The organism is Amycolatopsis acidicola, from assembly GCF_007713735.2.
Taxonomy (GTDB): Bacteria; Actinomycetota; Actinomycetes; order Mycobacteriales; family Pseudonocardiaceae; genus Amycolatopsis_E; species Amycolatopsis_E acidicola.
Genome location: NZ_VMNW02000003.1, coordinates 168,789 through 225,737, shown reverse-complemented (window position 1 = coordinate 225,737; position 56,949 = coordinate 168,789). Strand labels below are relative to the sequence as shown.

The 56,949-nt window shown below is 70.3% G+C and carries 52 protein-coding genes (2 of these 52 running past the window's edge); 19 read left to right on the top strand and 33 right to left on the bottom strand.

Annotation, left to right across the window (positions count from 1 at the left end):
- The 4 genes from FPZ12_RS04135 to FPZ12_RS04120 all read right to left on the bottom strand — a co-directional run.
- On the bottom strand, positions 1-803 hold the 5' portion of the coding sequence (locus tag FPZ12_RS04135; protein ID WP_144745618.1) for an aminomethyltransferase family protein. Its footprint begins 544 nt before the window's first position; only the first 803 of its 1,347 coding nucleotides appear in the window; its start codon is at positions 801-803; its stop codon lies beyond the left edge, outside the window.
- A gap of 137 nt (positions 804-940) precedes the next feature.
- Positions 941-1,966, bottom strand: a complete 1,026-nt coding sequence (locus tag FPZ12_RS04130; protein ID WP_166462564.1) for an ABC transporter substrate-binding protein — start codon at positions 1,964-1,966, stop codon at positions 941-943.
- A 78-nt stretch (positions 1,967-2,044) separates the two neighbouring features.
- The gene (locus FPZ12_RS04125; protein ID WP_144745616.1) at positions 2,045-2,932 is read right to left on the bottom strand and encodes a methylenetetrahydrofolate reductase; all 888 of its coding nucleotides are present in this window, start codon (positions 2,930-2,932) and stop codon (positions 2,045-2,047) included.
- Entirely contained in the window at positions 2,914-4,188 is a 1,275-nt protein-coding gene (locus FPZ12_RS04120; RefSeq protein ID WP_144745615.1) for a PucR family transcriptional regulator, read from the bottom strand. Before FPZ12_RS04120 ends, FPZ12_RS04125 begins: the two co-directional genes overlap by 19 nt.
- A 240-nt stretch (positions 4,189-4,428) precedes the next feature.
- Between FPZ12_RS04120 and FPZ12_RS04115 the strand changes: the two genes are divergently transcribed.
- Positions 4,429-5,805, top strand: a complete 1,377-nt coding sequence (locus FPZ12_RS04115) for an aminomethyltransferase family protein (RefSeq protein WP_144745614.1) — start codon at positions 4,429-4,431, stop codon at positions 5,803-5,805.
- Positions 5,806-5,939: 134 nt separating this feature from the next.
- Here FPZ12_RS04115 and FPZ12_RS04110 read toward each other — a convergent pair whose 3' ends face one another.
- Complete coding sequence (locus tag FPZ12_RS04110) at positions 5,940-6,539, bottom strand: TetR/AcrR family transcriptional regulator (RefSeq protein WP_208025731.1); 600 nt, start codon at positions 6,537-6,539, stop codon at positions 5,940-5,942.
- Positions 6,540-6,664: 125 nt separating this feature from the next.
- Between FPZ12_RS04110 and FPZ12_RS04105 the strand changes: the two genes are divergently transcribed.
- The 7 genes from FPZ12_RS04105 to FPZ12_RS04075 all read left to right on the top strand — a co-directional run bounded on the left by FPZ12_RS04105 (position 6,665) and on the right by FPZ12_RS04075 (position 14,136).
- Complete coding sequence (locus FPZ12_RS04105; protein ID WP_144745612.1) at positions 6,665-7,993, top strand: aminomethyltransferase family protein; 1,329 nt, start codon at positions 6,665-6,667, stop codon at positions 7,991-7,993.
- Positions 7,994-8,072: 79 nt separating this feature from the next.
- Positions 8,073-8,933: a methylenetetrahydrofolate reductase gene (locus tag FPZ12_RS04100; protein WP_144745611.1), complete on the top strand. Its 861-nt coding sequence runs from the start codon at positions 8,073-8,075 to the stop codon at positions 8,931-8,933.
- 1 nt (position 8,934) lies between these two features.
- Positions 8,935-9,828, top strand: coding sequence for a formyltetrahydrofolate deformylase (gene purU / locus FPZ12_RS04095; protein WP_144745610.1), 894 nt, complete (start codon positions 8,935-8,937; stop codon positions 9,826-9,828).
- A gap of 5 nt (positions 9,829-9,833) precedes the next feature.
- On the top strand, positions 9,834-10,625 hold the full coding sequence (folP, locus tag FPZ12_RS04090) for a dihydropteroate synthase (RefSeq protein ID WP_144745641.1): 792 nt from the start codon (positions 9,834-9,836) through the stop codon (positions 10,623-10,625).
- Positions 10,622-11,512, top strand: a complete 891-nt coding sequence (locus FPZ12_RS04085; RefSeq protein ID WP_144745609.1) for a bifunctional 5,10-methylenetetrahydrofolate dehydrogenase/5,10-methenyltetrahydrofolate cyclohydrolase — start codon at positions 10,622-10,624, stop codon at positions 11,510-11,512. The genes folP and FPZ12_RS04085 overlap by 4 nt, the downstream gene beginning before the upstream one ends.
- Complete coding sequence (locus FPZ12_RS04080; RefSeq protein ID WP_243769661.1) at positions 11,509-12,765, top strand: bifunctional folylpolyglutamate synthase/dihydrofolate synthase; 1,257 nt, start codon at positions 11,509-11,511, stop codon at positions 12,763-12,765. The genes FPZ12_RS04085 and FPZ12_RS04080 overlap by 4 nt, the downstream gene beginning before the upstream one ends.
- Positions 12,766-12,780: 15 nt before the next feature.
- The gene (locus FPZ12_RS04075) at positions 12,781-14,136 is read left to right on the top strand and encodes an aminomethyltransferase family protein (protein ID WP_144745608.1); all 1,356 of its coding nucleotides are present in this window, start codon (positions 12,781-12,783) and stop codon (positions 14,134-14,136) included.
- On the opposite strand, the gene FPZ12_RS04070 is transcribed toward FPZ12_RS04075, so the two are convergent.
- From FPZ12_RS04070 to FPZ12_RS04010, 13 genes are read right to left on the bottom strand one after another with little or no spacing between them, the layout of a single operon-like run.
- Positions 14,133-15,497, bottom strand: coding sequence for an amidohydrolase family protein (locus FPZ12_RS04070; RefSeq protein WP_208025730.1), 1,365 nt, complete (start codon positions 15,495-15,497; stop codon positions 14,133-14,135). The two genes, FPZ12_RS04075 and FPZ12_RS04070, sit on opposite strands and share 4 nt — an antisense overlap.
- Before the next feature lie 13 nt (positions 15,498-15,510).
- Positions 15,511-16,554 carry an ABC transporter substrate-binding protein gene (locus FPZ12_RS04065; protein WP_144745607.1) on the bottom strand — a complete coding sequence of 348 codons (1,044 nt, stop codon included), beginning with the start codon at positions 16,552-16,554 and terminating at the stop codon, positions 15,511-15,513.
- Positions 16,555-16,585: 31 nt separating this feature from the next.
- On the bottom strand, positions 16,586-17,878 hold the full coding sequence (locus FPZ12_RS04060) for an FAD-binding oxidoreductase (RefSeq protein WP_144745606.1): 1,293 nt from the start codon (positions 17,876-17,878) through the stop codon (positions 16,586-16,588).
- 5 nt (positions 17,879-17,883) lie between these two features.
- Positions 17,884-19,341 carry an amidase family protein gene (locus FPZ12_RS04055; RefSeq protein ID WP_144745605.1) on the bottom strand — a complete coding sequence of 486 codons (1,458 nt, stop codon included), beginning with the start codon at positions 19,339-19,341 and terminating at the stop codon, positions 17,884-17,886.
- On the bottom strand, positions 19,338-20,534 hold the full coding sequence (locus FPZ12_RS04050) for an LLM class flavin-dependent oxidoreductase (RefSeq protein WP_144745604.1): 1,197 nt from the start codon (positions 20,532-20,534) through the stop codon (positions 19,338-19,340). The genes FPZ12_RS04055 and FPZ12_RS04050 overlap by 4 nt, the downstream gene beginning before the upstream one ends.
- Before the next feature lie 20 nt (positions 20,535-20,554).
- Complete coding sequence (locus tag FPZ12_RS04045; protein WP_144745603.1) at positions 20,555-21,424, bottom strand: ABC transporter permease; 870 nt, start codon at positions 21,422-21,424, stop codon at positions 20,555-20,557.
- Positions 21,421-22,179, bottom strand: coding sequence for an ABC transporter ATP-binding protein (locus FPZ12_RS04040; RefSeq protein WP_144745602.1), 759 nt, complete (start codon positions 22,177-22,179; stop codon positions 21,421-21,423). The genes FPZ12_RS04045 and FPZ12_RS04040 overlap by 4 nt, the downstream gene beginning before the upstream one ends.
- Before the next feature lie 26 nt (positions 22,180-22,205).
- Positions 22,206-22,979 (bottom strand): creatininase family protein, encoded by a 774-nt coding sequence (locus FPZ12_RS04035; protein ID WP_144745601.1) that lies wholly within the window; start codon positions 22,977-22,979, stop codon positions 22,206-22,208.
- Positions 22,976-23,419, bottom strand: a complete 444-nt coding sequence (locus FPZ12_RS04030) for a cupin domain-containing protein (RefSeq protein ID WP_144745600.1) — start codon at positions 23,417-23,419, stop codon at positions 22,976-22,978. Before FPZ12_RS04030 ends, FPZ12_RS04035 begins: the two co-directional genes overlap by 4 nt.
- On the bottom strand, positions 23,416-24,192 hold the full coding sequence (locus tag FPZ12_RS04025) for a cysteine hydrolase family protein (protein WP_144745599.1): 777 nt from the start codon (positions 24,190-24,192) through the stop codon (positions 23,416-23,418). The genes FPZ12_RS04030 and FPZ12_RS04025 overlap by 4 nt, the downstream gene beginning before the upstream one ends.
- On the bottom strand, positions 24,189-25,775 hold the full coding sequence (locus FPZ12_RS04020) for an AtzH-like domain-containing protein (RefSeq protein ID WP_144745598.1): 1,587 nt from the start codon (positions 25,773-25,775) through the stop codon (positions 24,189-24,191). Before FPZ12_RS04020 ends, FPZ12_RS04025 begins: the two co-directional genes overlap by 4 nt.
- Positions 25,772-26,890 carry an acetamidase/formamidase family protein gene (locus FPZ12_RS04015; RefSeq protein WP_208025729.1) on the bottom strand — a complete coding sequence of 373 codons (1,119 nt, stop codon included), beginning with the start codon at positions 26,888-26,890 and terminating at the stop codon, positions 25,772-25,774. Before FPZ12_RS04015 ends, FPZ12_RS04020 begins: the two co-directional genes overlap by 4 nt.
- The gene (locus tag FPZ12_RS04010; protein ID WP_208025728.1) at positions 26,887-27,681 is read right to left on the bottom strand and encodes a FadR/GntR family transcriptional regulator; all 795 of its coding nucleotides are present in this window, start codon (positions 27,679-27,681) and stop codon (positions 26,887-26,889) included. Before FPZ12_RS04010 ends, FPZ12_RS04015 begins: the two co-directional genes overlap by 4 nt.
- 374 nt (positions 27,682-28,055) lie before the next feature.
- Between FPZ12_RS04010 and FPZ12_RS04005 the strand changes: the two genes are divergently transcribed.
- Positions 28,056-29,147: an ABC transporter substrate-binding protein gene (locus FPZ12_RS04005; RefSeq protein ID WP_144745597.1), complete on the top strand. Its 1,092-nt coding sequence runs from the start codon at positions 28,056-28,058 to the stop codon at positions 29,145-29,147.
- Positions 29,148-29,151: 4 nt separating this feature from the next.
- On the opposite strand, the gene FPZ12_RS04000 is transcribed toward FPZ12_RS04005, so the two are convergent.
- Both FPZ12_RS04000 and FPZ12_RS03995 read right to left on the bottom strand, forming a co-directional pair.
- Positions 29,152-30,315, bottom strand: coding sequence for a TetR/AcrR family transcriptional regulator (locus tag FPZ12_RS04000; protein WP_144745596.1), 1,164 nt, complete (start codon positions 30,313-30,315; stop codon positions 29,152-29,154).
- Between the two features lie 88 nt (positions 30,316-30,403).
- The gene (locus FPZ12_RS03995; RefSeq protein WP_144745595.1) at positions 30,404-32,005 is read right to left on the bottom strand and encodes a succinic semialdehyde dehydrogenase; all 1,602 of its coding nucleotides are present in this window, start codon (positions 32,003-32,005) and stop codon (positions 30,404-30,406) included.
- Positions 32,006-32,161: 156 nt separating this feature from the next.
- Here FPZ12_RS03995 and FPZ12_RS03990 point away from each other — a divergent pair, with 156 nt between their 5' ends.
- Positions 32,162-33,364, top strand: coding sequence for an oxygenase MpaB family protein (locus FPZ12_RS03990; protein ID WP_144745594.1), 1,203 nt, complete (start codon positions 32,162-32,164; stop codon positions 33,362-33,364).
- A 94-nt stretch (positions 33,365-33,458) separates the two neighbouring features.
- On the opposite strand, the gene FPZ12_RS03985 is transcribed toward FPZ12_RS03990, so the two are convergent.
- Entirely contained in the window at positions 33,459-38,036 is a 4,578-nt protein-coding gene (locus tag FPZ12_RS03985) for an RHS repeat-associated core domain-containing protein (protein WP_144745593.1), read from the bottom strand.
- A 104-nt stretch (positions 38,037-38,140) separates the two neighbouring features.
- On the opposite strand from FPZ12_RS03985, the gene FPZ12_RS45455 reads away from it, so the two are divergent.
- Complete coding sequence (locus FPZ12_RS45455; RefSeq protein WP_166462563.1) at positions 38,141-38,314, top strand: hypothetical protein; 174 nt, start codon at positions 38,141-38,143, stop codon at positions 38,312-38,314.
- Positions 38,315-38,420: 106 nt separating this feature from the next.
- On the opposite strand, the gene FPZ12_RS03980 is transcribed toward FPZ12_RS45455, so the two are convergent.
- The 9 genes from FPZ12_RS03980 to FPZ12_RS03940 form a co-directional block, all read right to left on the bottom strand.
- Positions 38,421-39,251, bottom strand: a complete 831-nt coding sequence (locus FPZ12_RS03980) for a cyanobactin maturation protease PatG family protein (protein WP_166462562.1) — start codon at positions 39,249-39,251, stop codon at positions 38,421-38,423.
- A gap of 9 nt (positions 39,252-39,260) precedes the next feature.
- On the bottom strand, positions 39,261-39,470 hold the full coding sequence (locus tag FPZ12_RS03975; protein ID WP_144745592.1) for a hypothetical protein: 210 nt from the start codon (positions 39,468-39,470) through the stop codon (positions 39,261-39,263).
- The gene (locus FPZ12_RS03970; protein ID WP_208025727.1) at positions 39,467-40,318 is read right to left on the bottom strand and encodes a S8 family serine peptidase; all 852 of its coding nucleotides are present in this window, start codon (positions 40,316-40,318) and stop codon (positions 39,467-39,469) included. The genes FPZ12_RS03975 and FPZ12_RS03970 overlap by 4 nt, the downstream gene beginning before the upstream one ends.
- Before the next feature lie 100 nt (positions 40,319-40,418).
- Positions 40,419-41,651, bottom strand: a complete 1,233-nt coding sequence (locus tag FPZ12_RS03965) for a glutamine synthetase (RefSeq protein WP_243769660.1) — start codon at positions 41,649-41,651, stop codon at positions 40,419-40,421.
- Positions 41,648-43,369 (bottom strand): IucA/IucC family protein, encoded by a 1,722-nt coding sequence (locus FPZ12_RS03960; protein WP_144745634.1) that lies wholly within the window; start codon positions 43,367-43,369, stop codon positions 41,648-41,650. Before FPZ12_RS03960 ends, FPZ12_RS03965 begins: the two co-directional genes overlap by 4 nt.
- Positions 43,370-43,440: 71 nt before the next feature.
- On the bottom strand, positions 43,441-44,724 hold the full coding sequence (locus FPZ12_RS03955; protein WP_144745590.1) for a lysine N(6)-hydroxylase/L-ornithine N(5)-oxygenase family protein: 1,284 nt from the start codon (positions 44,722-44,724) through the stop codon (positions 43,441-43,443).
- Complete coding sequence (locus FPZ12_RS03950) at positions 44,721-46,115, bottom strand: pyridoxal phosphate-dependent decarboxylase family protein (protein WP_243769659.1); 1,395 nt, start codon at positions 46,113-46,115, stop codon at positions 44,721-44,723. The genes FPZ12_RS03955 and FPZ12_RS03950 overlap by 4 nt, the downstream gene beginning before the upstream one ends.
- Before the next feature lie 265 nt (positions 46,116-46,380).
- Complete coding sequence (locus tag FPZ12_RS03945) at positions 46,381-47,331, bottom strand: LLM class F420-dependent oxidoreductase (protein WP_144745589.1); 951 nt, start codon at positions 47,329-47,331, stop codon at positions 46,381-46,383.
- Positions 47,328-49,394, bottom strand: coding sequence for a S9 family peptidase (locus FPZ12_RS03940; protein WP_144745588.1), 2,067 nt, complete (start codon positions 49,392-49,394; stop codon positions 47,328-47,330). Before FPZ12_RS03940 ends, FPZ12_RS03945 begins: the two co-directional genes overlap by 4 nt.
- 75 nt (positions 49,395-49,469) lie before the next feature.
- Here FPZ12_RS03940 and FPZ12_RS03935 point away from each other — a divergent pair, with 75 nt between their 5' ends.
- The 3 genes from FPZ12_RS03935 to FPZ12_RS03925 all read left to right on the top strand — a co-directional run bounded on the left by FPZ12_RS03935 (position 49,470) and on the right by FPZ12_RS03925 (position 51,617).
- The gene (locus FPZ12_RS03935) at positions 49,470-49,733 is read left to right on the top strand and encodes a YciI family protein (RefSeq protein ID WP_144745587.1); all 264 of its coding nucleotides are present in this window, start codon (positions 49,470-49,472) and stop codon (positions 49,731-49,733) included.
- 106 nt (positions 49,734-49,839) lie between these two features.
- A complete protein-coding gene (gene rocD / locus FPZ12_RS03930) occupies positions 49,840-51,033 on the top strand; it encodes an ornithine--oxo-acid transaminase (protein ID WP_144745586.1) in 1,194 nt (397 codons plus the stop codon).
- A 35-nt stretch (positions 51,034-51,068) separates the two neighbouring features.
- The gene (locus FPZ12_RS03925; RefSeq protein ID WP_243769658.1) at positions 51,069-51,617 is read left to right on the top strand and encodes a phosphatase PAP2 family protein; all 549 of its coding nucleotides are present in this window, start codon (positions 51,069-51,071) and stop codon (positions 51,615-51,617) included.
- Here FPZ12_RS03925 and zapE read toward each other — a convergent pair.
- Positions 51,517-52,536 carry a cell division protein ZapE gene (zapE, locus tag FPZ12_RS03920; protein WP_144745585.1) on the bottom strand — a complete coding sequence of 340 codons (1,020 nt, stop codon included), beginning with the start codon at positions 52,534-52,536 and terminating at the stop codon, positions 51,517-51,519. The genes FPZ12_RS03925 and zapE overlap by 101 nt on opposite strands.
- 61 nt (positions 52,537-52,597) lie before the next feature.
- A complete protein-coding gene (locus FPZ12_RS03915) occupies positions 52,598-53,530 on the bottom strand; it encodes a GlxA family transcriptional regulator (protein ID WP_144745584.1) in 933 nt (310 codons plus the stop codon).
- Positions 53,531-53,601: 71 nt separating this feature from the next.
- Here FPZ12_RS03915 and FPZ12_RS03910 point away from each other — a divergent pair, with 71 nt between their 5' ends.
- The 3 genes from FPZ12_RS03910 to FPZ12_RS03900 are packed head-to-tail and all read left to right on the top strand — an operon-like array spanning position 53,602 to position 55,436.
- Positions 53,602-54,240 carry an HD domain-containing protein gene (locus FPZ12_RS03910; RefSeq protein WP_208025726.1) on the top strand — a complete coding sequence of 213 codons (639 nt, stop codon included), beginning with the start codon at positions 53,602-53,604 and terminating at the stop codon, positions 54,238-54,240.
- Between the two features lie 14 nt (positions 54,241-54,254).
- Positions 54,255-54,680: a Rid family hydrolase gene (locus tag FPZ12_RS03905; RefSeq protein WP_144745583.1), complete on the top strand. Its 426-nt coding sequence runs from the start codon at positions 54,255-54,257 to the stop codon at positions 54,678-54,680.
- Between the two features lie 6 nt (positions 54,681-54,686).
- Positions 54,687-55,436 carry a pyrimidine reductase family protein gene (locus FPZ12_RS03900; protein WP_144745582.1) on the top strand — a complete coding sequence of 250 codons (750 nt, stop codon included), beginning with the start codon at positions 54,687-54,689 and terminating at the stop codon, positions 55,434-55,436.
- Here the strand turns inward: FPZ12_RS03900 and FPZ12_RS03895 are convergent.
- Positions 55,415-55,945, bottom strand: coding sequence for a hypothetical protein (locus FPZ12_RS03895; RefSeq protein ID WP_144745581.1), 531 nt, complete (start codon positions 55,943-55,945; stop codon positions 55,415-55,417). The two genes, FPZ12_RS03900 and FPZ12_RS03895, sit on opposite strands and share 22 nt — an antisense overlap.
- Positions 55,946-56,061: 116 nt before the next feature.
- On the opposite strand from FPZ12_RS03895, the gene FPZ12_RS03890 reads away from it, so the two are divergent.
- Together FPZ12_RS03890 and FPZ12_RS03885 are read left to right on the top strand one after the other, a co-directional pair.
- The gene (locus FPZ12_RS03890; RefSeq protein WP_144745580.1) at positions 56,062-56,580 is read left to right on the top strand and encodes a GNAT family N-acetyltransferase; all 519 of its coding nucleotides are present in this window, start codon (positions 56,062-56,064) and stop codon (positions 56,578-56,580) included.
- A gap of 6 nt (positions 56,581-56,586) precedes the next feature.
- A protein-coding gene (locus FPZ12_RS03885; protein WP_144745579.1) for an ATP-dependent DNA ligase crosses the window boundary here: on the top strand, positions 56,587-56,949 show its 5' end (the start). The gene runs 708 nt beyond the window's last position; only the first 363 of its 1,071 coding nucleotides appear in the window; the start codon lies at positions 56,587-56,589; its stop codon lies beyond the right edge, outside the window.

The following is a 56,949-nucleotide window of genomic DNA, read 5'->3' as shown; positions in this document are numbered from 1 at the left end:
CATTCCCGGTACGCCTTGGTGCTCTCACCCGAGTAGATCGCGGGCACGGTGTTCGCGATCCACCCGGACTCGGTGGCCACCGACGCGTACGCGCGCCCTCCCACCTGGCGGATCCCGGCGTCCGCCCCGGCTTCGAGCAGCGTGTCCCGGACCTCGTCGAGGTGCTCGCAGGGGCCGAACATCTCCAGCCCGGGGAAGCCGGACATGCGGTGGTTGAGCGCGGTCACCTCGTGTGCGCCGACGGTGAACTTGCCCATGGTGAAGAACGGGATCTCCGGCATCGGCCCGCCGTTGACCCGTTCGAAGATGCGCCCGGCCGCCGGCCCCTGCAGCTGCAGCCGGAAGAACTCGCGGCCGTGCGGGTTCTGCGCGGTCCGCTCGTCGCGCCGCAGTGACACGTCGTACCCACCGGTCTCGGCGTGGAACTGCACCCAGTTCAGCGCGGGTGGCCGCCCGACGAGGCGCACCACGTTCTCGGCGAGGCAGAACAGGATGCAGTCGCCGACCAGGTAACCCTCGGGTGTGCAGGCGAGGAACTGCTTGGCCTTCATCGGCCCGAACCCGGCGAAGGTGTTCGCCCCGAGCTTCGAGAGCAGGCGATAGGTATCCGGCCCCGAGACCGTCAGATCCGTCATGTGGTGCGACAGGTCCATCAGCGCGGCGGTGCGGCGCCAGCTCTCCTGTTCGTCCCGCCAGTTGGTGAACTCGGCCCGGATCGGGAAGGGGAACACCCCGGACCGGCCGCTGCGCAGCAGGTTCAACGGACCGCCGTGCGCGCGAATCTCCTCTTCGAGATTTGCCATCGTTGCCTCCGTATCCCGTCCACCACAACGGAAAGTGGTGAACTGTACGGTACGGTACAGCCGATGACGCTCCGCAGGTCTCCCCGCGCCAGGGCAAGGTGTTCGGCTTTGGTTGCAGGATCCGCACCGTGCGCCCGCTACGGCAGATACTCATTCGTCCAGTTCTCCTGTGTCAGCTTGGTGCCCTTCGGGAACGCGCCCTCCTGGCTGATGAACGACATACTCGTGGTCCAGCCCTGTTCGTCCATCGCCCCGGTCTCCGGGAAGTCGACCAGGCGCAGGCTCGCCAGCAGGGTCGGTTTCGCGACGGAGGTCAGGGTTTTGCTCATCACCTCCACGGCCTCGGACTCGTGCGCCCGCGTGTACGCGCTGCCGTCCTGCACCGCCTTGATGAACCGCCGGACCAGGTCGCTGTTCTCGTCCGCGTAGCTCTGCCGCACCACCACGAGCTGCCCGTACCCGCTGCGCGCCGTCGACCACGCGGGCACGCTGCCGGGGCTCGCCACGACGATGCCGTCGCCCGCGTCCTGTACCGCGAGCGGGGTCGGCTCGGACGTGACGAACCAGTCGATCTGGTTGTTGTGCAAGGAGGCCTTGTCCGCGGCCGGGCTCGGCAGCATCACGTAATGCACGGCGGCCGGGTCCACGCCGTACTCGCGCAGGAAGATCCCGGCCTGCCCCTTGGTGGTGTTCGAGCTGGCGCCGCCGGTCGAGCCGATCAGGGCCTTAGCCACCACCTCGGGCGGGCTTTGCGCGGTGAGCCCGTGCTCCTGCGCGAACCGGGTGCTCACGATCAGCCCGAGCGGGCTGCCCGCCCCGTCCATGCCCACCGCGATCTCGGGGATCTTCCGGCTCACCGCGGTCAGGAAGTCGGTCGGGCTGTCGTTGATGAACTGCACCGAATCCGACTGCAACGCGGCCGCGTAGAGGGACGCGGTGAGGTTGACGAACTCGACGTCGAGCCCTGCCGCGCGGAAGAAACCCTTCTCCTCGGCCATCCGCATCGGGGTGTCGAAGATGCTGCCACCCACCCCGACGCTCACGTGCGTGACGCCGTCGGGCTCGTCCGGCCCGCATCCGGCGAGCAGGCCGGCGCACAGGAGCACCACGAAAGCCACCACGCGAGCCCCGAGTGCGCCCGGACGACGCTGTCGGTTCACCACTGCTGTCACCACGCTTTCTGTTTTTCGCAGGGAGGAACACCGCACCACTGTCCACAGTGGTGCGTTCTGGAACTGGTTTCAGGAGACGGCCGGGCGGGGCAGCTCCGAGCGGACCCGCGAAACGAGCCGGCTCGCCCGGGACAGGATGACGCCCTGTGTCAGGCTCGCGAGCGGCCAGACGATGTCCGCCGAGATCTTTTCTCCTTCTTCGAACGCTGCTTCGCCCGCGTCGGCGAGGCGCTCGAGGAGCTCCTCGGGCAGGCACCCCTCGGGGAGTTCGTTACGCAGGAATTCCGCTTCCTCGGCCGACCGCAGGTGATGCACCGTGGCGAACACCGGGACCTCGCCATCGATCACGTCGAGCAAGGGCTGTAGCGCGTCGACCGTGTAGACCGGGCTGGTGACCACGAAATGCACCCCGGCCTCGATCTTGCGGCGGATCCGGGCGCGGTCCTCGGCCGAAAGCTCCGGCACGGCCCGCAGCCGGACGCCGATCTCGAACTCCGTGGCCTCGTCCAGCCGGAGCCCGTAACGATCCTTGCCCTCGTTCAACGCGCACAGCAGTTCGATCAGCTCGACCACGTCGACGGCCCAGCGGCCCTCGGCCCTCGACCTGTCCCCGGCGGGCGGCGGACTTCCGTTGCCACACACCAACCTGGTGATGCCGCGGGCGTGCCCGCCGAGCAGATGCGCCTGCAGCGCCATGACGGTGCGGCTCCACGTGGTGACGGTGGCCAGCGCCGGGATCCCGGCCTGGTTCCGGGCGGCCGCGGCCAGGTCGATCGACTGGTTGGTGCTGGTGTACCGCGACCGCTCCGGCCCGGAGGTCGCGGTGACGACGAAATCGGCACCCGCCGCCCCGGCGTCCACGGCGGACTCGATCGCCGCCTCCCGCTCCCCCGGCTCGGGCACGACATACGCGCCCAGTAGCGGAGCATTCCGCTCACTCAGGAGGAAATCGCGCACGGGCCACCTCCCATTCCGTTGAAGATCTCCAGCGCCACCTGGACCACCAGCCGGTCGGAGTAGGCGTCGAGGTCGAGTCCGACGATCTCACCCGCCCGGCGGACGCGGTAGGCCACCGTGTTCGGATGCGCGTGCAACAGGGCGGCCGCGCGCAGCGGGCTGTTGTTCTGCCGGAAATACGCCGTGAGCGTCTCGCAGTACTGGGTGCCGTTGTTCCGGTCGTGGTCGATGAGCTCGCCCAGCACGCCCCGCGCGAATCCCTTGAGCCTGCCGGGATCCCGGACCTCCGCCAGCAGCCGGTGGATACCGAGCGCGGCGAACGACGTCACGCCCGAAAGGCCCGGCATCAGCCTGCCGATGTCCACCGCGTGCCGGGCCTCGGCGTACGACGTACTGATGGTGACCGCGCCGGTGTGCGCGTCACTCAATCCGACGACCAGGCGCAAATCGGGAAAGCGCGCCAGCACGGCCTCCCGGCACAGCCGGGCCAGCTCGGTGAGCCGTGACGCGAGTGCGGTGTCGTCGTCACCCGGGACGAGCGCGACCACCTCGGTGCCCCGATTCACGACTGTCGCGTTCGGACACCGGGTGGTCAGCATCCGCTCCACCAGATCGGGGACGGCGGCCTCCGATTCCAGCGCGGCCACGAGCGCCCGGTGCCGCTGGTCCGGCTCGATGCCCAGATGCCGTGCCCAGCCTTCGACGTCCGCTTCCGAGCGATCGCTGACGAGGACCAGCCCGTCGAACAGCTCCTGGCGCGCGCGGCCCGCGGCGATCGCGACCACCCGGCGCCTGCTGAGGATCACCGCGCTGATCATCGCCGCGTGCTCGGTCACCATGATCCGGGAGTCCTCATAGGTCTCGTCGGCGTCCTGCGCGGCGGTGACCAGATAGGCCACCGAATCCTCGCCCACGAGAATGGGCGCCACCACAAGCGAAACCGCCGAAGCGCCCCAGGCTGGCATCGAGACGGCGCGGCGCATGCGGGCCGCCGCGGCGATCAGCTGGGACACGGTTTCCGGTTCCTCGTCGAGGATTCGCGCGGCTCCTTCCGCGAGCTCGCGATCCGCGGCGCCGGCGAACAACGCCAGCGCGGACAATGCTTTGTCGAGCACCGCCGCCCACACCCCGGCTCGCTGCGCGACGACCGTCACGACCTGTTGCAGGCCGGAATCCGTGGTGGCAAGACTGGAAAGCTCGCTGCACAACGCCACCACGCGGTGCACGTCGGCGAACTCTGCGCCGGGCGCGGTCATGAGGCTCGAAAGCTGGTACGCAAAGCTTTCTCACTTCCCTTCCGCGACGCTGGTTCCGGCTGCTGTTGCGTTTCACCAAACCCGATGACAGGGCCCGCTGTCCAGTCCGCGCCACGACACTGTGCCCGGCCACAAGCGACACCCACGCCGGTTTGAGTCCCGCAACCATGCGCGACGGCCACCGGCTTCGGCAAGGTTGATCTCGGCAGTTTTGGCCGGATGGAAGGAAGCACCCCGCAGATGGCAGCCGAAAGTCTCCAGGCAGCGATCGACCGCGTCGGCAACGCCGTCGATCTCATGCGCAACCAGCCGCGCAGGGCGTTCTCGCACGGCTTCGGGTTCGTGCCGGGCGAGTTCACGAACTGGCGCGAAGAAGCGCTGGCGTGGCACGAGTCCTGCGCCCTGCTCGACCAGTCCCACCACATGAACGACCTCTTCATCGACGGCCCGGACACGTTCCGGTTGCTGGAACACCTGGGAGTCAACAACTTCCGCGGGTTCGGCAACGACAAGGCGAAGCAGTTCGTCGCGGTCGGCGACGACGGGCACTACATCGGTGACGCCGTCCTGTTCGGACTCGGCGACACCTCGGCCGATCTCGTCGGCAGGCGTACCGCGCTCGACTGGGTCGAGTACCACGCGCGGACGGGCGAGTGGGACGTGACCGTCGAACGCGACCCGCAGTCGGTCGACCGGGGCGGGCGGCCGCCGAAGCTGTACCGGTTCGAGATCCAGGGCCCGGCGGCGGGGCCGCTGGTGGAGAAGCTCACCGGGCAGCCGATCCCGGACGTCCGGTTCTTCGGCATGACCTCGCTGGAGATCGCCGGCCACCGCGTGCGTGCCCTGCGGCACGGGATGGCGGGGCAGATCGGGTTCGAGCTGTTCGGCCCCTGGGACGAGGGTGACGCGGTGCGGGAGGCGATCCTGCAGGCCGGTGAGGAGTTCGACCTGCACCGGGTCGGTTCGGTCGCCTACTCCACCGCGAACCTGGAGTCCGGCTGGATCCCCGGCCCGATGCCCGCGATCTTCACCGACGACAACCTCCGGGCCTACCGCGAATGGTTGCCGGCCTCCAGCGCGGGTTCGCTCGGCGGAAGCCTCAACTCGCCGGACGCCGCCGATTACTACGTCACCCCCTACGACCTGGGCTACGGCAAGTTCGTCGATTTCGAGCACGAGTTCGTCGGCCGCGACGCGCTCCGTGCCCGCGCCGCCGAGCCGCACCGGCAGAAGGTCACGCTCGTCTGGCACCCCGACGACGTCGCCAAGGTGTTTTCCTCGCTGTGGACGCCCGGGCCGACGTACAAGTACTTCAACCTGCCCAAGGCGCGGTACGGACTGTTCCACATGGACGAGGTCCTCGCCGGCGGAGGCCGCGCCGGGATCTCGATGGACTGCGGCTACGTGGTCCGCGATCAGGCCGTGGTCTCGCTCGCCGTGGTCGACGAGGCCTTCGCGCGGCCGGGCACCGAGGTCCGGGTGCTCTGGGGCGAGAACCCGCGCTCCACGAAGCCGGCCGTGGAGCCGCACGAGCAGGTCGAGATCCGCGCCACCGTGGAATCCGCTCCGCTGAGCCGGTTCGCCCGGGCCAGCTACCGCACCGGGGCGAACCAATGATCGCGCCAGGAAGTGTTCCCCCAGTGGTATGTGTGGCGATGCGGGTGAGGGCCTCGCCGGCGGCCACCTCAGAACCCTCGGCCGCGCAAGTGCCTGGCCCACCGCGAGCGGCTCCGTTGCCGATACAACAGAACCTAGGTGCGTGTCTTGGCTCCGTTGAGGAAGATCTCGACCGCGGTGGCGATGCTGCGCTCGACCTCTTTCCGGGTCGGGGGCGCGGCGGGGTTCATCAGCATCCGCATCTGCAGCCCGCCGAGCATCGCCTGGAACAGCTGCCCCGCGGCGAGCACCGGGTCCTCGAGCTCGAGGACTCCCTGGCCGCACAACTCGGCGAGGTAGCGGCCGAGGATCGCGTTGCCCACCGCCGGCGCGTGTTCCAGGAAGGTCTCCCCGGGGCCGGGGATGCGTTCCGCCTCGGACTGGACGAGCCGGTGCAGCGCGATCGCCTCGGGGGCGAGCACGATGTCGGCCAGGTACCGGCCGAACTTCCGCAGGGTCGCGGTCACGTCGCCGCCGGGCTGGAACGAGCGCAGCGGCTCGGACAGCCGGCCGATCCGCCCCTCGACGGCGGCACGGAACAGCTCGGTCTTGTCGGTGAAGTACCGGTACAGCGTGGACTTCGAGCCACCCACCGCGGTGACCACGTCCTCCATGCTCACTCCGGCGTAGCCGTGGGCGATGAAGAGCTCGGCCGCCGCATCGACGATGCGGGCCCTCCGGTCTGCACTGTTCACAGCTCCCGAGGGTAGCCGCTGCCTTATCGACGGGCCGGGCCCGGCGGCCCGCGGGCTTGAAATCGTCATGAGGTGTACCGTACCGTACAGTTTCGTCAGCGGCGATGCATCAGGAGGCGCAAGTCATGTCAGCACCCACTCTCCAGTCCGGGATCGACCAGGCGGGCTCGGCGGTCTCGCTGCTGTGGAAACCGGGCTCGGACCCGTGGATGCCGGAGGTCGTCGACCCGGAGTACGCCAGCTGGCGCGCGGAGCAGACCGCCTGGCATGACGGCGTGGCGTTGCTGAACCTGTCGCACCACATGGCCGACACAGTGATCGAGGGCCCGGACGCCACGCGGCTGCTGTCGGAGGTCAGCGCGAACAACTACACGTCGTTCGAATTGGGCCGTGCCAAGCAGTTCGTGCCCGTGACGAGCCGCGGGCTGCTGATCGAGGACGGGATCCTGTTGCGGGAACAGGAAAACCGCTACACCCTCAGCGGGGTGTCGGCGGCCCAGAACTGGGTGAAGTACCACGGGGAGACCGGTGGTCACGACGTCACGTTTTCGACGGACCCGGAAAGCCGCCTGCGCGGTGGCGCGAACCCGCGGATTTACCGGTACCAGGTCCAGGGCCCCGGGGCGCGGGAGCTCGCCGAACGCGCGTTCGGCGGGCCTCTGCCGGAGACCAAATTCTTCCACTCGCAGCTGGTCTCTTTGCAGGGCAGGACAGTCCGGGCGTTCCGGCACGGGATGGCCGGGCAGGCCGGGTTCGAGTTCGTCGGGCCGTGGGCCGACGCCGAGTTCGTCCACGAAGCGCTGCTGCGCGCCGGGGAGCCGCTGGGCCTCGTGCGCGTGGGGTCGATGGCGTACCCGACCGCGAGCCTGGAGAGCGGCTGGATTCCCACCGTGGTCCCGGCGATCTACACCGATCCCGACCTGGCCGGGTACCGGGAATGGGTGGGGCTGTACTCGTTCGAGGGGCAGAAACCCTTGCACGGCAGCTTCTACTCCGAGGACATCGAGGACTACTACGTCTCCCCGTACGAGCTCGGCTACGGCAAGCTGCTGTCGTTCAAGCACGACTTCATCGGCCGCGAAGCGCTCGAGAAGTCACGGGAGGACATCCACCGCACCAAGGTCACCCTGGTGCTCGACAAGGACGACGTCCGGGCGACGCTGGGTGACGGGTTCGTGCTCAGCTACGCCCGTTACCGCGTCGAGCACAAGGGGGACCTGCTGGGCATGACCTACTACGCCGGGTCCCTCGATCCGGTCGGCACCGTGCTGTCGCTCGGCATCATCGACTCCGCCCGGGCCGAACCCGGCACGCAGGTCGAGCTGGTGTGGGGCGAGCACCCCGGCGCCGGCACCGCACCCGACGCGGACCTCGGCTTCCCGCGCATCCGCGCGACGGTGCAGCCCGCCCCGTTCGATCAGCACGCCCGCACCCAGTACCGCCGCGACACTTGACCACAGAACCGAAGACAGGGCCACCACCACCGTTTCCGGTGGCGGCCCTGGATCCCCTGCGCTCGAAAAGAGGTACACGATGCCCCAGGACACCGCGCTCGCGGCCGCCACCGCACTGCTGGGCGATTTCTCCCTGGAGATGACAGGGAAGGACATCGCGAACCTCACCGCGGCGCGCGCGCTGATCCCGGCCGGGACCAGGGTCAACGTGACCTACCTCGGCACCGAAGACCTGGCGATGCGGCTGGCGGCCGTGAAAGCCGTGCAGGACTACGGGTTCGTGCCGGTGGCGCATATCTCGGCCCGGCGCCTGCGCTCGCCGGCCGAACTCGAGGAGTTCCTCGCCGCGCTGCAATCGACGGGCGCGAGCGAGAACGTGTTCGTGGTCGGGGGTGACCCCACCCGGCCCGAGGGACCGTACGAGGATTCGCTCGCCGTACTGCGTTCCGGGTTGCTGCAACGGTACGGGGTGCGGCACGTGAGCGTCAGCGGCTACCCGGAAGGGCATCCCGGCATCGGCGATCCCGTGCTGTGGTCGGCGATCGAGGACAAGAACGCCGTCCTGCGGGCACAGGGACTGGCCGGCACGGTGATCACCCAGTTCGGGTTCGACTCCGACGCGGTGCTCGCCTACGTCGACGAGGTCCGCAAACGCGGGATCGGCCTGCCGATCCGCGTCGGGGTGCCCGGGCCCGCCGGGATCAAGCGGCTGCTGTCGTACGCGCGGCGGTTCGGGGTCGGCACCAGCACCGGGATCGCGAAGAAATACGGGTTCTCCATCACCAACCTGCTCGGCACGGCCGGGCCCGACCGTTTCCTCACCGCACTCGCCGAGGGCTACGAACCGCACCGCCACGGCGAGATCAAGCTGCACTTCTACACCTTCGGCGGCCTCGAAGCCACGTCCGGCTGGATCGCCGACTTCCGCGCAAGGAACTGACATGACCCTCACCCAGGCCGCGCCACGCCAGCGCGCCACGCTTCCCCGGCTGCACAACCACGCCTCGCTCGTCGTGCACGGGCAGGACCGCACGGGCATCGTCGCCGCGGTCGGCAACGTGCTGCACGACTACGGCGCCAACATCGTCTCCCTCGACCAGTACTCCGACAACCCGCAGGGCGGGAACTTCTTCCAGCGCACCGTTTTCGGTGTGGACGACCTCAAGGCCGCGTTGCCCGACATCGACCGCGATCTCGCCGCGAAACTGGGCGACGGCCTGCGGTTCACGCTGCGCGATCTGTCCGTCCCGCAACGGGTCGCGATCTTCGCGTCGAAATCGGAGCACTGCCTGCTGGACCTGCTGTGGCGGCAGCGGCGCGGGGAGCTGGCCGTGTCCGTCGCGATGGTCATCTCCAACCACCCCGACCTCGCCGAGGAGGTGCGCAGCTTCGGCATCCCGTTCGTCCATGTGCCCTCAACGGACAAACCAGCCGCCGAGGCCGAGCACCTCCGCCTGTTGCAGGGCAATGTGGATCTGCTCGTGCTGGCCCGGTACATGCAGATCCTGTCCGGTGAGTTCATCGAACGCGTCGGCGTGCCGATCATCAACATCCACCACTCGTTCCTGCCCGCCTTCATCGGCGCGGGCCCCTACGCGAAGGCCAAGGAGCGCGGCGTGAAACTCGTCGGCGCGACGGCGCATTACGTCACCGAGGACCTCGACGAAGGCCCGATCATCGAGCAGGACGTCGTGCGCGTCACCCACGCTCACACCGCCACGGATCTGCAACGCCGGGGCGCCGACGTCGAGCGTGCCGTGCTGTCGCGCGCGGTGCAGTGGCACAGCGAGGACCGCGTCATCCGCCACGGCAACCAAACCATCGTCTTCCCGTGAAAGTCATGGGCGTCCTCAACGTCACCCCCGATTCGTTCTCCGACGGGGGCGACTTCCTCGACCGCGATGCCGCCGTGGCGCACGGTCTGGCCCTGCGCGCGGCCGGAGCGGACTACGTCGACGTCGGCGGCGAATCGTCCCGGCCCGGCGCGGGACGCGTCGATGCCGCCGAGGAGTGCCGGCGGGTGCTGCCGGTCGTCCGCGAGCTGGTGGCGGCCGGGGTTCCGGTCAGTGTGGACACCCTGCGCGTGGCCGTCGCCGAGGCCGCGCTGAACGCGGGGGCCGTGCTGGTCAACGACGTGAGCGGGGGCCTGGCCGAGCCCGCGATGGCGAAGCTGGTCGCGCACGCTGGGGTGCCGTGGGTGCTGACGCACTGGTATCCGGCCGCCGGCCATCGTGACGTGGTCGCCGAGGTCGCCGGGGAGCTCGCCGCGCGGGTCGACGAGGTGGTCGCCGCCGGGGTCGACCCGGAGCTCCTGGTGCTCGATCCCGGGCTGGGCTTCGCCAAGACCGCCGAGCACAACTGGGCCTTGCTGGCGCGGCTGCCCGAACTCGTCGCGCTCGGCCTGCCGGTGCTCGTGGGGGCGTCGCGGAAGTCCTTCCTGGGCTTGCTTTTGGCCGCCCCGGACGGTACATCCCGGCCGGTGCACCAGCGGGAGACCGCGACCGCCGTGATCTCGGCCTGGGCCGCGCGGGCCGGTGCGTGGGGCGTGCGGGTGCATGACGTGTGGCGCTCGCTCGATGCGCTGGCGACAGTCGATGCCCTGATGCCGGAGCGAAGGAGCTGTGTGTCGTGACCGCCCATCTCATCGACGGCGCGGCCGTCGCCCGCGATCTCAAGTCCTCGCTGGCTGTCCGGCGGCACGACGGGGTCGGCCTGGCCACCATCCTGGTCGGTGACGACTACGGCTCGAAGGCTTATGAGGCGCGCCTGCGGCGGCTGGCCGGGGAACTGGGTGTCCCGTATTTCCCGCAGGTGCTTCCCGCGACCGCCACGCAGAGTGAACTGTCCACAGTGGTCAGTGGATTGAACGCGCGGGAGGACGTGTCGGGGATTTTGCTGCTGCGACCGCTCCCCCGGCATATCGACGAGGCCGCGCTGTTCCGCGTCATCGCCCCGGAGAAGGACATCGAGGCCGTGCACCCGGAAAACGCCGGGCTGCTCGCGCTCGGCGTGCCGCGGTTCGTTCCGTCGACGGCGGCTTCGGTGTTCCAGCTGCTCGACACGTGGCTGGACGAGGCAGGCGAGGATCGCGCGGATTTCTACCACCACGCGCAGATCGTGGTCGTCGGCCGGTCGAACAATGTCGGGAAACCCTGTGTGTGCCTGGGATACGCGCGGCAGGCCGCGGTCGCGTCCGTCGACGAATGGGCCAGTCGCACGGGTGCGCTGCAACGGCACACCCGCCGGGCCGATGTGCTGATCGTCGCCGCCGGGCGGGCCGGGCTGATCACCGCCGAGCACGTCAAGCCCGGCGCGATCGTGCTCGACGTGGGCATCAACCCGGTCACCGACGAGCGCGGGCGCGTCCGGATGACCGGGGATGTGGACTTCTCCAGTGTCGCCGAAGTCGCCCGCGCGATCACGCCTGTACCCGGTGGGGTCGGGCCCGTCACCGATGTCTGGCTGCTGCGCAACACCGTGCTCGCGGCCGAGGCGCCCCGGCTTGAGGAAGTGTCGTGATACTCGCGGAGGTCGAGGAAGCGCTGTTCCGGCGCTGGCCGGAGAGCAAACTCGAGCCGTCACTGGATCGGATGGCGGATCTCATGGCACGCCTGGGAAATCCGCAGCACGCGGTGCCCGTCGTCCACGTGACCGGCACCAATGGCAAGACCACCACTGCCCGCATCATCGACGATCTCCTGCGCGCGGCCGGTTTGCGCGTCGGCCGGTACACGAGTCCGCACCTGGAAACGCCACGGGAGCGGATCGCCCTCGACGGCTCGCCCATCACCGCCGAACGCTTTATCGCCGCATACCAGCGGATCGAGCCCCATGCCTCGCGGGTGGACCTCACGCATCCGGTCGCGCTGTCGTTCTTCGAGGTGATGACGGCGACGGCGTTCGTGGCCTTCGCGGAAGCCGAACTCGACGTGGCCGTGGTCGAGGTCGGCATGGGCGGCACCTGGGACGCGACCAACGTCGCGGACGGCGAGGTCGCCGTGATCACCCCGATTTCCTTGGACCACAGGGAGTATCTCGGTCCGGACGTGGCCGCGATCGCGACCGAGAAGGCCGGGATCATCAAGCCCGGCGCCGTCGCGATCGTCGGCCACCAGCCGCCGGCCGCGCTGCGCCGGCTCGGACGTCGCGGGCCCCTGCGTCACGTGGAGAAGGAAATCCCGGTGCTGGCCCGCGTTCCCGGCCCTGATGGGCAGCAGCTGCACCTTCCGGACTATGGAAACCTCACGGTCCCGTTGCTCGGGCGGCACCAGGCCGACAACGCCCGCACCGCGCTCGCCGCCGCCAACGCGTTTCTCGCCCCACGCGGGAAAAAGCTCACTGCCGAAGCCGTCCGCCGGACGTTCGCCGCGATCCGCTCCCCCGGTCGACTCGAACCGCATTCGCTGGACCCGCCGGTGTTCCTCGATGCCACGCACAACCCGGCCGGGATGCGGGCCACCGTGGCGGCGCTCCTCGAAGCCCATCCCGGTACCCGGTTCACCACCGTGCTCGCCGTGTTGGCGGACAAGGAGGTCACTGGCATGCTCCGCGCGGTGGCCGAACTGGATGGCGACCTCGTCGTCACGCGCAACCGGTCGCCCAGGGCGTTGCCCGTGGCGGAGTTGGCTTCGAAGGCGCGGGAAGTCTTTCCGGCGGAACGGATCCACGTGCACGAGTCGCTGGCGGAGGCGCTCCGGAGGCCGTACTCGGCGTTGTTGGTCACCGGGAGCGTTGTCACCGCGGGAGAAGCGCGCGGTCACCTGGCCGGATAGGGAACGGGAGAGGACATGGACATCACCGAGCACCAGCGGCGGACCTACGAAGCCGTGCTGGGCAAGGACGACGCGCCCTTCGTGCTCGAACGGCCGCCGCTGTTCAGCCCGGCCGCGGCAGCGCAGGACGAGGCGAACACCAGGGGCTCGTTCGGCCGGTTCGCGCAAACCTTGCTCCCGCTGGAGTATGTCGACTGGACGGAGGAGAGCGCTGCCCACGTCGAAACCTGCTATCTCGGCGATTGGAGCTCCCTGAGCAAGGTCGCCGTCCGCGGCCCGGAGGCGCTGGCGTTCCTCAGCGGGCTCGGGATGAACGACCTGTCCCGCTTCGAAACCGGGCAGATCAAGCACCACGTGCAGCTCGACGAGCACGGCAGGGTCGCGTCCGAGGGTGTCCTGTGCAAACTGGGGGACGAGGAATTCGTCTACACCGCGGGGAGTTGCGACTGGCTGCGCTGGCAGTTCAGCCGGCAAACATGGGACGCGGAGGTCCTCGACATCACGCCCGAGTGGTTCATCTTCGGCGTCCAAGGGCCGGAATCCCTGCGCACGCTGGAGAAGGCGACCGGCGAGTCGCTCGGCGACATCGCGTTCAACCGGAGCCGCGGCTCGCGCGTCGGCGAAGCCCCCGTGCGCATCCTGCGCACCGGGATTTCCGGTGAACTGGGCTACGAAGTGCACGGCTCCCCGACCGACGCCGACAGCGTCTGGAAGGCCGTCGCGGCGGCCGGGGCCGAGTCCGGGATCCGGCTGCTGGGCTTCCGTTCCCAAGCCGTGCAACACATCGAGGCCGGGATCGCCACGAACGGCCTCGACTACCTGCCCGCCGCGATCGTCACGCCCGGGGCGCCGCGGCAGTTCCGGCGCGGCAAGATCGGGGGCAGCTTCGTCCCCGCGAATGGCGTGAGCGACTACTTCCGGAAGCCGGGTGAGCTCGGCTGGGGGCCGCGCAAACGCTTGCCCGCCCACGACTTCACCGGCCGCGCCGCCCTCGCCGCCGACGTGGAATCGGGTGGGCCGTCCCGCGGGCTGGTGGGGCTCACGTGGAACAGCAGCGATGTCACCACCGTGTTCGCCGCGCTGTTCGACGGCAGCGTTGAACTTCCCGAGCAGATGGACATCCCGCGGTACCTCGGGCCGAGTTTCGATCAGGTGCTGGTCGGCGACGCCCCGGTCGGCGTGTCCACCGGCCGCACGGTCAGCACCCACCTGCGGGCGACGATCTCGCTCTGCGTCCTCGACCGGGCACACGCCGAGCCGGGCACCGAAGTCACCGTCGTGTGGGGCAGTCCGGGAACCCCGCAACGCGAGATCAGGGCGACGGTCACCGCCTTGCCGTTCAAACCGGACCGGCGGCGCACACTCCCCTAGAACCGCGGCGCGGGCAGGCCCTGTCGCCGCGCGGCCGCGCGCAACCGCCCGTGGAGTTCAGCACGGGCGTGCTCCGCGAGCGGATGGCGGACTTCACCGTCCACAGTGGTACAGCGACCGCCGACGTAAACCTCCTTGAGGTTCCGTTGCCCGCACGCGAGGACGTAACTGGCGTAGACGTCCCACAGCGGACCGGTGTCCGGCCGGCCGGGATCGACCACGAGGAAGTCGGCGAACTTTCCGGTTTCGAGGCTGCCGACCCGGTCGGCGATACCGAGCACCTCCGCCGAACCCAGCGTGTGCATGCGCACCACCTCGCGCGGCATCAGCACCGAAGCCTGTGACCGCCGGGCGCGCTGGGTGTACAGGCCCATGCGCATATTGCCGAACGGGTCCGAGATGTCGGTGCACGACTGGTCGTCCAGCCCCATCCCGATCCTGATCCCTCGTTCCCGGTAGCCGACGATGTCGGCGATCCCCGAACCGAGGCGTCCGTTGGACGTCGGCTGCCACACCACCGCGCACCCCGCCTCCGCGACCGCGTCGACCATCTCGCCGGTGGGATGCACGAAATGCCCGAACACCATCGCCGGCCCGAGCGCGCCCGCGCGGGCGTACCAGTCGAACTTCGCTTGCTGCGCGGGCAGATTCTCGGCGGATTCCACGAAGTGTGCTTGGTTGGTGATGCCGTGGCGTGCCATCACCTCCGCTTCCAGCCCGGCCGTCGCCGGGGTGCTCGACCACTGCACCGCGCCGTACACCGAAATGCCGAGGAACGCCTCGGACGGGGTGGTCGCCCGCACCGCGGCGGCCGCCGCGTCGAAGTTGTCCAGCGCCCGCTCACGCCCGAACGCCTCGTCGTCGAGCCGGATCGCGGTGAGCACCCGCAACCCCGATTCCGCTGCCGCGTCGAACTGCCTGGTGACGTACTCCGCTCCGCGGATCTGGCCGGGCCGGTCGCCGGTTTTATCGTCGTAGAGCCAGATCACGCGGCTGAGCGCGAAGTTGTAGGCCGAAGTGATGCCGTTGGCCAGGAAGTCGAAGCAGCCGTGCAGGACGAACCAGTACATGTCCTCGTCGGCCGCGCCGAGCAGCACCTCGTTGTTCGCGCGAACCCATGGGTACAACGTCTCGCCCGCCGCCAGCCCCCGCAGCCCGGAGGTGTGCAGATGGCTGTGCGCCGAGACGAACCCGGGTGCGATGATCTTACCCGTCGCGTCCAGCACGGTGCCTTCGGTGCTCGGCGGCTCTCCCCTGCCGACGCCGGTGATCCGGCCGTCCGGGCCGGCGCTCAGCCAGCCGACGAACGGCTCGTCGCCGTCGGCCATGGTGAGCACCAGCCCGTTCGTCACGGTCAGCACGAACGCCGCCGGCTCAGTACGAGCCCGCCGGCGCGGCGGGCAGTGTGGCCGGTGCGGGAATCGTCGGCAGCAACGACGTGTCGAACAGTGTCCTGACGTCGTCGGGCACCGGCTGGCCGAGCTGCTTGAGCTGGTCGGCGAAGGTGGCCCACCGCTGCTCGTTCATCGCACCCAGCTGCTTGGCGCCGTCGCCCGCGACCACGTACTGACGCTGCTTGTCCCAGGCGTACCAGGCACTCTGCTCGGTCAGCTGGTCGTTCGCCTTGAGGATCGCGTCATTGGCCGTCTTGGCCACGTCGACGTTGCCCATGTAGTCCGACCAGCCCTGCAGGCTCGCGGCGAGGAAGTCCGTCAGCTCCTGCCGGTGGCCGGCCAAATAGGACTCCGACGTGAAGAGTACGTCGTTGTACGGGTTGAAACCCGCCGCCGAGAACGGCACGAAGTTCACCTTCACCCCGGATTTCTCCGCCTCGTAGGCCTCGTTCGTCGGCCAACCCTGCTGCACGAGTCCGTCGTTGGTGAGGAAGTTCGCGATGGAGCCGTTGTACACCTGCGTGCCGAAGTCGATGCCGGTGCTCTTCTTGACCCAGTCGGGCCCGAGCTGCCCGGTCTGCACGGCCCAGGTCTTGCCGGCCATCCCCGCGAAGGAGGTGATGCCGGTGTCGGCGTGCACCATCATGCCGACCGGATTGTCCTGGTACAGCGCGCCGATCGCGACGATCAGGATGCCCTGCTGACGCGCCTGGATGATGCCGGCGGCGTCGGAGAACCCGACCTGCGCGCGGCCCGACGCCACGAGCTGCGTCGCCGACACCTGGGGCCCGCCCGGTTGCAGGATGACGTCGAGCTTCTTGTTCTGGTACAGCCCTTCGGACCGCGCGGCGAAGAAACCGCCGCCCTCGGGATCGGCGTACCAGGGCAGCACGAGTGTGAAGGACGTGGTGCCGTCGGCCGATTTGGCCGGGGCGGCGTTCCCGGCGCACGCCGAGATGGTCACGGTCAGCGCCATCGCGACGGCCGCCGCGAGGAACCTGCCGATGCTGGATCGTGAGGACATGTCTTGCTCTTTCGTGATTTCGGGTGGGGAATCAGTGGGTTCGCGGGAGTTTGCCGGGGTTCAGCAGCCCGGCCGGATCGAACCGGTCCGCCTCGGCCCAGCGGGGCGGCAGATTCTCGTGCACCACCCAGCTATGGGGACTGTCCACGAACAACTCTTCGGCGCGCAGCAGGTCCATTCCGGCGTGCACGGCCGCGTCATCGCGGTGCGGGGCGAGGATGCGCGCCATCAGGCACGGCCCCTCGGGGCCGCGAATGCCCTCCAGCTGCACGGTGGCGCCGGGGAACGCCTCGGCGATCAGGGCTCGTTTGCCGAGGATTCCGTTTCCCCGCACCAGAACGTGGAACAGCTCGGGGCGTCGCGCCTTGGCGCGCACGGTGGTGTGGTTGTTGATGAACGTCGCGAGGAAGCGAACGGCGTCGGCGCGTACGCCGGACACCGAACCTCCTGCGCGCGCAACGATTTCTCGTACGGCGCCGGCTTGCTCCACCGCCACGACGGTGCGCAGATTCGTGCGGCCCGGCTCGAATCCCGGATCCTCCGGGAAAAGCGCGGCCAGCTCGGGTTCCGTGACGGCGAGGATCTGCGGGGCCGGTGAAAGGCGCAGGATCTCCAGCGCCATCGCCGCTCCCGCGTCCAATCCGGGCACCGACGCGAACACCGCCGTACGTGCTACAGCCGGTACCGTGCGCAGGCCTACCCGGGTGATCAGGCCCGTGGTGCCGAACGCGTGCACATGCGGTGTCGTGGCGGGGAAACGCAGCTCGACCGGCTCCGCGTCGGCGGTCACCGGGACGAGGGTGAGCCGCTGGACGAAGCCCTCGTGGTTGAACCCGTGTTCGATCGACCCCGGTCCGCCCGCGCCGCCACCGACGTAGCCGGCCACGGTGCTGTTCAGCGTGGTCGGGAACATGGCCGGTTCGCGGCCGGTGCCGTCGAGGAACGCGCTCAGCTCGTGCCAGGTGGTACCGGCCAGCGTGGTCACCGTCCCGTCTTCGTGGAGCTCGGTTTCGCCGGTCAGGTCGTGGAAATCGACCATGATCCCGCCCGCGAGCGGGATGATCTGCCCGTAGTTCGAGGTGCCCTTTCCCCGCGCGGTGAGCGGAATCCGGTGCTCGTGGGCGTAGCGGGCCAGTGTTCGCACCGCCTCGGCCGACCGCACCGTCACGACGGCGTCGGGCAGCGTCCGCGGGATGGTGCGGTGGATGATCGGCGAGACCCACGAGAAGTCCTTTGTGGACGCTTTGCGGGCGGCCTCGTCGGCGCTGACGTCGGCGGAATCTTCGAGCACCCTTCGCAGGTCCGCGGCGAGAGCCTCGGGCATCACGCTCACCACCCCTTCGGCGCGGTGAAGCGGATCAGTCCGGCTTCCTCGGCGAGCGCCGCCACTCGCAACGGAGTGCGGTCGTCGAGGTAGCGGCCCAGCAGCTGGGCGCCGATCGGCAGGCCCGAGGTCGCGCCCGCGCCGAGCGGCACGACGGTGGCGGGGCCGCCGCCGACGCTCGAGATCCGGCTCCACGCCCCGACGGTGTCGGCCGCGGGGACCTCGACTCCGTCGAGCGTCAACAGCCGGGACTCGGCCGGGACCTCGGAATACGGCGGTGCGGCGCACGGGGCCGCCGGGCAGAGCACGACGTGGTAGCGCTCGTGGACCTCCGCCCAGCGGGCGGCGATCTGGCGCTGTGCCTCGAAATCGTCGAGCGCGGCCCGCAGGGACTGCAGGTGGCCGCGCGCCATGGCCCCGGCACGTCCTGGCGCGTCGACGAGCGCGGCACTGCGCACGCACGCCTCGTCGTCGAGGCCGTGCACGACCTCTCCGGCCTGCAGCCGTATGAAAAGCTCGATCGCCTCCTCGCCACGCACGGGCGGATCCGTCAGCTCTTCGACGTCGGCGCCGGCCTCGGCCAACGCGTCGGCGAACGCGCGGATCGCGGCCACGGTCTCCTTGTCGACCGGGCACGCGGCGTCGTCGAGCCATACCGCGACGCGAGTTCCGGCCAAGGCGTCGACCCGCGCGGGCGGCAGCTCCAGCCGCCACGCGTACGCGTCGAGGCCCTCCGCGCCCGCGAGTACGTCGAGAAACCGCGCGCTGTCCGCGGCCGACCGGGTCATCGGTCCCACCGCCGACACCCTGGGCTCCAGCAGCCCGCCTCGCGGCCACGGCAGGTGGCCGAGCTTCGACACGATCCCGTTCGACGGGCGGTGCCCGAACAACCCGCACCAGGCGGCGGGCACCCGCAACGAGCCCGACAGGTCACTGCCGAAGTCCCCCACCGCGAGCCCCGCCGCGACCGCCGCCGCGGCGCCTCCCGACGAACCGCCCGGTGACCGCGCGGGGTCGAAGGGGTTGCGGGTGTGGCCGAAGTCGTCGTTGGTGGACTGGTGGTCGGCGAGGTACACCGGCACGTTGGTCTTGCCGACCACGATCGCGCCAGCCTCCCGCAACCGGCGGACGAGCGGCGCGTCCTCGGTGGCCTGGTGCGCGTCGGAAAGACGTCCGTGCGAAGTCCGCATTCCCTTGGCGTCAAAGGCATCCTTGATGGTGACCGGCAGGCCCGCGAGCGGGCCGAGCGGCCGGCCGGCGTCCCGTGCGGCGTCGACGGCCACGGCGGCGGCTCGCGCGCCCTCGCGGTCGGTGTCGACGACGGCGCCGAGCGCGGCGCCGGGGCCGTCGAGCAACGCGAGGTGCCGCTCGAGCAGCTCGACAGCCGTCAGCGCGCCGGAAGCCAGCTCCGCGAGCATCCGGGTGCCGTCGGCTGCCGCCAGCGAAGCGGCCACCGCCGTCATGCCGCGGCCTCGAAAGCCCGCTGCCCGTCGCCGGACATCTCGATACCCAGCCTCGGGGCCACCTCGGCGGCGAACAGACGCAACTGGTCCTGATGCTGCTGCGGAGTCAACCCCAGCGCGTCCATCGTGACCGACAACCGGCGCAGTCCCAGCAGTTCGCGGTATCCGGCGATCTGCCCGGCGACCTCGTCGAAGTCGCCGACGACGTAGATCCGCTGCGCCATCGACTCCTCCAGCGTTGGCGCGTAGTCGAACGGCGTGACATCCATGCCCGCGGGCGGGTCGTAAGTCGCGAAACGGCCGTAGGGCGCGAGGAGCTTGGCCAGCTCGTCGTGCCCGGGCCGGGCCAGCGCGACGGCCTCCTCATGCGTCGGCGCGACGTTGACGTGCAGGACGAGCATCTGCTCTTCCCCCATTTCCGTCGGCCTGCCGTGTTTCGCGGTGAGCTCGGCGTGTTTGTGCCACTGCTGGGCAAGCCGCGCCGGGGACTGTCGCGTGTAGACACCGATATGCCCGTGTTCGGCGACGTAGTCCATCGTGCGCGGTGAGGTGCAGGCCTGGTAGATCTCGACCTCGCGGGTGACGTTGGGGACCAGCGTGAGATCGCCGACGAACCCGCCGCGGTCCGGGATCCCCTCGGGCGGGAACGCGAAATGCTTGCCACGGTGGGAAAAGCGGTCCTGGCCGAACGCCAGCCGGATCGCGGCCATCGCCTCGGCGAACTGCTCGCGGTTGGCCTGCTCGGCGGAGGCGTCCATGGCGTTGTCCCCGGACTCGATACGGGCGCCCAGCGTCTGCATCTCGCGCGGTACCGTGCCGCGTCCCACGCCGAACCGCATGCGGCCGCCGGTGAGCACGTCCGCGGCGGCGAAATCCTCCGCCAGCCGCAAGGGATTCCACTGCGGGACGATGTTGAACATCTGCCCGAAGCTGATCCGCTTCGTCACGGCCGCCGAGTACAGTCCCAGCAGGATCTGGTTCGGGACGACCTCGTAGCCCTCGTGCTGGAAGTGGTGCTCGGTGTACCAGAAGGTGTCGAAACCCACCTCGTCGGCCACAGTGGACAGTGCGACAAAGTCGCGGTACGCGGTGGCGTAGTCCTCGCGGCCGTATCGGCGTGCGGTCGCATCCGGCCCGCTCGCGCCCGCGTCGGGCATCCGGACCGCGCCAAGGATGTTGGTGTCTATGCGCATCAAGTGTCCTTTCCGGATGGTCACTCGTCGGTGGCCATGGCGGATTCGTGCCAGCGCCGCAACGTCAGCACCTCCGCCACCCGGACGATTCCGAACAGCAGCAGCGAAACACAGCTCGCGGCGACCACCGCGAGGAACAGGCGCGCCATCAGCAGCTGCTGCGCGGTCGAGGTGATGACGTAGCCAAGACCGCCCTGGCCGCCACCGATCCCGGCCACGAACTCGCCGACGATCGCGCCGATCACCGAAGAACCCGCCGCGATCCGCAGCCCGGTCAGCACGTACGGCAGCGCGTACGGGACACGGAGTACGACCATCTCGTAGCGTTTGCTCGCCCCGGCCATGGTGAACAGCTGCACGAGGTTGCGCTCGGTGGACTTGAGCCCGGTCAGCGTGTTCGCGGTGACCGGGAAGACCGCGATCATCGCCGCGACCACGGTGTTCGTCGCGGCGCCGGGGCCGAGCCAGACCACGAGAATCGGCGCTATCGCGATGATCGGGATTGTCTGCAGCAGCACCATGTACGGGTAGAGGCCGCGCTCGGCGACGGTCCAGCGCGCCATCACGAACGCGACCGCGAACCCGAGCACCGAGGCGATCACGAACCCGCCGTAGGCCTCCTGGATCGTGACCAGTGTCGGTTCGATGAGCGCGCTCACCGAGGAACCGGTCGCGGCGAGCACGTCCGACGGCGAGGGCACCAGGAACGTCGGCACCCCGAACACGCTGATCGCCATCTGCCACAACGCGATCGCGAGCACGAGCACCACGAGCGGGGGCAGCACGAACAGCAGCACGGTGCGTGCCGAGGGCCGCTTGCGGGAACGCTTGGGCCGCGGGCTCGCCTGCGCCGCCGCGGGAGCTGCCACGGGCTTTTCGGTAATGCTCATGCCGCCGCCAATCGCGAGCCGATGTACTTCACCGTCTCCTCGAGCGCGTCGGCGTCCCGCGGCGCGTCCTGGTCCGCCTGCGGCGGGCTCGGCGACCGGACGACTTCGACGATCCGGCCCGGTCCCGACGCCATCACCACGATCTCGTGCGCGATCTTGACGGCCTCACGGATCGAGTGCGTGATGAACAGGGCACCGAAACCGCGCTCCCGCCACAGCCTGATCAGCTCGTCGGCCATCCGGTCCCTGGTGAACTCGTCGAGTGCCGCGAACGGTTCGTCCATCAGCATCAGCTCCGGTTCCGACGCCAGCGCCCTCGCCAGCGAAACCCGCATCTTCATGCCACCGGAAAGCTCGCGGGGCAACGACTTCTGCACGTTCTCCAGTCCGACGAGCCGCAGCGCCTCGATCGCGCGGCGGCGGCATTCGGGACGCGGCACCTTGCGGATCCGCGACACCAGCTCGGTGTTGGCGAGCACGCTGCGCCACGCCATCAGCGTCGGATCCTGGAACACGTAGGAGTTCCGTTCCGAGCTGATCGTCAGCTCACCCGAGGTCGGCGACGACAGCCCGCCCGCCATCCGCAGCAGTGTCGTCTTGCCACAACCGGACGGGCCGACGATGCTCACGATCTGCCCGCCGCCGATGGTCAAATCGATCGGGGCGAGTGCGGTGAACCCGTTGCCGTAGGTCTTGGTGACGCCGGCGAAGGCGACCAGTTCGGTCGCCGGGGGCGCTTTCGCGATGGTCGACATAGGTCTCTCCTCGAAGTTTCGGGCGCTCACGCGGTGCGGAACGCGAACTCCGTCATCTGCCGGTAGGCGGTGGCCAGCCGCGAAGTCCAGTGGCCGACGATGTCCTTTCCGATCTCCGCCGTCGCGGAGCGCGGGTCGCCGATGACTCCGTTGGTGGTCAAGTCGTCGCTGAGCCACGCCGTGGGCAGCGGGCCCTCGAGGCTCAGCTCACCGGCGGCCGGATACAGCTCCGGCAGGTGCGCGCCACCGGCCACCGCGCGCTCCAGCCGCACCGCTTCGGGCGCCAGGTGCAACATCACCGAGGTCTCGACGAAGCCGCCATGGATCGAGAACTCCGCGTCGGGAAGGTCGAGCCCGGCGGGGACACCGAGCCTGCCGGTGGTCACGGGAAACACCAGCAGCCCGGTGTCGGTGCGGATGTCGCGCGCGGCGACGTCCAGCAGCGACGGATTCCCGCCGTGCCCGTTGACGAAGGCGAGCCGGGTGAAGCCGGACGCGGCGACCGAACGGCCGACGTCACGGAGCACGGCGAGCAGTGTCTCCGAAGACAGGCTCATCGTGCCCGCCCAGCCAAGGTGCTCCGTCGACTTGCCGTAGTGCAGCGGCGGCAGCAGCCATACATCGTCGCCGGCGACGTCGGCGGCGAGCGCGGCAACACGCTCGGCGACGCAGGCGTCCGTCATCACCGGCAGATGCGGCCCGTGCTGTTCCACCGCGCCGATGGGCTGCACGACGAGCGCGCGCTCCTTGCCGATCGCGGCGACGTCTACAGTGGACAGACGATCCAGCAGCTTCGTCATGCGCCACCGCCGAGGACGTCGTGGTCGGTGCCGTCCCAGTCCACCACGGTACCTTTCGCGACCAGTTCCGCGAAACCGCCGGGCATGGCCCCGGAATCCTCCGCCATGATCGTGACGGTGTAGAGCCGTTCGGTGGCGGAGGTGTTCACGATCCGGTGGGTGGAGCCGGGGTTCAGCACGAGCGCGTCGCCCGCCCGCAACGGCACCGTGTGTTCGTCACTGTGCGCGCGGCCGGTGCCGGACAGGACCACGAAGATCTCGGTCGACTCCGGATGCGAATTGTCGGGCTGACTCCCACCCGGTTCCCAGACCTCGAAGAAGACACTGGCCGGCGAACCGTCCGCGGGGCCGGCGAGCAGCGCGAGTTTGACGGTGTCGCCTGCCGAAATGAGCTGGGGCGTCACCTCGGCGAGATGCCGCAGGGTCGGTGGGGTACTCATGATGCGTCCTTCGTGAAAGCGGCCAGCAACTCGGCCGCGGGCGTGGAAAAGCCGTAGCACTGGCGGGTGTTGTAGAGCGTCGCCTCGTGGCAGAACGCCGGTGACGTGGTCGCGGACGCGCCGTCGACCAGCACCACGTCGTAGCCGAGGCACGCGGCGTCGACCAGCGTCGAATACACGCACTGGTCGGAGTTGACGCCGGCGAAGAACAGGGTGTCGACGCGGAGATTGCGCAGGATCGAATCCAGCGGGGTGTCCCAGAACCCGCTCATCCGGTACTTGTCCACCTCGATGTCGCCGGGCGCGACGCCGAGCCCGTCGACGAGCGCGGCACCCCAGCTTCCCTTGGTGAGCACCCTCGAACCGTTGGGCAGCCGGGCGCCGACCCCGGTGCCGCGGCCGTCCGGGTCGTACACATGCGACACTCCGGGCGGCAGGTTCGCCTGGTCCTCGCGGTTTCCCCAGTTCACCCACACCACCGGAACCCCGGCGGCGCGCGCGGCGGGAACGAGATCCCGCACCGCCGTGATCGCACCTGCCAGCGGCGACACATCCACCCCGATGCCGTGCAGCCAGCCACCTTCGGCGCAGAAGTCGTTCTGCATGTCCACGACGATCAGCGCGCTGCGGGCCAGATCGGCCGTCAGCGGGGCGGGCAGCGCGGAGATCCCGGTGGGACGCGGTGGCCGGTGCGGGCGGCGGAGGTCGACCCGGCCGTCTTCGAAGCTCCAGCGGTTCGGGTGGTGGGGCGTAGCGAGCGCACTGCCGGTCATCGGACGCTCCCTTCGATCGTGGCGGCGAGGTCGAGCAGCGCGAGGTCGGTTCCGGCGGCGCCGACGAGGCAGAGCCCCGCGGGACGGCCATCGGCGGTGCGCGCCAAGGGCAGGGACACCGCGGGCAGTCCGCCCAACCCGGCCAGGCACGTGAGCCGCAAAGTGCCGGCGCGCTCGGCCTCGACGATGTCCGCGCCGGCGTTGCGATCCGGTGCCCCGCCGCGAGTGGTCGGCAGGACCAGCACGGCGCCGTCCAGCAACGCGCGCAGGCGAGTTCGTGCTTCGGAGACAACACCCCGCGCCTCGTCGGCCTCGGCCGCGCTGACCGTGGCGGCCGACGCGAACCGGCCTCCCACGTCAGGTCCGAGTACGCCGGGATGCGCGCTGAGCCACTCGCCGTGCGCCTGCCACGCCTCGAAAGCCTGCACTGTCCGGAACGCGGCGAACCACGTCTCGAGCGTGGACGAGTCGAGATCGCCCGTCTCAGCGGCGGGCAGAATCCCGGCGGCGACCAGGTTCGCGCGCACCCCGGCGCACGCGGCCCGCACGTCGTCCGCGGCGTGCGCCTCGACGGCGGGCAGAACCATCATCCGGGTCGCCGCGGCCGCGGTTCCGGTCACCAGGACGTCGGCGATCCGGCGCGCGGCCGGAACGTCACGGGTGAGCCAGCCGACCGTGTCGAACGAGGGCGCGAGCGGCAGCACCCCGGCCGACGGAACCGCGCCGTGAGTCGGGCGAACGCCCACCAGTCCTTGGTACGAAGCCGGAACCCGGATCGAGCCCGCGGTGTCGGTGCCCAGTCCCACCCGTACCTGACCGGCCGCGACCGCCGACGCCGGGCCACTGCTCGAACCGCCGCCGATCCCGCCGGGCACCGCGACGTTCGGGGCCGTGCCGTAGTGGGCGTTCTGCCCGGCGAGGCTGTAGGCGAACTCGTCGGTGCGGGCGATCCCGGTGATCTCGGCGCCCGCGGCCAGCAGCGCGGCGACCGCCGGGGCCGTGGTGCGCCGCGGTTCCTGCTCGGCGAGCCAAACCGGGTTTCCCGCGCCGAGCCGCTGACCCGCGACCTCGAACAGGTCCTTCACCGCGACGGTCGTCCCCTCGAGCGGGCCGCCGCTCGTGGCGGCGACGAGCGGGGTGCCCACGACCCGCCACACCGCCGGGTCCACCGGTGGCGCGGCGGCGGGCCTGCCTCCTGCGGGCAGCGTGACGTGCGCGGCCGTCACCTTCCACTCCCCCGCGATGTGGTGCCACAGCTGGGTTTGCAGTCCGGTGGCGCCCGTCGCCGGTTCCACTGTGGACGCCATCACGAGCGCGGCGTCCGTGCCCGCCGGGCGCACGAGCAGCCGCGCGACGCGACGGGTCGGGATCACCTTGCGGCCGGACCGGAACCCGGCGATGGAGTCATGTCCGACGAGCAGGACCTTGCCGTCTCCGCGCACGGTGTCCGGGCCAGGCGCGAAAAGCCGGTCCAGCGCCTCGACATCGTTGGCCAGCAGGGCGGTCTCGTAGGCGTCGAAGGCGGCGAGCAGGCCGTCGGGCACCGGGACCGGGCAGTTCACCTCCAGTGCGGGGGCGCTCATCGTGTCACCTCCTCGAAATCCGCGAGCCGGATGCGCGCGTGCGTTCCCTTCACCACGTCCACCACCTGCGAGATGTCGAAGTCCGCCGCGGCCGAGAGGTACGCGTACGCCAGTTCCGGTGCCATCCCGAAGACCGAGCCCAGCAGCGTGATCGCGTTGCGGCCGCACTTTTCGACGGCGACGTCGAGGTCCTCGTCGAGTCCCGTGGGGATCAGGAATTCGCCGGTGCGGGCGAACGGGCCGACGACCGCGCCGAACCGGGCACGCGCCTCGGCCGCGGGCACCACGTCCACGGTCAGGGTGGCGCGCAGCGGCGCTTCCAGCGCGGTGAGCGCGACTTCCCCGTTGCCCTGCGCGAAATGCGGGTCACCGACATAGAAACCCGCGCCCGGCACCTGCACCGGCAGGTACAGGGTGGCCCCGGTGCCGAGCAACCGGATGTCGACGTTGCCGCCATGCTGTCCCGGCGGAGTCGAGTGCCGGCGCGGCGCCGGGGTGGCCACGCCCATGACGCCGAGGAACGGCGCGATCGGGAACCGCACCGGACGGCCGGTGTCGCCGGGGTTCAGCGGGAGGGTGCCGCGCGCCTTGCCGACGCCGAGCGCGAGATCCTCCACGGCGCAGAAGACGCTGGTGATTTCCCCGGCCACGGGGAAACTCCCGGGCAGCAAGCCCTTGCCGTGCCTGCTCGAAACGACACCGTATGGCACCCGTGGCGCCAGTTCGCCGACTCGCACCGCGAGCAGGTCACCAGGCCGGGCGCCGCGGACCTCGATCGGCCCGGTGACCACATGCGGGCCGCCGGTGAGATCGTGGTCGCCGTCGGCGGCGATCGCGATCGCGTCCAGGAGCACGTCGCCCGCCGCGACACCGTGCGCACCGAAGAACGAGACAGGATCCCGGCCCTGGTCCTCGAGAATCCCTTCGTGGCTCACGGTGTCGACGACGAGCGTGGTACCCGGCTCGACGGACAGCGCGGGTTCGTCGTCCTCGCAGGGCAATCTGCCCCAGGTCGTGGTTTTCCCGGTGGCGGGAAGGTAGTTCGGGGTGTGCCCGGTCAGCGGTTGCAGAATGGGCGCCGTCTCGTCGCGCGGTGGCAAACCGGTCAGCGTCAACGATCCTCCTCCGCGGTGCCGCGCTTTTCGTAGCCGTCGCGGGTCAACTCGGCGACATCGGCGAGATGCCGGGCCATGGCGTCGCGCGCCTCGGCCGGGTCGCCCGCCGCGACGGCCTTGAGAATCGCGCGGTGCCCGAGGTAGGAAACCTCGCGGGCGTAGCGCGACGAGTGCGAGAGCACGCGCGTCGACGACGTCCAGGAACAGGCGAGCGTGTTGATCGCCGACATCAGCGGGTTCTGCGCGGCCGTCGCGATCAGCACATGGAACTCCAGGTCCAGCCGCAGCGACTCCTCCGGCTCGACCTCCGCGATGGGATGCCGCAACACGTTCTCGAGTTCGAGCAGGTTCGCGGCTGTGGCCCGTTCGGCGGCCAGCTCGGCGAGCCGCGGCTCGATCGTCGCGCGCAGTTCGGCGACGTCACGCAGGTGGTGATCGGCGTCGGAAAGCCGCGAGTACAACGTCTGGACCTGCTCGGGCGCGGTCAGCACGGTGGTGCCCCGGCCCGGCCTGCGTTCGACGAGGTGCTTGGCCTCGAGTTCGTGCATCGCCTCGCGCAACGACGCGCGTGACACGCCCAGCCGCGCGGCGAGCTCCCGCTCCGAAGGAAGCCGGTCGCCGGGCCGGAGTTCACCGACCGCGATCAGCTTCTCCAGATATGCGGAGATCTCGGTACTGACGCTGCCGCGAAACGCGCCCGGCGCGGGATGCGGCAGCCGCAGCGCGGAGACCGGCACCAAACGGCGCCCCGGAGGTGACGTCGCATCCGGCGTCCCAGAGGTGCTGTCCACACCCGTCCTTCCTGCGGAGTTCGGCACCGAACCACCGATTCGGCGGTTGGCCTGACCAATTCGACCATAAGCGCGGAATTGCCGGGCGAAAAGAGTGACGGATCCTCGGAAACCCGTTGTTTACACGCGAAATATCTTCGACACTTCCGCTGGCGAGCGCGAATGTTTCGGCCACGTGAAGTTCCGATTCGGCGGTTGACGGCACGTCAGCGCGCGGGTCAGAGTGTGCGCAAGGTCCGCTTGGTCGGACCATCTCCCGACGACGTCGTCCATAAATCGAGCCGGACCCGTTTCGGCGATACTGTCATGCCCTTTTCCCGGAAGCCCCGAACAATGACCGGTCCCCGTTTTTCGCGACTAATGGAGCCGCCACGATGTTCCGTTCCCCCTCCCGTTGGGCGCGGTTGCGCCTCGCGTTCGCGGCACTGATCGCCGCACTGGTACTAGCCGCGTGCGGCGCCGGGTCATCGGCTTCCCGGGACTCCGGCGACTCGCTGACCGTGCAGCTGTCCTGGTTCAGCAACGCCCAGAACGGCGGCTGGACCACCGCGCAGACCCAGGGATACCTGGCGCAGGCCGGGCTCTCGAAGGTGTCGATCCTGCCGGGCGGCCCGAACGTGTCCGGCATCCCACTGCTGGCCGCGGGCCGGGCCGATATCGCCGTCACCACCGCCGAGTCCTATCTGCAGGCCAAGGCGCAGGGGCTGCCGGTGATCGCCGTCTACAACGAGTTCGACGTCGCGCCCACCGGTGTGCTCGTCAAGAAGTCGACGGGCTGGACCAGCTGGGCGGACCTCGCCGGGAAATCGTGGACGGTCGCGCCGGCGAGCCTCGGCTGGCAGTGGGTGCAGCACAGCCAGGGGCTGCAATTCACCACGCAGAACTTCAACGGCACCTACAACGCGTTCTTCGCCGAACCGGACGGCATCACCCAGGGCTACCCGACGAACACCGTCTACGAGGCCCGTAAGCAGAACATCGAACTCAACTATTTCAGCTACGCCTCCGCGGGATTCAACCCGTACGGCCAGGTCCTCGTCGTCACCGAGGATTACGCGAAGAACCACGCCGACACGCTTCGGAAAGCGCTTTCCGCATTGTCGAAAGGCTGGACCGCGTACCTGACCGACGTCAGCGCCGCGGCGAAGGCGAACGAGCAGATGGTCAAGGACAACAATCAGCTCGCGGCCGACACCAACTGGTTCACCTGGGCCGGGCAGCGTCCGTTCGTCATCGGCAGCCGCGGCGGGCAGCAGATGGGCGCGATGGCCGCCGACCGCTGGGCCACCACGGTCGACCAGATGAAACAAATAGGCGCGCTGCCCGCGAGCTGGAACCCGGGTGGCGCGCTGTTCGACAATACGTTCCTGCCCGCGGACACCATGCCCGATTCGGCGGGACTGCCCGATGCGCCCGCCGGGTCGTTCCAGGGTCCCGCGCCGGCTGTTTCGGTCCCCCAGGGGTGATGGCTCAAAGCCCCAAGGCGCCCATGAGCAGAGCCGCCACCGCGGCGCGGTGCTCGGCCGTGTCGCGCCAGCGCAGCCTGCGCCCGGCCTCCACCACCACACCGAAACCGGCGTGCACCAGCACGCGCGCCTGGCGCGAGTCGAGGTCTGACCACGCCAGCCGGAGTTGCTGTTCCCACAAGGTGATGTGCTCGCGCTGTGCCACAACCAAGGGCTGTTGCAGGCTCGCGGGCAGGCCGCCGATTTCGGCGTCCGCGACGCTGGTGAGCGCGTTGTGCTCGAAGCTGTACGCCACATACGTTTCCGCGAGCGCGACCAGGGCGTCGTGCGGGTCGGACACGCCTTGAAGGTTGTGCTCGACCGCTTGCGACAGGAGACCGGCCGCCTGCAGGCACGCGGCCGCGAGGATGTCGGCCTTGCCCGGGAAATACCGGTACAGCGCGGAAGGGACGAGCCCCACGGCGTCGGCGATGCGGCCGTTCGTGACGTTGGCGAACCCATGCTTCTCGAACAGTGGGATGGCGGCGGCGATGATCTCCGAACGCCGGGTGCGCGGCACCGGCTGGGCGGGCAGCTCGACGAGGCTTTGGTTCCCCACCGCCGCCGTCGGGTCGGTTTCGACCACGCGCAGGGCCGACGCCTGCAGCACGTCCTCCACCCGCCGCTGGGCGATCGACGTGTGGTGCATCGTGATGGACCCGATCACGCCGAGCGCCGCCACGGCTCGCAGGTCGTCCTCGGGGCCCGGGTGCTCGCGCCGCACCCCGTCCGCGACCCGCCCGACGACGTGCGCGAACTTCTGCCGGAGCAGGCGCCGGTCCTCGCGGTTGAGGTACCGCGCCTCCCACCGGTACACGCCACCGGACGCGCGATGCGTGACGGTGACGCGGGTGGCGGCGGCGAGCACGTCCGCCAGCGGCGCTTCCGCCGGCACCTCGTCGAGCGCGGCGACGAGCCGGTCCACCATGACGTTCGCGCATTCGGCGAACAGCGCGTATTTGTTCGGGAAATGCCGGTACAGCGCGGCCGCGGTGATGCCGACGGCGGCGGCGATCTCCTCCATCGACGCCGCGTGGTAGCCGCGCTCGCTGCACGCGCGCCCGGCCGCTTCGACGATGAGCTGCTTGCGGTTGCGCGGCCGGACGGCCGCGGTGGGCTCAGCGGTCACAGCGGCACCCGGGTGGACGTACGCGGGAACTGGGCCATACGCACCAGTCAACCACGGAACGCCCGCCCGGCCGTGTGGCCCGGGACGCTCATCGCACCCGCAGTTTGCGCATCAGGCCCAGCTGCTGGTTGGTGCGCTTCACGAAACCGCCGACAGCCGAGTTCGACGGCGGCCCCAGCGGCATCAGCCGTTGCGCGGCGATCGTCTGACTCTCGGTGTACTTGCGGATCCCCTCGGCGCCGTGCCGCCGACCGAGCCCGCTGTCGCCCATGCCGCCCATCCCGGCTTCGATGCTGCCCGCCGCGGCGGTCGCACCGTCGTTGATGTTGACCGAACCGGACCGGATCCGCCGCGCCATCCGGTCGGCCTCGGCGGCGTTCTTCGACCACACCGACGCCGACAGGCCGTAGTTTCCTTGGTTGGCAAGGGAAACAGCCTCGTCGTCGGTGGCGTAGGGGTACAGCGAGACCACCGGGCCGAACGTTTCGTCCGCGCAGACCGCCATCTCCTGCGTGACGCCTTCGAGCACCGTCGGCTCGTAGAACAGCGGGCCGATCTCGGGACGCGCGTGGCCGCCCGCGAGCACCTTCGCGCCCTTGCCCACCGCGTCCTCGACGTGCGCCTCGACCGCCGCCAGCTGGGCCGGGGACACGAGGGACCCGATGTCCACCGAGTAGTCGTAGGACTGGCCGAGCCGCAACGCTTCGGTCACCCGCACGAGCTCGTCACGGAAGGCGTCGTAGACCTTTTCGTGCACGTAGACCCGCTCGATGTGGATGCACATCTGCCCGGTGTTGGCGAAGGCGGCCGCCGCCGTTCCCGCCGCCGCGGCGGCGATGTCGGCATCCTCGCGCACGATGAGCGGGTTCTTGCCGCCGAGTTCGAGCGACGCGCCGACGAGCCGCCGCGCGGCGCGTTCCGCCACCGTACGGCCGGTGGCCGTCGAACCGGTGAAGCAGACGAAATCGGCTGTGTCGACCACGGCCGTGCCGACCACGGAGCCCGGACCGGCCACGATCTGCCACAGGTCGGCCGGGAGCCCCGCCTCGGCCATCAGCTCGCGGGTCCACAGCAGGGTCAGCGCGGTCTGCGAATCCGCCTTGGAGACGACGGCGTTGCCGGCGAGGAGAGCGGGCAGGACGTCGCCGACTCCCAGGTACAGCGGGTAGTTCCAGGGGGAGATGATGCCGACGACGCCCTTCGGCACGCGCTCCTCGCGGACCTTCGTCAGCACCGGCAGCATCCCGCGCACGCGGTTCGGGGCCAGGTAACGCCCCGCGCGGCGCGCGTAGTGCCGGGCGATCGTGGCGACCTGTGCGACCTCCTGCCAGGCGTGGAACCGCGCCTTGCCCATCTCCCACTGGATCAGGTCGAGCACCTGATTCTGCCGCCGCAGCAACAGATCGTGGAAGGCGAGCACGATTTCGGCGCGGCGCGCGATCGGCGTGGCGGCCCACTCCCGCTGGGCCGCGCGGGCGCTCGCCGCCGCGGCCGCGACATCCTCCGGCGTGCACGTGGGGACGGGCGCGATCGGCGAAAGGTCGTACGGCGCGACGGCGGTCAGCGGCTCCTGCGGCGAATCCCGCGTCACGTCCCGGCGCACCCACTCGCACCACCGCGCGACCGACTCGTCGGTCACCCACGCCGGACGCGGACTCGCCGCGAGTGCCGGGCTCTGCTCGTTGGTCATCCGGGCTCCTGGGGGTAGCGGTGGGAGGTGCCTCTTGCCGACCGGCGGCCTGGCTCGATATGTTAACGAGAAATCACACCGTCGATCAAGTGGGATCCTGGCTGATCTGCTCCTGAACAAGCGCTGATACTCCTACCAAGGAAGCTAGGTAAGTAAATGAGCAATCTCAACCGAAGGCGAGCACTGTCGCTCGGTGTCGCACTGGGTCTCGTCGGCGTGGCCGGTGTCGCCCCCGCGTGGGGATCGACGGCGACCGCGGCGGCGGGCACGAGCACCGACCCGTGGTGGGTCTGGGACGACGAAGTCGACGCGCTGGTGAAGGGGCTCATCGAGAGCGGCCAGGTGCCGGCGGTCAACACCGCGCTGCAGTCGTGGGTGAACAACAGCGACCCGCTGCCCAGCGGGCTGCCCGCCGACCTCACCACGTACCTGCGGAAGGTCAACGCGCTGCCCTCGTGGGCCGACCGCGCGAAACTGCGCCTCGCCGCCGACTTCAACCGGCGCAAGGACACGTACCTGTTCATGCTCTACGGCCTCGGCAGCGGCATCATGAGCACCGTCATCCCGCGCGAGGCCAAGTCGGTGTACTGGTCCGCGGGCGGTGCCGACATGCAGAACCGCGCGGCCAAGACATTCACCTTCGGCTACGACCTTGCCGATCTCAACGCTTTCGAGCCCTCGGGCCAGTTCGTGGTCACCGCCAACAAGACCCGCCTGGTGCACGCCGCGGTGCGCCACCTCCTCCCGCAGTCGCCGCACTGGACGGCCGTCTCGCCGGACGAGGCGGTCCCGATCAGCAACGGCGACATCCTCGTCACCTTCCACAGCCTCGGCACCTTCGTGCACCGGAAGCTGAAGGAGTGGAAGGTCCCGATGACGACCGCGGAGGAGGACGCGTTCCTGCACTCGTGGCAGGTCGCCATCCACATGCTCGGGGTGCGGGACGAGTTCATCCCGCAGACCTGGGCTGCCGCGGACGCGCAGTCGGCGCAGGTGCTCACGCCCATCCTCACGCCGACGACCGAGGGCAAGGAACTGGCCGAGGACCTGCTCGGGCTGACCGCGCAGGTCGACCTCGGCGTCACGCGCGGGTTCCTCAACGAGTTCGTGCGCTATGTGCTCAGCGACGAGATCGGCGACTGGCTCGGCCTGAAGCGCGACTACGCGGCGGCGGCGCTGGTCCGCACGGCATGGCCGACGTACATCGCCTTCCGGGAAGGGCTCCTGCCTGTCGTGCCGGCGGGGTTCTACATGTTCGACCAGTTCGTGCGCGCACTGGCGATGCTGTTCCTCAACAAGGGAACCTCCCCGACGACCACACTGATCACGATCCCGACCGGCAACCGCCCCGAATCCTGAGCAGCGTGCTGGATCGCGTTCTCGGCCCGGCCCGGGTCAGTGGCCCCGCGGCCCGGGCCGGGGCTCCGGCACCGCATCGCCGGACTCGCGGATTCTACGAGAGCCCGTTCGCCTTGCCGATGGCCTTGCCGAAGTTCTTGTCCCAGTTGTTGTCGGCCGGGTTGCAGTGGTACGTGGTCACCCACTGCCCGTTGTCCTTGTCCCAGTACGAGCTCATGTCGTAGTGGACGCCGTCGTCCTTCGGCGCGCCCTTCGGGTACTGGATGTTCTTGTTGTTCCCGTCGTAGCTCTCGCGCTCGGCATTCGCGGCGTCGTAGTCCTTCTGCGCCTGATCGTGGTCCTTGGCGGCCTGCTGGTACTGCTCCTTGATCTCCGCGGCCTCCTTCCGGATGCCGTCCCTGGCCTCCTTCGGCGCGTTCTTGTACTCCTCCTGCTTGTTCTTGAACGCGTTCTCGTACGCGTCCTTCTCGTACTTGGCCTCGTCCAGCTTGTCCTTCTTCGCGGCGATGTCCGCGTCCATCCGGCCGGCCGGGCCCTCCTTGGTGTGGCGGGCGGCCTCCTTCGAGAAGTAGTCCTGGTGCCATTTGTCGCCGACGTAGCCGGGGAACTTGGTGCCCTTGCCACCGTTGTACTTCATGCCGAAGCTCGTGTTGCCGACCTGGTGCTTGCCCTGGTGGCTGTCGACCTGCACCTTGACGTTGCCGTCGTTGTAGAGCTCGTGCGTGTCCTTCGAAGCGGACGGCGTCGTGGAGCTCTCGGGCAGGTTCGACGCGTCGTTCCCCGCGCCCGGCCGTTTGTTGCCCTTCTTGTTCTTCTTCGCCGCCTCTTCTTCACACGGCTTCATCAAGCCGAGCGGGTCGGCAGCGGCCAGCGGGTTGGGCACGTAGGCCGCCGGGTTCGGCGCCGGCACCAGCCCGAGCGGGTCCTGGCTGAGGTACCGCCCGGTCGTCGGGTCGTAGTAGCGGTAGACGTTGTAGTGCAGCCCCGATTCGGCGTCGGCGTAGTGGCCGCGGAACCGCAGCGGGGTGGCGGCGGGCGCGTTCTCCCGACCCCACAGCGCGGGATCTCCTTGCCACACCAACGATCCTGCCGTGTCGACCAGCTCCGTCGGCCTGCACTGCAGATCCGAGACGATGGCGAGGAACCTGTCGTCCACAGTGGACGAACGGTGCAGCTGGACGAGCGGGCGCTCGTCCTCCGGGTGGTACTCCCACACGGTCACGTGCCGGGTCTGCCGCTCGTCCACGTGCACCTGCTCCACGAGAAGCGCGCCGCTCCAGGTGAACTCGTAGTACTCGGCCACGACGCGAGCCCCGGCGGGCGTGGTGGTCACGCGCTGCTTGCCGATCCGGCGGCCCAGCGGGTCGTAGCGGTAGAACCACTGGTGTCCCTCCGGAGTCGCGAGCGCGATCAGCCGGTCGTTGCCGTCCCACACGTACCGCCAGACGCGGCCGCCTTCGTGGCGCGCCGTCACCCGGCCCTCGGCGTCGTACTCGAAACCGACCGCGCCCGCGGACAGCAGCCGGTTGTTCGCATACCGGCGTGGCCCGGCCGTCGGCGCCGGTTCCCTTGCCTCCACGATGTTCCCGGCGCCGTCGTACCCGTAGACCTCGCTGCCGCGCGGGGTGTTCCGCTGCAGCACGCGACCCGCGGCGTCGAGCACGAACCGCGTCTGCCCGGCCACGTCGTCGTCGATCCCGGTGAGCAGCCCGTCGCGGCGGTAGGTGAACCGGCGCTGCCGCGGCGGCGCCTGCCCGGCCCGCACGAACTGGCCGACGAGGTTGTCGTCGGCGTCGAAGGACTGCCCGAGGGTGACCGCCGCGTCCACGGTGCGCGTGGTCTCCCGGCCGCCCTCGTAGCCGAAGCTCAGGGTGTGGCCCGCGACGGTGAGCGAAACAGGGCGCCCGTTGGCATCGAAGCGCCACGCACTGTCCACTCCGGACGGTGTCCGGCGAGTCACCGTGCCGTCGGCGGCGTAGGTGTGGGTCAGCGTCCGGCCGTCCACGGACTCGGCGAGCACCCGGCCCTGGAGGTCGTAGGTGACCCTCAGCTCCGCGTCACCGATGACGGCCGAGGTCATCCGGCCGACCGCGTCGTAGCCGTAGTACGTGGTGCCGGTCGGGCAGCGGCGCTCGATCACGTTGCCGAGCTCGTCGTAGCGGTACTCGGTCCGCTCGCCCGCCCCGTTCCAGGTCTGCACGACGCGACCGGCCCGGTCGTAGGCGAAACGCAGGGTGCGGCCGTCGAAGTCGGTCTCCTCGATCAGCTGCCCGGCCGCGTCGAACCGGTAGCTCCACGTCAGGCCGTTCGGGTTGGTGACGGCGACGAGCCGGAGTTCGGTGTCGTAGGCGTAGGTCGTGCGCGCGCCCGCTTCGTCGACCGTCGCGGTGCGCAACCCGAACGGCCCGTATTCCGTCCTGCTGGCGAACCCTGCGCCGTTGACGCGCTCGAGCTCGTGGCCTTCCGGGTCGTAACGGCGCGTCTCCTGCACGCCGGAAGGCTGTGCGCGCAACCGTTCCTGCCCGTCGACGGTCCAGCCCAGCACGACCGGCCGCCCGGAGGAGTTGAGCACCGACTTGGGCCTGCCGAACAGATCCCGCTCCGCGGGTTCGGCCGCCGGACGCGGACGACGGCGGGACGCCTGGTCCTCGCTCAGCCCCCGCGACACGCCCAGCGTTTCCTCGAAGGGGTCCGGCGCCTCGTCGCGCGGGTAGAAGCGTGTGAGCCCTTCGTCCGTCTCGATGGTGAGCCCGTCGGCGTCCTGGCTGATCCACAGCACCGAACCGTCCGGCCGCGTCACCGACTCCAGTGCGCCCACCGCGTCGTAGCCGTACGACGTCGTCAGCCCGAGCGGGTCGGTGCGGGTCAGCAGCCGGTCGTAGCGGTCCCAGGTGTACGCCGTGACGTTGCCGAGTGGGTCGACGCGGCGTGACAGCTGGCGCGCAGCGCTGAAGTGGTATTCGGTGCTGGCGCCGAGAGAGTCGGTGTAGACGGTGATCAGGCGCTCGCGGTCGTACGCGAAGGTGCCGCTGAAGTAGCCGTCCGGGCCCAGCGTGCGGACGCAGCGGCCGTTTTCGTCGTACTCGTACCGGTACCAGGTGCCGGTACGGTCGAGCCAGCCGGTGATACGTCCGTGCTGGTCGTACTGGTAGCGCGCGGCGACGCCCGAGGCGTTGACGAGCTGTACGAGCCTGCCGAAGTCGTCGTAGCCGAAGGTGGCGACCTGGACGGACTCGCCGGTGGCCGCGTCGATCACCTCGATTCCCGTGATCCGCGTGCGCGTGCCGCGCAACCGGATCACCCGCCCGTCACTGTGGCGCAGTTCGGACGGCGCGCCCGCGGGCGTGTGCGTGATGTCCGTCCGGCCTCCGTCCTGCTCGACCGCGACGAGCGGCTGCACGCCCGGGGCCGCGCGCGGCCCGAAGAACAGGCTCGCGTCGCGGGTGTCGAGCCGGTACCCGGTGCCGGTCGCGGCCAGCGGCCACCGCGGGCCTTCCAGCGGCAGGGTTTCCGCGCCGTCGGCGGGCACCGGATAGCTGAGGATCATGCCGTCCGGCGAGAAGTAGCGGATGCGCTCGGCGCCCACCAGCAGCCGCTGGTCCAAAGTGGACGTCCAGTTCTCGCCGAACCACTGGCCGCCGCGGTAGGACGAGAGGTGGGTGCGCTCCAGCACGGGCATCCCGGCCAGCTCGGCGTCGGTCTCGCTGACCAGCACGTCACCGGTCATCACGTCCACCGGGTCGGACTCGCAGTAGCGCTTGTCCTTGCCCACCGCGTCGTTCCGCTCCGGCGGCGGGGTGGTGTCTTCGCTGGAGTTCTTGTGGCCCGCGCCGGAGGCCGTGGTCCTGTCGCCGACCGGATCGAGGTTCTTCGCCCCGGCGGGCAGGGTGCCGACGTCGTCCGGCTTCGCGGCCTTGCCCGGCTTGAGGTCCCGCATGCCCTTGGCCGCGGTCTTGAACAGCCCGCCCGCCTTCGACAGCAGCTTGCCCAGCTCGCCGAGCGCCTTGGTCAGGTTTTTCATCAGGCTCGCGAGCTCCCTGGCCGTCTTCGCGACCAGGTTCACCACCTGCGGCACGACCCACGCGAGCCCGATGCCGAGGGTGAACAGCACCTGCAGCGCCCACGAGATCATGTGGCCCACGACCTGCGCGATGGTGTCGCGGACCAGCATCCGCACGGCGGCGACGACCTCGCCCGCCGTCTTCACCCCGCTCGACGCGCCGTCACACGCTTTGCTTGCGGCTTCGAGGGTTTTCGCCACCTCGTCGGCCTGTCCGCGGTACGCGTCGGCACCGGGTCCGGTCCAGCTCTGGATGTCCGCCTTGACCTGGTTCGCCAGGTCGGTGCTGACCTCGCCCAGCTCCTTGGCGATGTTGCCCCAGGTTTCCGACAGCGCCGTGACCTGGTCGGGGCTGCCGGTCAGCTTGTCCAGCGCCTCCTTGAGCGGGCCGACGTGTTCCATCAGCCAGCCCACGCCGGCCGCGAGGATCGAACCGAACGGGTCGGCGACGAACGCCAGCGCGTCCATCGCCGTCCCGGCCACACCCATGACCGTCGAGGCCCAGTCGCCGCTTTCGATCCCCTTCTTCAGCGCCTCGGCGTCCTCCACGATGGAGATGCCGGACCACGCCTGGGTCGAATCCTTCGGCTGCGCCACCAGCGGATTGCTCATGAGTCCCTTCCCACGGACACCGATCTTCCGGGAAAAGTCTGCCAGAGCCTTGGCCAACCGAGTGAAAGACTCTCACCTCTCTTGCGGATCCGGTGCGCTAGCAAATGCAGGTGCCGCCCGGCCCGTCACAGGTGCACGGACCCACGCACCACCCCTCCACGAAGCAGTCCCAGCAGTCGAAGAGCCCGTGGCACGCGCAATGCGCGCCCGAGCACGCGTACTCGGTCTTCGTCGGGCGGTTCTGCTGCGCGACGATCCGCGGCTCCGCGGAGCCATAGCCGCCACGGTTTCGCGCCGTGTAGTACGGCCTGGACGCCGGCCGCAGTGAGTTTTCCGCCGTGTATTCCGGCATCCGCACTGTCCTGGTCAAGGGACTCGCCCTCCTCATCGATCGAAATAGTCGGCCAGTTTGCCCGCGAGGAACAGGAACTGCTCGGTCACGTCGACACGGACGAACTTCTTCTCGCTGACGTCGGTCTGCCGGTGCGTGTACGTGAACACCACTTCCACGATCTTGCGCGCCCCGCTGAGCACGGAGGGCAGAACCTGGACGCCGGTAAGGGAAAGGTCGCGCGCGTTCGCTTCCGCGGCCGCGCCGTAGATCGCCGGGTACCGCACCGCGAGATAGTTGAGCGCGCGGTGCGCGTCGGTGGCCCCGGCGTTGTCGGCCATCTGCATGATCCGGTCCAGCAGCCCGCCGGCGACCTGCCGGAACTGATCCGCGTCGGCCCCGGTCACCGATTCCGGCCGCGGGATCGCGTCCACCAGCGCGTCGCGGTCGAAGGAGTAGATCTGGTCGAAGGCGACGGTGGGCAACGCGAGGCCGTTGCAGGCTTCCGGTGGCGCGATGGGGCCGAGCGTCCCGATCACCACGTCCAGATCGTCGCGCCGCGGCTCGTCCCGCACGGCTTCGGCGAGCAGCTCGAAATCCGATGGGTCCCGGGGCCGCAGGATGTAGCATTCGACGCCCTCGACGGAGAAAACCCAGCACAGCGACCGGGCGAGATAACGGTTCTGCCGGTCGGTGACGAGCGTCCGCAGCAGTTGCCGGTCGGTCAGCCCCGATCCGGTCAGCCGCCCGCCCGCCTGTGCGAACTCCTTTTCCACCGCCAGGCTGGGAAATCGGGGCTCGACCTTGCCGAGCGCGTAGACGAAGGAGGGAGCACCCGTCGCGTGCGCCAGGTCCGTCTGCGGACCGGCGACGGTTTCCGCCATGACTTCACCTCATTTCCGCGGCCCGGACAGCACCATCCAGGTGTTCAGCCGTTCCGCCCGTGCCAGGCACGGGCCGCAGGGTTTGATCCCCAGCAACGAAGTCGCGCGTTTGACCACGTCCCCGAGCCCGGTGGCGGAATCCGCCGTGAACCCGGGGAGGCGGACCCGATGCCGGGGGCTGTTCTCCTGTTCGGCATGGGGGTCGATCGGTGTATTCACGGCCGGACGCTCCTTTCCCGCACCAGTTCCCGCAGAACCGTGTGTGCGCCCCAGGCGTCCAGCAACGGCGGCACCACCCGCCGCCGCATCGGGCGGCCCGGGGACAGCAACGCGTACTTGACCTCCGCGGCCGTCGCGGCCGGGAAGAGTGACCACAGCAGGGCGGCGGCGCCCGTGACGAACGGGGCGGCCACGCTGGTGCCCGCCATGACAGTGGTGCCGCCGTCCGGTGCCAGGCTGACCACTTCACCGTCCGGCACGGCGAGACCGCGCCCGATCGAGGCGCCCAGGGTCGACCGGCCGCCGTCGGTGGCCACCGGGACGACCCAGGGATGGCTCACGACGGCGGAACCGCCGAGTACCGGGCGGTTCCCGGCCGCGGCGACGAGCAGAACCCCGCTACGGGCGGCGTGGTCGATCGCGTCGGCGAGCGCGGTCCCGCCGCCGACGCGCGCCCCGGTCTCGGCCGCGCTCAGGTTGACGATCCGCGCCCCGGCGTCCACGCAGTCGATGACGGCCGCCGCCAGTTCGGCGGGCGAAGCGCCGTCCGGCGAATCGGTGGGGAGGGGCCGGACCAGCAGCCCGCAGTCCGGCGCGAGCGCGGGCGCCGCTCCGCCGCGGTGCCCGGAGAGGATCCCGGCGACGAACGTCCCGTGGTCCGAGGGCGTCTCGTCAAACCCTGGCAGCACACGGAGATTCCGGGCGTCGAGCCCGGGGTGACCGGGCGGCACCGGGCCGTCGATCAGTCCGATGACGACGTCGGGGCGGCCGGCGGTCAGGGCCATGAGCGGCGCCAGCCCGGCACGCTCGACGGTCACCGCCTCTTCCGGCGCGGGTGCGTTCGCCATACGCGACCTCCGTCCAGTCCGGACGCCCTACTAGTCGCGCGTACTGGCCGGGCATTACCGGAGCACCCGGAAATGCCCCGTTCGGACCAGCCGGGCCGGCTCAGGCCCGCAAAGCTCCCCGGCGCCGTTGCCAGTCCGTCACCGCGTCGCAGCCTTCGTCGATCTCCGCGCGGAGCAACGCGGCCTGCTGCGTGGCGAGCTCCTCACCCAGCAAAGCCGGAACCCGTTTTTCCAGCGCCGCCAACGCTTCCCAGGGAGTCACACACAGACTGCCCACTTCGGCACCGGCCGACGGCGGGGTCAGCTCCTCCTCGATTCCCGCGCGCCCGGCCGCCAGCAGCGCGGCCACGACCAAGTGCACCTGCGCGTCCGCGCCGGCGAACCGGAATTCGAGTCGCTCGGAGTCGCCCTGCCCAGCCACCCGGACAGCGCAGGTGCGGTCGTCGACGCCCCACTTCAGCACGCGCGGGGAGAACGGCGCCGTCCGCAGCCGGACGTAGCTGTTCCACGTCGGCGCCCACAACGCCGTCAGGGCACGGGCCTCGCGCAGCACCCCGGCCAGGAAGGCCCGCATCGGCGCGCCCTGGATCGACAAATGGACATGGCAGGAGTTGCCCTGTCCCGGTTCCGGTGCCGCGAGGTAGTTCGCCGTGACGCCGTGCCGCGCGGCGACCGAACGCACGATCAGCTGCTGCAGCATCGCGTCGTCGCACGCGGACAGCGCATCCCGGTGCCGCAGCACGATTTCGTACTGCCCTGGATGGCATTCCGCCCGCGCGGACTCCACGCCGAGTGGCTCCAGTGCCTCCCGCAGATCCGCCAGCAACGGACGCAGCCGCTCGGTGCCACCGACCGCGTAGTCCACGCCGTGTGCCGTCAGCGGCCCGTCCTCGTCGGCGAACACGACCTCGTGCTCGATCCCGATCGAGGGCACGAAACCCTTGCTCGCCAACGCTTCCAGCTGTGCGATCAGCACCTGCCGTGGCGCGGCGCCGACCGGTGAGCCGTCCGGCCATTCGGCGTCGCACACCACCGCGGACACCCCGTCCGGCAGCAGCGTCAGCGAGGCGAGGTCCGGCCGGATGCGCAGATCGCCGTAGCCGTCGAGGTATCCCGGCACCGGCACCGCCTCGCGCTCGGGCGTCCACGCGAAGACGTACGTGCACAGCCCGTACCCGCGCTCGAGCACCTCCTCCTCGAAGAACCGGCGCGACAGCTCCACCGCCGCGAACCGCGCATGCGGATCGGGCACCAGCAAGAGCACGCGGGAAACGTCCGGCGGCAGCGAAAGCGCTTTCCGGTCACCCAGCCCGCGCGGGCCGAGAGCTCTCACCAAGCACCCGCCGGATCGGGCGCGTGCAGCGGGTTCGGCGCGCGACCCCAGCGCACGTCGAACTCGTCGTCGCGCTCGACCTTGTCGAAACCCTTGCCCGCCAGGTGTTCCCGGTTCAGCGTCACGCGCTCGACGTCGGGCGCGAACAGGCGGCAGGCGTCGAAGCGCTCGGCCACGTCCGGGTTATGCGCGCGGTAGGCACGAACGATTTCCCTGACCAGCTCCCAGAACCGCGCCCGGGACAGGTCCAGGTCGTCGAACAGGATCTCGGCCCAGAACCGCAGCTGACCGGAGAACACCGAGCTGAACAGCGACTGCGCCAGCAGGTGCGCGGGCCAGCGCAGCATCTCGACCTCGGGGTCGAGCGAGGCGTAACAGTCGAGCTCCTCGTCGAGAAGATCCACGCCCTGCGCGAAATCCTTGATCGCGACGCGCAGCGGGCGGCCGTCCTGGTCCACGATCAGCACCAGGTTCTGCCCGTGCGGGCAGAACCCCACGCCGTAGCGCAGGAGCCATTGCAGCAACGGCGTGAGCGTCAGGTCCAGTACGCGCGAAAGCCACTCCTCCGCCGCGAGCCCGCTGCGCCGGATCAGCTCGGTCAGCACCGAGTTGCCTTCGGGATCGCGGTACGGCAGCGCCGCGAACGACAGCGCCTGCTCGTCTTCGGCCAAAGTGGACAGCAGCGGCTCCCGCCACAGCGCGCCGAGCGTCTCGTGGAACCGGTACGGAAGTTCTTCCAGGTTCCCGAAAAGCGGATGCCGGACGGAAACGCTCGCAACCTCACCGAGCAGTTCGAACCGGTATCGCTCGCTCAGCAGCGGGTCCGCCGCCGACACCTGCTTGAGCCAGCTCGTGACGGCCGGGCCGGCCAGCGTGGCTGCCGAATCAAGCCCGCGATACACCAGCGTGTTGCGCACCGACACGGCCGTCTTCACGTCGCGGCGGCCGGGGCGGCTCACGTTCGCCAGCGTCCGCACAGTCTGATGTGGACGGTAGTGGTCGCGGCTCGGGCCGAGGTCGATGAGCAGCCCGCTCGCGAGCTCCGCGGCGTACAGCGTGCCGATGATCTCGTCGGCCTGCCACGGGTGCACTGGCAGCCACAGGTAGTCCGCCGGGTCGCCGGCCTCTTGGACGCGCTCGGTGAACTCCGTGCGCTGCTCGGCGTCGAGCTCGTCGAGCAGCAGCAGCTGCTCGCCCAGCTCCGGCACCGACCGGAACTGCGCGTGGTCGCGGTGCACGGCGAACCAGCGGAGCTGGATGTCGGTGCCGGACTCGGGCGCGTAGGACTCCCTGTCCACGGCCGAAAACCCGACCCGCCCCTTGTTCAGCACCAGCCGCGGATGCCCGGTCAGATGGCCGTCGGCGAGGTTGTAGTCCATTGTGGACAGCTTCTCCGCCGAGGGCGCGTCCTGCAGCCGGACGGCTTCGTTCGCCACCGTCGCCGTCAGCTCGGACAGCACGTCGGCGAGGCGCAGCCCGGAAAGCCCGAGCACGGTGCGCGCGTCGACGATCAGCGTACGCGGGTCCTCGGCCGGAACCCCTTGGCGCCGCGCGCTTCCCGGCTGGACCGACCAGGAGTCGAACGCGCCGCGGCGGGCCTTGAACTCGTAGACCACCTCCCCCGGCAGCACCAGGCGCCAGCCCCGGTAGGCCCCTGGCGTCTCGTCCTCGACGGGCTCGGGCTCGAACATCCCCTCGTAGGAGAGCTCGCCGAGCATCTTGTGCACGACCAGGGAGCCGGCCTGGCGCCAGGCCTGTCCGTCGTCCAACTGCTCGTCCGGATTGGTGATCACTGTTCCTCCGTACTGCTCAGCCCGAACCGCGTGAACGCCGTGCGCGACGGCAGCTCGTAGACCGTACGCCCGCAGACGCTGTTCACGATCGAGGCCGCGCGCCACGCGGCCAGCCCCAGGTCGGGCGCACCCACGCCGTGCGTGTGCCGTTCCGCATTCTGCACGTACAGCGAACCGTCCACACCTGAGAGCCGCAACCGGTGGTCGCGCTCGACGACCGGCCTGCCGCGCTCGTCCCGTTCCAGCCGCCGCGCGAGCGGCCCCAGGAGCCCGTCCACCGGCGTCTCGGCATACCCCGTCGCGCACACCACGGCGTCCGCCCGCCACTCGGCGCCGGAACCCTGCTGCCTGTGCCGCAACTGTAGTGAGATGCGGCCTTCGTACGCGGCCCCGACCACCTCGACGCCGGGTGTCAGGGTGACGTCGGGCCAGCCGCCGAGGCTGCGGCGGTACAGCTCGCCGTGGATCTCGGCGATCGTGTCCGCGTCGATTCCCTTGTACAGCTGCCATTGTGCCGGGACCAGCTCGTCGCGCACCGGCTCGGGGAGCGCGTGGAAGAACCCGGTGTAGTCCGGGGCGAACTGCTCCAGCCCCAGCTTCGAGTACTCCATCGGCGCGAACGCGGGCGTGCGCGCGACCCAGCGCAGCCCGCCGGGCGCCGGCCGGTGCCGCAGGAGGTCGAGGAACACTTCGGCGCCGGACTGCCCGGAACCGACCACGACGACCTCGGGCGCGGAAAGGAGTTTTTCCCGCTCGGCCAGGTAATCCGCCGAGTGCAGCGCGGGCACCGACGGGTCGGCCACGAGCGCCCGCAACGGCTCCGGCACGAACGGCGAAGTGCCGACGCCGAGCACGACGTTGCGGGCGCGCACCGGCTCGCCCTCGGCCGGGGTGAGCGAAAAGGCGCCGTCCGCCCAGTCGACGGACTCGATCTCCACCCCGAACCGGCAGCTGGTGAGCCGTTCGCTGGCCCAGCGGCAGTAGTCGTCGTACTCCGCGCGCTCCAGGTGGAACTTTTCCGCGAAGTAGAACGGAAAGAGCCTGCCCCGCGCCCGCAGATAGTTCAAAAAGGACAGTTCGCTGGTCGGATCGGCCAGCGTCACCAGGTCGGCGAGGAAGGGCACCTGGATGGTGGCGCCCTCGATCAGCAGCCCCGGATGCCACCGGAACTCCTTGCGCCGCTCGAACATCGCGACCCGCAGCCCCGCCACCGGTTCGGCGAGCGCGGCGAGCGAGAGGTTGAACGGGCCTATCCCGACCCCCGCGAGGTCGAAGGTCACGAGGCGACCGCGCCTTCGGTGAGGTCGGCGCGTGCGGCCGTCACCGTCTCGTCGAGCAGGCCGAGGTAGTCCGCCGCGGTGGCGTGCGGGTGCAGGAGGGTGAGCTTGAGCCAGATCTCGCCGGGCGGCATCGTCGCGCGGCCGATGATCGCGGCGCCGGACTCCAGCAGCACGCGCCGCACCCGCGCCACGTCGCCGGAACGCGGCCGGAACAGCACAGTGGACAGGGTCGGCCTGCCCCACAGCTCCAGCGACGGATGCCGCTCGATGGCCGACGCCACCTCCTGCGCCGTGTGGCAGCAGCGCTCGATGAGCTCGCCCAGCCCCTCCGTCCCCAGCGCACGCAGCGTGACGGCCATGCGGAACGCGTCGGGCCGCCGCGAGGTGCGGATGGAGCGGCCGAGCAGATCGGGCAACCCGGCTTCGGTGTCGTCGTCGGCGTTCAGGTACTCCGCGCTCACCGACAGGGCCCGCAGGTCGGCGGCCTCGCGGGCGGCGAACAGGCCGGCCGAGATCGGCTGCCAGCCGAACTTGTGCATGTCCAGCGCGACCGAGTCCGCTTCCTCCAGCCCGTCCAGCAGGGGCCGCAAAGCCGGGCTGCACAAGGCCAAACCGCCGTACGCGGCGTCGACGTGGAACCGCGCGCCGTGTGCCCGGCACACCCGTGCGAGCTGCCGCAACGGGTCGATCTCGCCGGTGTTGGTGGTGCCCGCCGTCGCCACGACGATGGCGGGGCCGTCCAGCCCGCGCAGAACCCCGTCGAGCGCATCCGGGCGCATCCGCTCGCCTTCGCAGTCCACCACCAGCGGCGCCGGGACCCCGAGCAGCCAGGCCGCGCGGGAGACGCTGTGGTGGGCGTTGCGCCCGCAGACGGGACGGACGGCGGGCTCCTTTTCCCGTGCCAGCAACAACCCCAGCAGGTTGGACTCCGTGCCGCCGGTGGTGACGACCACGTCCGGCGCGGCCGCGGCCGGGTAGCACAACCGGGCGATGGCGGCACAGAAAGCGCTTTCCAGCTCACTGGCGACAGGCGCCTGGTCCCACGAATCCATCGACGGGTTCAGCGCGCTCGCGGCCACGTCCGCCGCCACCGACACGGCCAGCGGCGGACAGTGCAGATGCGCCGCGCAGCCCGGTTCGGCCGGGTCGACCGAGCCCGCCGCCAGCAACGTGCTCAGCTCGGAAAGCGCTTGCTCGGCACCCACCCCGCGGGCGGGGACGAGCGGCCCGGCCGCGGCCACCGCCGCGGCGACGGCCGCCGGCCCACCCGAAGGCCCCGGCGCCGCGCGCCCCGCCGAACCGGTGGCCATCCCGTTGAGCACCAACGGAATCAGCTCCGCGAGCCGCTGCCGCCCGTGCCCTCCGCCTGCCAGCGCTGCCGAATCGCCCACTGATCACTCCCTTAGCTTCTGTATCCCCGGCGGCGGAGCGGTCGCGGTGGGCCGTGCGCTTGCGCCGCCGGGCGTTCCACAGCCAGGGACTGCCTCAGGTTCCGCTACCCGCACCGCCCGGCAGACCACTCCTTAGGTATGCCTACGCTAAGCCACGATACGGACACCGGCGGCCCCGGGATACCTCCCGCGCGGCCTTTCCCACCAAAGTGCCCCTCGCGGGCCTGAGAAAGAAGACTCTCCGGGACGAATGCACCCGCGTGGATCAACGGGGAGCGAGCGCCTCGACCTGTGCCAGTGGGTCACCACCCGTGGGCAGCAGCGCGAGCACCGGGGTGCTCAGCCCGTTGTCCACATAGGACTGGAGCCGCTCCCGGCAGGCGTCGGGGTTGCCGTGCACGATGAGGTCGTCGACCACCTCGTCCGGGATCGCCGCGTTGGCCCCCTTGCGGTCACCGGCCGCCCACAGCTCGTGCATCTCCTTGAGCCGCTCACCGCGGCCGAGCCAGTCGTGGAACTTCGCGTACACGGGCACGGTCAGGTAACTGCTGATCAGCATCCGCCCGAGCGCGCGGGCCGCGTCCTTGTCCTCGGTGGGACAGACGAACACCCGTGCCACCAGTTCGAGGTCGGGGCCGACCTCGGCCCGGATCTTCGGCACGTCGGTGGGAGCGAGCCAGTTCGTGATCGCCCCGTCGGACTCCTTCGCGGCCAGCCTGAGCATGCCCGGCCGCAGCGCGGCGAGCATCACCTTCGGCGGCTTCTCCGGCACGCGCTCCAGTTTGAACCGGTTCACCGCGAAGGTCGGGTACTGCTCGGTGACCTTCTCCCCCGCCAGCGCCGCGCGCAGGAAGCGCAGCGTGTCCCGGCTGCGGGCGTACGGCTCGGTGAACTCCGCGGCGTTCCAGCCCGACACGATGACCGGCGAAGACGCGCCGATGCCGAGCACGAACCGCTCCGGCGCCGCCTCGGCCAGGGTGGCCGCGCTCATCGCGAGCAGCCCGGGGCCACGGGTGTACACGGGCACGATCGCCGTGCCGAGCCGCAACTGCGGCGCCCACTGCGAAGCCAGCAGCAGCGGCGAGAACGCGTCGGTGCCCGCCGTCTCGGCCGACCACGCGTCGGTGTAGCCCAGGTCGGGCAGGCGCTCGATCAGCGCGCGGTGCTCCAGCAGCGGGACCCCGGTCAGCGGGATCGTGATTCCCCAGCGCTTCACCGGCTCAGCTCCTTCTTGATCCACTCGATCTGCACCCGCATCAGGTTTTCGGCCACCTCTTCGGCCTGCGGGGTCATGTGCGTGGCGCCGACCAGCGGCAGGAACTGGTGCGCGCGCCCGGCCGCCAGCAGCGCCGAGGACAGCCGCAGGGCGTGCGCGACGAACACGTTGTCGTCGGCCAGCCCGTGCACGATCATCAGCGACCGGCGCAGCCCCGGCGCATCGGCGAGCAGCGAGTTCCGCTCGTACGCGGCCGGTTCGTCCTGCGGTTTGCCCAGGTAGCGCTCGGTGTAGTGGGTGTCGTACAACGACCAGTCGGTGACCGGGGCGCCCGCGACGGCGGCGTGGAACACGTCCGGGCGGCGCAGTACGGCGAGCGCGGAGAGGAAGCCGCCGAAGGACCAGCCGCGGATCGCGACCCGCTCCAGATCCAGCTCCGGGTGCTCGGCGGCCGCGGCGTGCAGCGCGTCGACCTGGTCGGTCAGCGGGACCTCGGCGAGCTCGCCCGCGATCTCCTTCTCCCACGCCGGGCCGCGACCCGGCGTGCCGCGGCCGTCGGCGACCAGCACCGCGAAACCCTGATCCGCCAGCCACTGCGAGGTGAGGAAGGCGTTGCGGCTCTGCAGCACGCGCTGCGCGTGCGGGCCGCCGTACGGGTCGAGCAGCACCGGGAGCTTCTCGCCGGGCTTGTGGCCGGTGGGCAGGAGCACGGCCGCGCGCAGGCCGCGTTCGCCCAGGGTGAGCCATTTCGGGCGCGGTTCCAGGCCGGGGTCGACGGGGTAGGAGGAGACCTTCGCGACCGGTTCGCCGTTCCGCAGCACGGAAACCTCGGGGCCGGCGTGTTCGAGACTCCACGACGAGAGCACCGTGACCGCCGCCGTACCGGAGCCGACGTGCACACCGTCCGAAGTGGACAGACGGGTGACCGGGCCGGTGCGGTAGACGTGGATCTGCGTCGGGTCGGCGTCGGAGGCGCTGAACAGCACCTCGTCGCCGACGTCGAGCACCGAGCGGACCTGCAGCTCCGGTCCGGTGACCGGTTCGCCGTCGATGATCAGCCGGTACGAGCCGTCCGCGCCGCTGACGTGCACGAGCCTGCCGTCGTTCGTCCACGCCGGGACCCCTGGCACGATCTCGACCCACCGCTCGTCGGTTTCGGTGCGCAGGAGTTTGGTCCGCCCGGTCGCCGGGTCCACCGAGTGGATCTCCAGTTTCCGCTGGTCGCGGGGTTGCACGGCGAGCAGCGGCGGTCCGCCCGCCGACCAGTGCACGGCGACGAGGTACTCCCACTCGCAGCCCTCGACGTCCACCCGCGTGCCGTCGAGGCCGAGGAACGCGAGCGCCACGTCGACGTTGCGCTCGCCGGTGGCCGGGTACGCGACCGTGTTGACGGGCGTGTTCGGGTTCGCGGAGTCGGCGATGTTCCAGCGCGGCACCCCGGTGCGGTCGGTGCGCTCCACCAGCAGGCTCTGGCCGTCCGGCGACCACCAGTAGCCGCGGGCCCGGCCCAGCTCCTCACCGGCGATGAACTCGGCAAGGCCCCACGCGATGTCTTCGCCTGCCTCATCGACCAGCGCCCTGTCCTGCCCCGAGGCCAGCTCGATCACGCGCAGCCGCCGGTCGCGGACGTAGGCGACGTGGGTGCCTGCCGGGTTCGGGCGCGGGTCGACGACCGCGCTGTCGACCAGTTCGGTGACCTCGCGGGTCGCCAGGTCGACCGTGAAGAGCTTGCCGGACAACGAAAACGCGGCCACGCCTGCCGCGGCATCGGTGGCGTAGCCGACGACGCCACCGGCGCTCTCCCGGCTGCGCTCGCGGCGGGCGCGTTCCTCGGGCGGCAGGTTCTCCTCACCCGGCAGCAGTTCGACGGCGTCGACGATCTTCGTCTCTTCGCCCGACTCCAGATCCAGCTGCCACAGGCTGTTGCGGCGGTCGACGCCCGACTCCGAGCGCAGGAACAGCAACGCCCGCCCGTCCGGTGAAACGCGGAACTCGCGGGGTGTGCCGAGGGTGAAACGCTGGGTGCGGGCCTGCTTGCGGAGGAAGGAGAGCTCGTCGGTCACTCCCGCACTCTTTCAGACGTGACAAGCCGGAGCCAGCACCCCGAGAATGTGCCGGGCTCGTCACGGAGGTGCGGCATGAAGTACGTGCTCTTCTACGAAGCCGGGCGGCTCGACCGCGCGGCCGAACTGTACCCCGCGCACCGGGCGCGGATCGACGAGTTCCACCGGCGCGGCACGCTGCTCTCCGTCGGCACCCTGGACGACCCGCCCGGCAGCGCGATGGGCGTGTTCACCACGCGCGCCGCGGCGGAGGAGTTCGCCGGGGAGGACCCCCTCGTGCTCGGCGGGGTCGTCGGCGCATGGCGGGTCGCGGAGTGGAACGAGATCCTGCAACCCTGATGCTGCGGCGCGCCTCCCTGATCCGCAACGATTCACCGTTCACCGGGACCACAACGCAATGATCAGGGCCTCCCGGCGCCGCCCCGCGTGCTCTTACCCTGGTGGCATGACCAGCTTCATCGCGCTCGACGAACAGTGGAGCACGCACAACTACCACCCGCTGCCGGTCGTGCTCACCGAGGGCGATGGCGCCTGGGTGACCGACGTCGAGGGCCGCCGCTACCTGGACTTCCTGTCCGCGTACTCGGCGCTCAACTTCGGCCACCGGCATCCGGCGCTGGTCGAGGCCGCCACCACCCAGCTGGGCAGGATCACGCTGACCTCGCGCGCCTTCCACCACGACCAGCTCGGCCCGTTCTGCGCGGAGCTGGCCGCGCTGACGGGCACCGAGATGGTGCTGCCGATGAACTCCGGCGCCGAGGCCGTCGAGTCGGCGCTGAAGGTGGCCCGCAAATGGGCGTACGAGGCCAAGGGCATCCCGGACGGACAGGCCGAGATCGTGGTCGCGGGCTCCAACTTCCACGGCCGCACCACCACGATCGTCTCGTTCTCGACCGACGAGTCCGCCCGCGCCCACTTCGGCCCGTTCACGCCGGGGTTCGTGGTGGTCAAGTACGGCGATGTCGCCGCGCTGCGTGACGCGATCACCGAGCGCACGGCGGCGGTGCTGCTCGAGCCGGTGCAGGGCGAGGCGGGCGTCATCGTCCCGCCGGACGGCTACTTCGCCGAGGCCCGGCGCCTGTGCGACGAGGCGGGCGCCCTGCTGATCGCGGACGAGATCCAGTCCGGCCTCGCCCGCACGGGCACGCTGCTGGCGCTGGACCACGAGCACGTACGAGCCGATCTGTACACCCTCGGCAAGGCCCTCGGCGGCGGCATCGTGCCGTTGTCGGCGGTGGTCGGACGGCGCGACGTGCTCGGCGTGCTGCGGCCGGGCGAGCACGGCTCGACGTTCGGCGGGAACCCGCTCGCCTGCGCGGTCGGGCGCGCGGTGCTCGTGCTGCTGTCCAGCGGCGAGTACCAGCAGCGCTCCACGGCGCTGGGCGCGCACCTGCACGCACGGCTGGGCGAACTGATCGGGCACGGGCTCGCGGAGGTCCGCGGGCGCGGGTTGTGGGCGGGCATCGACATCACGCCCGGCGGCCTGTCCGGGCGGCAGGCGTCGGAGGCGCTGGCGGAGAAGGGCGTGCTGTGCAAGGAAACGCACGGGAACACGCTGCGCCTCGCGCCGCCGCTGATGATCAGCGAGGAAGACCTCGACACCGGCATCGACGCGATCGCGAAAGTGGTGCGGCGCTGAAAACCTGGCTGGCGGCCGTCGCCGCGCTGATCACGGTGGGCCTCGCCTTCGTGCCCTACGGCGGCGGGGTGCCGCGGCACCAAGGCGCGCTCCTGGAACTGTTCGTGGCGCCCACGGATTCCTACGTCCTCATCCCGCTGGTCGCGCTGATGACGATCCTTTGTGGACTCCAACGGCGCTGGCGTGACACCGTCCTCTGTGTACTGGGCGCGACGGTTCCGGTGCTGCTGAACACTTTCGTGCTGAAACCCGTCTTCGCGCACCACCTCGACGACTACCTCGCCTACCCCAGCGGGCACACCGTCAGCCTCGTCGCCCCGCTGACCGTGCTGGTTCTCCTTGCACGGCAAGGGATCCCGCGCCTGGTGACGCTCGCGGTCGCGGTGGTGGTGACGGCGTGCGCCGGGGTCGGGCTGGTCGGCCTCGGCTACCACTACCCGCTGGACGTGGTGGGCGGCGCGTGCTTCGCGGTGGCCGCCGTGCTCACGCTTTCGCTGTGCTTGCGTCGCGCGCCAGCGCCGTCAGACGGCTCACCGCGCGCAGGTACTTCTTCCGGTAGCCGCCCTGCATCATCTCCTCGGTGAACAGGTTCGACAGGGGTTCCCCGGAGGAGAGCACGGGGATCGCGCGGTCGTAGAGCCGGTCCGCGAAAGCGACCAGCCGCAGCCCGACGTTCTGGTCCGGCGCCGCGTGCACGCCACGCAGGTGCACCATGCTCACGCCGTCGACGAGCCGGCCGTACTTCGACGGGTGCAGGCTCGCGAGGTGGTCGACCAGCTTGTCGAAATCGTCGATCGAGGAGCCCTCGTGCTGCTCCGCGGACGCTTCGAGCGTGGCGTCGTCGACCGGGGGCGGCGGGTCGGGCAGGCCGCGGTGCCGGTAGTCGGGGCCGTCCACGCGCACGACCGAAAACCGCTGGGAGAGCGACTGGATCTCGCGCAGGAAGTCCTCCGCCGCGAACCGGCCCTCGCCGAGCTTGTCGGGCAACGTGTTCGAGGTGGCCGCCACGTACACGCCCGCGTTGGTGAGCTCCTTGAGCAGGCGGGTGACCAGCATCGTGTCGCCCGGATCGTCCAGTTCGAACTCGTCGATCGCGAGGATCTTGTGCTCGGCCAGGCGCCGCACGGCTTCGGTGAACCCGAGCGCGCCGACGAGGTGGGTCAGCTCCACGAAGGTGCCGTACGCCTTGGGCGAGGGCGCCGCGTGCCAGGTGGACGCGAGCAGGTGGGTCTTGCCGACACCGAACCCGCCGTCCAGGTAGAGCCCCATCGGGCCGGACGGGGTGGCGCTGCCGCCGCCGAAGAGCTTGAACCGCTTCTTCGGCGCGCCGCCGCCGATACGTCCGGCGAATTCGGAGCAGGCCGTGACCGCCGCGGCCTGGCTGGGTTCGTCCGGGTTCGGCACGTAGGTGGAGAACCGGACGGCGTCGAACCGCGGCGGCGGCACGAGCGCGGTGATCAGCTCGTCGGCCCCGATCTCGGGACGACGGTCGGTCAGATGCATACGGCGAGGGTAGTGCGCGCGTTCGCGCGAACCGCGCCTCCACCTCGGGTTGGGACGTAGCTCACCGCGTGAAAGCGCGCCGGTAGGCGGTGGGCGTGGTGCCCAGCACACGCCGGAAGTGCAGCCGCAGGTTGGCCGCGGTGCCCAGCCCGCAGTCGCGCGCCACCCGGTCCACCGAATGGTCCGTGGTCTCCAGCAGTTCCCGCGCCCGGCCGAGCCGCGCGTCGAGCAACCACCGCAACGGCGTCGTGCCCGTCTCCTCGGTGAAGCGGCGCATGAACGTGCGCTGCGAAACGCCCGCGTGGCGGGCGAGCGCGCGCAGCGTGAGCGGCTCGCCGAGACGCTGCAACGCCCAGCCGCGCGTCGCGGAGAGCGAAGCGTCCCCGGCCACCGCGACCGGAGCGGGCACGTACTGCGCCTGGCCGCCGTCGCGATGCGGCGCCGCCACCAGGCCTCGCGCCATTTCGTTGGCGGGCCCGGCACCGAGGTCGCGGCGCACGAGGTGCAGGCAAAGGTCTATCCCGCAACACACTCCGGCCGACGTGAGCACCTCGCCCTCGTCGACGTAGAGCACGTCACGATCGACCGCCACCGCGGGAAAATCCCGTTCGAGCTCCTCGATGTGCTTCCAATGGGTGGTGGCGTGCAGACCGTCCAGCACGCCCGCCGAGGCCAGCGCGAACGCGCCCGTGCAGATCGACACCACCCGCCGGCCCCGGTCACGCGCCGCGGCCAGGACCTCGAGCACGGCCTCGGGCGGCGTCCGGAGCGGCTCGAACCCGGGCACGATCACGGTGTCGGCCGCGCGCACCTCATCGAGACCGCCGGGCGCGGCCAGGCCGAAACCCGCCGTGGTGGCCACCGTCGAACCGAGCCCGCACACCGTCATCTCGTACGGGGTTTCCGGGCGGGCACTGAAGATCTGCGCCGGGATGGCCAGATCGAGCGGGGTGACCCCGTCCAGGGCGAGCACGGCTACCCGATGCACCGTCATGGCAATATCCTAACGAAGCGCGGCAATTTTGCCACTCGCCAGTTCAGCGCCCTCGGAGCGAGGCTTGAGCCGTGACGACCGACAGCCTGACCGCGCTGCCCGGCACCCCGCTCGCCGCCGCCGTCGTAGACCTGATCCGCCCGGTGGAGACGCCGTCGGTGTTCAACCACAGCGTCCGCAGCTACCTGTTCGCCCGGCTGGTCGCCCGGCACCGCGGCCTCGACTACGACGACGACCTGTTGTTCGCCGCCTGCGCGATGCACGACCTCGGGGTCGCCCCGGACGGCCCGCACCGCCAGCGGTTCGAGGTGGAAGGAGCCGACCGCGCCGCCGAATTCCTCATCGCACGCGGTGTGCCCGCGGCCGGCGCCGACGCGGTGTGGCAGGCGATCGCCCTGCACACCTCGCCCGGCATCGCCGAACGCCGCGGCACGTTGTGCGTGCTCGTCCGCGAAGGGGTCGCCGCCGATTTCGGCGGGCCGCTGGGCACGACCGACGCCGTCACCGACGAACAGGGCGCGGCCGTGCACGCCGCCTATCCGCGGCTGGAAATGATCCGCTCGCTCATCGACGCGATCGTCGCGCAGGCGGCGAAGAATCCGGCGAACGCGCCCCGGTACTCGATTCCCGGGGAATTCCTCCGCGAACGCGAGGCCTATGGCCGGACCCGGATGGAACACGCCTGCCGTTCGTCCCGCTGGGGCGACTGAAAGAAAGGGAAGAAATGACCGGCTACACCGTGGAAATCCCGGCGGACTCGGAAGTGTTCGGGGTCGGCGCCGACGCCTTCGCGAGATTCGGCTATTCCGCCGCCGTCCGCGCGGGCGATCTCTTGTTCATCGCGGGCACGATCGGGCGGCGCCCGGACGGCGCCATTCCGGAAACCGTCGGGGAACAGACCGAAATCGCCATCCGGCGTATCGAAGAAATCCTGCGGCTGGAAGGACTCGACCTGTCCGCGCTCGTCGACGTGACCAGCTATCACGTCGACATCCACCGCACGCTGCCCGATTTCCTGGAGGCCAAGCGGCCGCTCATCAAGCCGCCGTACCCGACGTGGTCGCTGATCGGCGTCAGCGGCCTCGCCAGCCCCGGCCTGTTCGTCGAAATCCGTGCCACCGCCGCCTATCCCGAGGACCGCCTACGATAGGTGATCATGCGGATGCTCTGGCCCGAAGCGATCGACGAGGTCTCCGACGCGGACCTGGAACGGCTCTACGGTTACCCGGAACAGCCGGGCAAACCATGGGTGCAGGTCAACTTCGTCTCCTCCGCCGACGGCGCGGCCACCGTGGAGGACAAGTCCGAGGGCCTGTCCCACCCTGCCGACAAGCGGATCTTCCTGCTCGGCCGCGACCTCGCCGACGTCGTGCTCGTCGGCGCGGGCACGGCGCGCGCCGAGCAGTACCGGGGCGCCCGCGTGAACGAGGAGCGCCGGGCCCGCCGCGCGCGGCTCGGCCTCTCCCCCGTCCCGCCGATCGCCGTGGTCAGCGGGAGCGCGCGGATCGAACCGGACTGCCCGCTGTTCACCGACACCGAGGTCCCGCCGATCATCGTCACCACCGAGCACGCGCCGGCGGAGCGCCGCGCGAAGCTCTCGGACGCCGGGGCGGACATCGTGATCGCCGGGGAGCAGATGGTCGAACTGCCGATCGCGCTGGCGGAACTGGACCGGCGCGGGCTGCGCCGGGTCAACTGCGAGGGCGGGCCGCACCTGTTCGGCGAGCTGATCGCGGAGGACCTCGTCGACCAGCTCTGCCTGACCATCGCGCCGGTGCTCGCGGGCGCCGGCGCGAACCGGATCGCGATGGGCCGCAACGCCAGCCAGGGTGAGCGGCTCGACCTGGCGTCCCTGTTGCTGGAGGACGATTTCACGATGTTCCGCTATCGCAAGCGCGGGTCGTAGGGCGGCCGGGTAGCCGGTGCGGCCGCCTTCACACCGGCGGCGATCGCCGCCATGGTCGCCGTGAGGATGGCGAAGATGACCGCCAGCCCGATGGCGACGTCGTCGCTGTCGCCGAACCCGAAGACGAAACTCAGCTGATCTCCCAAGGCGGTTCCGTTCAGCAGCGGCGAGGCCACGATGATCGCCACGACATAGAACAAACACAGCGCGAACAGTGTCCACGCTCCGGCGACCCTGCGGGCGAAGGTGAATCCGGCCGCGACCACCAACGCCCCGGCGCCGCCGAGGCCGCCGACCGCGTTCTGCAGCACCAGGCCGGTCCGGGTGCCGTGGACGAGGCTGTACAACGCGAACCACACGAGCATGCCCGCGGTGACCAGCGCCAGGATCCCGGCGAACACGGCCGCCACGGGGTTCGCCCTCGGTCCGGGTGGCGCGGGTTCCGGTGGACGGCCGTAGTAAGGCCCGCCGTAGTGCGGATATCCATGCTGCGGCGGATTCGGCTGCATCCCCACTCCTTGCTCGTGTCGGCTCCGATCATGGCCGGGGATCGCCGGCGAAAGCGGACGGTGGCCGGTTGCTGACAGCGATCCCGAACAGCCGTCGTCCGACTAGGGTGGGGCCCATGCCGGAGCCGATTCGCTCGCCCCGCCTGGATCTGGTGGAGCTGAGCGCGGAACTGCTGGTGTGGATCGCCGAGGAGAATCTCGACGCGATCGAGGACACTCTCGGCGTCACGGTTTCGCCCGCCTGGCTGCCGACAGTGCCCGCGAAGACGAACTACAAGCTGTTGCGCGAAGATCCGGCGAACAGGCCGTGGCTGTCCCGCGGCATCGTGCTGCGCGCGGAGCGCGCGCTGATCGGCGAGGTCGGCTTCCACAGCGCGCCGGACGAGCTGGCCGTCGTCGAACTGAGCTACGAAGTCCTGCCCGGCTACCGCCGCCGGGGCATCGCCGCCGAAGCCGTCCTCGCCCTCACCGACTGGGCCTACGAAACCGGCGAGGCGGGCACCGCCTACGCCACCATCGAAGCGGGCAACACGGCCTCCATCGGACTCGTCCGCTCGCTCGGTTTCCTCCGCGGCGAGCTGTACGAGGAGCCCGGCATCCAGTTCTACGAAAGCGGGCTTCCGCTGCGCCGCTGAGGCAGAATGGCGCGCATGCTGCACCCGCCGATCCAGCCGATGCTCGCCCGCGCGGTCAAAACGATCCCGGACGGCGGTGACCTGCTGTTCGAGCCCAAATGGGACGGCTTCCGCTGTCTGGTGTTCCGCGACGGCGACGAGCTGACCCTCCAGTCGAGGGCGGGCAAACCGCTCAACCGGTACTTCCCGGAGGTGCTCGCCGAGCTGGGCGCGAAGCTGCCGGAACGGGTGGTGCTCGACGGCGAACTGGTCGTGGCCCGCGGCGGCAGGCTGGACTTCGACGCGCTCACCGAACGGATCCACCCTGCCAAGAGCCGCGTCACCCTGCTCGCCGGGCAGACCCCGGCCACGTTCGTCGCGTTCGACCTG

Bases quoted from the DNA above. Each gene is read 5' to 3' on its own strand.
- FPZ12_RS04120 (WP_144745615.1), bottom strand. From the start codon at position 4,188: ATGACCGCGCCCGGCGCAGAGTTCGCCGACGTGCACCGCGTGGTGGCG.
- FPZ12_RS04115 (WP_144745614.1), top strand. From the start codon at position 4,429: ATGGCAGCCGAAAGTCTCCAGGCAGCGATCGACCGCGTCGGCAACGCC.
- FPZ12_RS04105 (WP_144745612.1), top strand. From the start codon at position 6,665: ATGTCAGCACCCACTCTCCAGTCCGGGATCGACCAGGCGGGCTCGGCG.
- FPZ12_RS04100 (WP_144745611.1), top strand. From the start codon at position 8,073: ATGCCCCAGGACACCGCGCTCGCGGCCGCCACCGCACTGCTGGGCGAT.
- purU (WP_144745610.1), top strand. From the start codon at position 8,935: ATGACCCTCACCCAGGCCGCGCCACGCCAGCGCGCCACGCTTCCCCGG.
- folP (WP_144745641.1), top strand. From the start codon at position 9,834: ATGGGCGTCCTCAACGTCACCCCCGATTCGTTCTCCGACGGGGGCGAC.
- FPZ12_RS04075 (WP_144745608.1), top strand. From the start codon at position 12,781: ATGGACATCACCGAGCACCAGCGGCGGACCTACGAAGCCGTGCTGGGC.
- FPZ12_RS04065 (WP_144745607.1), bottom strand. From the start codon at position 16,554: ATGTCCTCACGATCCAGCATCGGCAGGTTCCTCGCGGCGGCCGTCGCG.
- FPZ12_RS04060 (WP_144745606.1), bottom strand. From the start codon at position 17,878: ATGCCCGAGGCTCTCGCCGCGGACCTGCGAAGGGTGCTCGAAGATTCC.
- FPZ12_RS04055 (WP_144745605.1), bottom strand. From the start codon at position 19,341: ATGACGGCGGTGGCCGCTTCGCTGGCGGCAGCCGACGGCACCCGGATG.
- FPZ12_RS04050 (WP_144745604.1), bottom strand. From the start codon at position 20,534: ATGCGCATAGACACCAACATCCTTGGCGCGGTCCGGATGCCCGACGCG.
- FPZ12_RS04045 (WP_144745603.1), bottom strand. From the start codon at position 21,424: ATGAGCATTACCGAAAAGCCCGTGGCAGCTCCCGCGGCGGCGCAGGCG.
- FPZ12_RS04040 (WP_144745602.1), bottom strand. From the start codon at position 22,179: ATGTCGACCATCGCGAAAGCGCCCCCGGCGACCGAACTGGTCGCCTTC.
- FPZ12_RS04035 (WP_144745601.1), bottom strand. From the start codon at position 22,979: ATGACGAAGCTGCTGGATCGTCTGTCCACTGTAGACGTCGCCGCGATC.
- FPZ12_RS04030 (WP_144745600.1), bottom strand. From the start codon at position 23,419: ATGAGTACCCCACCGACCCTGCGGCATCTCGCCGAGGTGACGCCCCAG.
- FPZ12_RS04025 (WP_144745599.1), bottom strand. From the start codon at position 24,192: ATGACCGGCAGTGCGCTCGCTACGCCCCACCACCCGAACCGCTGGAGC.
- FPZ12_RS04020 (WP_144745598.1), bottom strand. From the start codon at position 25,775: ATGAGCGCCCCCGCACTGGAGGTGAACTGCCCGGTCCCGGTGCCCGAC.
- FPZ12_RS04005 (WP_144745597.1), top strand. From the start codon at position 28,056: ATGTTCCGTTCCCCCTCCCGTTGGGCGCGGTTGCGCCTCGCGTTCGCG.
- FPZ12_RS03995 (WP_144745595.1), bottom strand. From the start codon at position 32,005: ATGACCAACGAGCAGAGCCCGGCACTCGCGGCGAGTCCGCGTCCGGCG.
- FPZ12_RS03990 (WP_144745594.1), top strand. From the start codon at position 32,162: ATGAGCAATCTCAACCGAAGGCGAGCACTGTCGCTCGGTGTCGCACTG.
- FPZ12_RS03985 (WP_144745593.1), bottom strand. From the start codon at position 38,036: ATGAGCAATCCGCTGGTGGCGCAGCCGAAGGATTCGACCCAGGCGTGG.
- FPZ12_RS45455 (WP_166462563.1), top strand. From the start codon at position 38,141: ATGCAGGTGCCGCCCGGCCCGTCACAGGTGCACGGACCCACGCACCAC.
- FPZ12_RS03980 (WP_166462562.1), bottom strand. From the start codon at position 39,251: ATGGCGGAAACCGTCGCCGGTCCGCAGACGGACCTGGCGCACGCGACG.
- FPZ12_RS03970 (WP_208025727.1), bottom strand. From the start codon at position 40,318: ATGGCGAACGCACCCGCGCCGGAAGAGGCGGTGACCGTCGAGCGTGCC.
- FPZ12_RS03960 (WP_144745634.1), bottom strand. From the start codon at position 43,369: ATGCTCGGCGAGCTCTCCTACGAGGGGATGTTCGAGCCCGAGCCCGTC.
- FPZ12_RS03935 (WP_144745587.1), top strand. From the start codon at position 49,470: ATGAAGTACGTGCTCTTCTACGAAGCCGGGCGGCTCGACCGCGCGGCC.
- rocD (WP_144745586.1), top strand. From the start codon at position 49,840: ATGACCAGCTTCATCGCGCTCGACGAACAGTGGAGCACGCACAACTAC.
- zapE (WP_144745585.1), bottom strand. From the start codon at position 52,536: ATGCATCTGACCGACCGTCGTCCCGAGATCGGGGCCGACGAGCTGATC.
- FPZ12_RS03915 (WP_144745584.1), bottom strand. From the start codon at position 53,530: ATGACGGTGCATCGGGTAGCCGTGCTCGCCCTGGACGGGGTCACCCCG.
- FPZ12_RS03905 (WP_144745583.1), top strand. From the start codon at position 54,255: ATGACCGGCTACACCGTGGAAATCCCGGCGGACTCGGAAGTGTTCGGG.
- FPZ12_RS03900 (WP_144745582.1), top strand. From the start codon at position 54,687: ATGCGGATGCTCTGGCCCGAAGCGATCGACGAGGTCTCCGACGCGGAC.
- FPZ12_RS03895 (WP_144745581.1), bottom strand. From the start codon at position 55,945: ATGCAGCCGAATCCGCCGCAGCATGGATATCCGCACTACGGCGGGCCT.
- FPZ12_RS03890 (WP_144745580.1), top strand. From the start codon at position 56,062: ATGCCGGAGCCGATTCGCTCGCCCCGCCTGGATCTGGTGGAGCTGAGC.